This is a genomic window from Polaribacter gochangensis (genome assembly GCF_046224025.1).
GTDB lineage: Bacteria > Bacteroidota > Bacteroidia > Flavobacteriales > Flavobacteriaceae > Polaribacter > Polaribacter gochangensis.
In genome coordinates, this window is record NZ_JBJXRF010000002.1 from 807399 (window position 1) to 865069 (window position 57671).

Consider the following 57671-nt stretch of genomic DNA (forward strand, 5'->3'; position numbering starts at 1 on the left):
TTAGCAAACGAACAAAATTAGAATTCAATTTATGAAAAACATAACAATATATTTCTTTTTACTTTTTACAGGAATTGCAACAAGCAATTTTGCTCAAGATGATGCTGCAAAAAAATTGTTAGATAACGTTTCTAGCACCATGACTTCTTATACAAATATGGAAATTGCTTTTACATCGAGTTTAAGCAATGAAGCAGCCGGAATTAAAGAAGGTGATGAACCACCAATGAAAGGAAACATCTTTTTAGAAGGAGAAAAATACAATTTAAATTACATTGGAAATAGCTTTATTTTTGACGGTAAAAAACTATATGTAATTAATCATGATGAAAAAGAAATTGCTATAAATGATGGCGATTTTGGTGATGAAGACGGATTCATTTATCCATCAAAACTACTAACTTTTTATGAAGATGGTTACACGTTTAAATTAGGAAAAAAAGCAACGATTAAAGGAAAAGAAATTCAGTTTGTAGTATTAACTCCAATTGATAGCGATTCTGATATTATTAAAGTTGAATTAGGAATTGAATTAAGTACAAAACATATTTACAAGTTAATTCAGACTGGAGCAAACTCCTCTAAAACTACGTTTACAATTACTTCGTTAAAAAGCAATCAAAACTTACCAAAAAACACTTTTGTTTTTGATAAAAACAGTTATTTAAAAAAGAATTATAGTATTGATTAATACTATTTGTGCGATGAACTTTTTATGAAAATACTAGACAAATACATTTTAAAAAGTTTTCTGAAGCCATTTGTGGCTACTTTTTTAATTGTACTATTTGTTTTAGTAATGCAAGCATTATGGTTGGCTTTTGAAGATATTGCTGGCAAAGGGATTGATCTTATTTTTATTTTAAAATTTCTTTTTTATACCGCATTAATTGTGACTCCACAAGCATTGCCAATTGGCGTTTTGCTTTCCTCTATAATGGCGTTGGGTAATTTCTCTGAAAATTACGAATTCGCAGCTACTAAATCTGCCGGAATCTCTTTGCAACGCTTAATAAGGCCTTTAATTTTCTTGACAATTATTTTGAGTTTTGTCAATTTTTTGTTTTTAAATAATGTGTATCCATATGCAATGTTTAAACAAAAAAACTTGTATATAAATATCAAAAAACAGAAGCCTGCTTTGGCTTTAATTGCTGGGGGATTCAATACAGAAATACCTGGTTATCATATTAAATTTGATGAAAAATATGGAGAAGAAGACAACCTGTTGAAAAAAGTAATGATTTATGATTTGTCTGAAAAAAAATGGAATAAAAAAATCATTACAGCAGAAAGAGGAAAAATCATCAATAAAGAAGGAAGTAAATACATGACATTGGTTTTGTATGATGGGCAGTTTTTTGAAGAACATCTAAGTGTAAAAACAGAGAAAAACATGCCACTCTCAACTGCAAGTTTTAAAGAATACTCTATCATTATAGACCTTTCTTCCTTTTCTACAGACATTTCTGATAAAGAGGACTTAAAGAGTTATCACATGTTAAGTTTAACTCAATTAAAAGATACATTACCACATTTTAATACAGATTTTAGAGAATATGTAAAAGGAAGAGCTAATAATTTATATCTAAATACTGATGCCAAAAAATTAGTTCCGTATACAAAAGACGCTATTGTTTCTTTAGATTCAGAAGTTTTAAATAATTTTGATGAGAGAACACAATTGCGATTGGTGAATTCATCAATTGCAAAAAACAAAACCGCATTAGATATTATAAAAAATAAAAAAGGCTCTTTTAAATTTAAAAGAAAACTACTAAATCTCTATGAAACAGAATATTACAATAGAGTCGCCTTTTCTTTATCCTGTTTAATTCTCTTCTTTATCGGCGCACCTTTAGGTTCTATCATTAGAAAAGGTGGTTTTGGTTTACCAATGATATTGGCAATTTCTATTTATGTATTGTACTTTTTTACCAATACTTTTGGAAGAAATTTAGCAAGAGAAAGTTCTTTAACTACACTTTTGGGGTCATGGGTCTCTGCACTATTAATGATACCAATTGCTATTTTATTAACAAGAAGAGCTACAAAAGATATGGGAATCTTTAATATTGATGTATTTTTGCAGCCAATTACAGCATTTTTTAAAAAAATAATGTCCAAAAAAGACAACAAGATATAATGGAGCAAACTAACCTAACCGACAGCATACAATTAGATTCAATTGCAGAAGCTATTGAAGACATCCGTAACGGAAAAGTAATTATTGTTGTTGATGATGAAGACAGAGAAAATGAAGGAGATTTTGTTGCTGCTGCAGATAAAGTAACTCCAGAGATGATTAATTTTATGGCTACTCATGGCCGAGGATTAATTTGTGCACCAATTACAGAACAACGCAGTAAAGAGTTGCAATTGGGAATGATGGTAAACAACAACACCGATCCGATGGAAACTGCTTTTACCGTTTCTGTAGATTTAAAAGGAAAAGGTGTAACAACAGGAATTTCTGCAAAAGACAGAGCACTAACTATAAAAGCGATTATCAATCCAACTACAAAACCATTTGACTTAGCAAGACCAGGACATATTTTTCCTTTAAAAGCAAAAGAAGGCGGCGTCTTACGTAGAACCGGACATACAGAAGCTGCAATTGATTTTGCACGTTTAGCGGGTTCTGAACCAGCAGGAGTTATTGTAGAAATAATGAATGAAGATGGTACGATGGCGCGCTTACCACAATTAATGAAAGTCGCTAAAAAGTTCGATTTAAAAATTGTTTCTATTGAAGATTTGGTTGCATATAGAATGGAACACGATTCTTTAATTGAAAAGAAAGAAGATTTTGATCTTGAAACTCGTTTTGGAAAATTTAGAGTTAGAGCATATCAGCAAACAAATAACGGTCAAGTACATTTAGCATTAACACAAGGTTCTTGGAAAGAAAATGAACCTGTAATTACAAGAGTAAATTCTACGTTAGTAAACAACGATATTTTAGGAACGTTAACCAACAATGCAGATAAGAAGTTAGACAATATGTTTAAAACGATAACTGACGCTGGTAAAGGAGCCATTTTATTTATCAATCAGCAAAATCAATCTCAAAATTTATTACATCGTTTAGAGATTTTAAAAGAATCGCAATCTAGAGGAGAAATGAAAGCGCCACAAATAAAAATGGATAGCAAAGATTTTGGAATTGGTGCGCAAATCTTACATGATTTAAACATTCATAAAATCAGATTGGTTTCTAATACAACACAAGAAAAACGGGTTGGTATGATTGGTTATGGTTTAGAAATTGTTGATTACGTGAAATATTAGGAATTAGGAATTAGGAATTAGGAATTAGGAAAAACTATTAAACTCAAGTTACTGCAACAAAAATAAACTTTATTTCTAAAAACCTTTGTACCTCTGTAACTTTGCAACTCTGAGCCTCTGAGCCTCTGAACCTTTGCAACTTTCAAACTTTCTAACTTTCTAACTTTGATGCTTTCCAGCATTTAACTACAAAACCACTTCGCTCCCACTTTCTAACTCAAATGGTTTTTCGTTTTGTTTAAAAACTCTTGCAGATAATTTCCCTTTCAGTAAAATAGAATTTCCATCAACTTCTAACCAACTTCCTTCTCGCAATCCAATTACAGATGTTGTATTATATACATGAAATTCTTTAATTCGAGTTGCTCTAGTTTCGCCCATGTGCGTCGAGCCCTCAACAGGATCTAAATAATGCGCATTGATATTAAACGGAATAAACTCTAACGTTTTAAAACTTGGCGGATACACAATTGGCATATCATTGGTATTCATCATATTTACGCCACAAATATTGCTTCCTGCACTTGTTCCTAAATACGGCGTTCCGTTTTCTACAACTTCTTTTAAAACGTCAAAAATATCTTGTTTGTAAAGTTGATTTACCAATTCAAATGTATTTCCTCCGCCAGTAAAAATGGCTTCCGCATTTAAAATTGCTTCCTTCGGATTTTTAAACTCATGAATTCCTTTTACATTGATACCAATAGTACTAAAAGCAGCTTTTGCTTTTGCCGTATAATCGTCATATGAAATTCCGCTTGGTCTTGCATACGGAAGAAACAGCAAAGTTTTAACATTTTTAAAATGAGCAGAAAGTGTAGGCAATATGTATTCTAAATATCCGCTACCATGAATGGTTGATGTACTGGCAATAATGAGTTTTTTCATATTTCAAAAATAATGAAACTAAAGTTATTGCATCAAAAAACAGGCAAGAACTTTAGATATTAAACAATTCTCTTTAACAAAAATTTACGAGTGCTTTAATAGAGTTTTAAGAATGATGTCGGTTTTCTTTGTGACAATGAAAAAACGAACTTTACTTATTTTCTTAATTGCAATTTCTAACTTGATGCTTTCTCAAGAAAAAGAATCAATTGAAATTTATGGAAGTATTTCTTTGGATTCAATTCCACTAGAAAATGTGCATGTGATTAATAAAAATACTTCTATTGGCGTAATTACAAATACCAAAGGCGAGTTTAAAATTTTGGTTTCTAAAACCGACACGCTTTTTATTTCTCATATAAATATTGACAATAAAGAAATTAGTATTTCGGAAGAAATATATACATCTAAAAAAATTGTGTTAAATATAGAAGCTTCATCTTATGCTTTAGATGAAGTGTTTCTAAAAAAAAGAAGAAGTATTTTTTATGTTGATCCGCAAATAATGCCAGCATATATGGTAAATGCAACATCGTTAAAATTACCATTTGCAAATACTTTTGCTAAAAAAAATGAGCGTGTTACAAAACTTACGTTAACAAGTGCTTCGGTAGATTTAGAAAATTTGATTCACTTTTTTAACGGAAATACAAAAAGGGCAAAACAATTAAAAGAAATAAAACTAGCGGATTCTAATTTATTAAGAATTAGAGAAAGATTATCAGATTTCTTTTTTGAAAAACAACTTGGCATACAAAAATCTTATATCAATCAATTTTTAAATTTTTGTGCTTCAAAAAATATTATATCGCATTATAAAAAAGGAGATCTTCTTAAACTAACAGAAATTCTAATTAGAGAAAGTAAACTATTTCCTCTTAAAAAATTAAATGAAGAAACCTTACTAACCAAAAATTAATTACTTTACTAAATGGTAAAAAAAATACTCTCACTTTTTTTCTTTTATCTCATAATTCAAAATTCTTTTTCACAAGAAAATAGAGTAGATATAAATGGTATTGTTATCAATCCTTCTTCAAAAAGAATTAAAAATTCTCATATTTTAAATCTATCAACCCGAAAAGGAACTGTGTCAAATAATGAGGGTTCTTTTACAATTAAAGCAAAAGTTGGTGATTGGATTCAGGTAACAAACATCCAGTATCAAGTCAAAAAAATTAGAATTACAACAGGCGTTATTAAAGAACACTTTTTACGTGTTTTTCTTTTTCCTGCAATCAACCTATTAGACGAAGTTGAGGTTAAAAAGAAAATGAAAGGACATCTAACATTAGATAGAATTGGTAACAAAAAAGATTCTATTGAAGAAAAAATGAAAGGCTTAATTGATCTCATTTTGGCTATGGGTTATGCTAATATTATGAACATGGGAATTGGTAATGACGAACGCCATCTACAAAAACCATCTGTAACTCCAGGTATACTTCCGGGTTTAAAGGGAGTTGGCGGGAGTGCTACAATTCCTTATGCAGATTTAAAAAAGAAGAGAGCAAACAGAAAAAAAATAAACTTTAAAGAGCAATTTCCAGAAAATCTTAAAAACCTATTTGGCGAACATTTCTTTTTTGTTCAATTAAAAATTCCGAAAGAAAAGTATTATCATTTCTTAGCATATTGTAATCCGATGGGAATAGAGGAATTGTATAAAAACAAAAAACACCTCGATATTCTTAAAATTTTGTTAAAAGAAAGTAAATCATATCTTCTTCTCGTAGAAAACAGTAAATAATTTGTGTAAGAGAGTTTATTTGTTCAAATTTACATACAATTACCACTTAATGAGAACAAAAAAGCTACTGCAACTATTGTTAATAGTTCCATTATTTGCTTTTACAGCACATAAATATTATTTGAGTTTAACTCAAATTGAATACAATTCTAAAAATAAATCTGTAGAAGTAATCATCAATGTTTTTATTGATGATATAGAAACTGCACTAACTAAAATTCATGATAAAAAGTTTGAGTTAGACACAAAAAATGAATTTGCAGATTCTGACACCTATTTTTTTGAGTATTTACAAAAACATGTAAATTTTAAAATTGATGGTAAAGCTTACAGCTATAATTACTTAGGTAAAGAATACGATGGTGATGTGGTATTTTTCTATTTAGAAATTAAAAATGTTCCACCTTTAAAAGAAATTGCCATAGACAATACTATTTTATTAGAACATTTTCCAGATCAACAAAACTTGGTAAAATCTAAAGTCAATAAAAAACACAAGAGCGTTTTATTGACAAAAAGAAAACAAATAGGTACATTAAAATATTAACACAAATCACTAATTAAACAAAACTCAATAGTATGAAAAAACTCGGATCACTAGTTCTCTCACTAGTATTTGTTGCGGCTTCTTCTTTTGCACAACAAAAGAAAACCCAGCAAGGGCACACAAACCAGAACAAGTTTAAACAACTTAAAGATGTTTTAGCAACACCCACAAGTCAAAGAACTGCTTCTGGAGCGCCAGGAATAAAATACACTCAACAAAAAGTTGATTATGTAATGGACATCGTTTTGGATGACGATAAAGAAACAATTACAGGAAGCGAAACAATTACGTATCACAACAATTCAGAAGACGAATTGCCCTATTTATGGTTACAATTAGACCAAAATATGCGTGCTGCAGATTCTAAAACTCCAGATATCAATCCAAATAGAATTCCTAAAGGACTTTCTAAAGATAGATATGACAAAACCTATGAGGATAAACCTTTTGATGGTGGATTTAAAATTATGAGCGTTACAAATGTTGATGGAAGCGATTTATCGCATACCATCAATCAAACTATGATGCGAATCAATTTAGCTAAGCCATTGGCAGCAGGAGAAAAATTTCAGTTTAAAATTAAATGGTGGTACAAAATCAACAATCACAGAACACAAGGTGGAAGATCTGGTTTTGAGCTATTTCCTGATGGAAACAAAAACTACGTAATAGCACAATTTTTTCCAAGATTATGTGTGTATGATAATGTAGAAGGTTGGCAAAATGACCAATTCTGGGGAAGAAGTGAATTTGCTTTAGAATTTGGAGATTATACAGTAAATATTACTACTCCAGACGATCATATGTTAGGAGCAACTGGGCGTTTATTAAACGAAAGTGACGTATTAACAAGAACGCAACAAAGAAGATTAGCACAAGCTAGAAAATCTTTTAAAGATCCAGTTGTAATACATACTCAAGAAGAAGCAACAAAAATTGAAAAGAAAAGGTCTAAGAAAACAAAAACTTGGAAGTTTCACGCAGAAAATGTTAGAGATTACGCATTTGCTAGTTCTAGAAAGTTTATTTGGGACGGAATGGCTGTTGACATCAACGGTAGAACTGTAATGGCATACTCTTATTATTCTAGAGAAGCAAATTCTTTATACGGAGATCACTCTACAAGAGCTGCTGCACAAACCTTAAAAACATATTCTAAATATACATTTGATTATCCATATCACAAAGCAATTTCTGTAGATGGACAAATGGGAATGGAATACCCTATGATTGCATTTAATCCTGGAAGACCAAATGCAGACGGAACCTATACAGACAGACAAAAATACAGAATGCTTGGAACAACAATTCATGAAGTTGGACACAATTTTTTTCCAATGATTGTAAATTCTGATGAGCGTCAATGGACTTGGATGGACGAAGGTTTAAATTCTTATATGCAAATGTTAGCCATGAGAGATTACGAAAAAGATTATCCTTTAGGAAGAGGTTTGCCTAAAAATATTGTACCGTATATGAGCGGAGATCAATCTAGAATTGCTCCAATTATGTCTAAAGGAGATAATGTGTATAGTTTTGGTGCAAATGCTTACGCTAAGCCAGCAACAGCCTTATGGATTTTACGTGAAACAATTATGGGACACGAATTATTTGATCATGCCTTTAGAACGTATTCTCAACGTTGGATGTTTAAACACCCAACTCCGGCTGATTTCTTTAGAACTATGGAAGATGCATCTGGTATCGATTTAGATTGGTTTTGGAGAGGATGGTTTTACACAACTGATGTTACTGACATCGGAATTAAAAGTGTAAAAAAATTCTATGCAAAGTCTGGTGGAGATCGAGTGGAATTTGTGGAAGACACCACTGAAGGAGCAAGCTTTAAAAAAGGAAAAGGAGCAAATTCTAAATATTTTTATGAAGTTACTTATGATAAACCAGGAGGATTGGTAATGCCAATTATTGTTGAGTTTACGTATAAAGACGGAACAAAAGAAAGAAAAACATATCCTGCTCAAATTTGGAGATTGAATGACAATCAGGTTACAAAAGCAATAAATTCTGATAAAGAAATTACAAATATTACTGTAGACCCTGATTTAGAAACTGCCGATGTTGATATGACAAACAATAGCTGGCCAAAGAAACAAGACAATAAATTTGGTAAGTTTAAAAAGAAAATTAAAGGATAAACCTCATTAGAATAGATAAAAAAAGCGATGTGATTTTACATCGCTTTTTTTATTCAATATTGTTTAGCTTTTTAAAATATGATATGAAACAGCTTTTATTTAACTAATAATTGTTACTTTTCAAGATTATAATTAAAAACAAATACTTAAATGAAAAAAATCGGATTACTTCTATTTTCTGTTTTCTTTGTAGTTGCAGCTGGGTTTGCCCAAGAAACTAAAAAGAAAACTCAAAAAGGACACACAGATCAGAACAAATTTAGACAAATGAAAGATGTTCTGGCAACGCCAAATACAGTTCATACTGCTTCTGGAACTCCAGGTCATGAATATACTCAACAAAAAGTTGATTATGTTATGGACATTCGCTTAGACGAAGATGCAAATCGTATTTATGGAGACGAAACTATTACTTACCACAACAATTCTAAAGATCATTTAGAATATTTATGGGTTCAGCTAGATCAAAACATGAGGGCAGATGACTCTAAATCTCCTGATGTAGTTTCTGGTGGAGCATCAGCATTTATTACACCCGATAATTTTAAACAAACCTACATGAAAGAAAAAAAAGGTTTTGGGTTTAATATCGAAATTGTAGAAAGTAATGGTAAACCATTATCGCATTTTATCAATAGAACAATGATGCGTATTAATTTACCAACTGCTTTAGCTCCAGGAAAAACATTTAAATTTAGAATTAAATGGAATTATAAAATAAATGACATCAATAAAGATGGTGGTAGATCTGGTTTAGAAACTTTTCCTGATGGAAATAACAACTATACAATTGCACAGTTTTTTCCACGTTTAGCAGTATATAACAATGTAGAAGGATGGCAAAATATGCAATTCTGGGGAAGAAGTGAATTTGCACTAGAATTTGGAGATTATGATGTAAAAATTACAGTTCCTGCTGATCATATTATGGAAGCAACTGGTGAGTTACAAAACGAAAAAGAGGTGTTGACAAGAACACAACGTAATCGTTTTGAAAAAGCTAGAAAAACTTTTGATAAACCAGTAATTATTGTTACTCAAAAAGAAGCTGAAAAAACAGAGAAAGGACGTTCTAAAAAAATGAAAACTTGGCATTTTAAAACAAAAAGAGTGCGTGATTTTGCTTTTTCAACATCTCGTAAATATATTTGGGATGCTATGGCTGTTAATATAAATGGTAAAACTGTAATGGCTACTTCTTTATATCCAAAAGAAGGAAATCCTTTATGGGAAGAGCATTCTACAAGAGCAGTTGCTAATACATTAGTAGAATACTCTAAATTAACTTTTGATTATCCGTATAGCAAAGCTGTTTCTGTACATTCTGAAAGACAAGGAATGGAGTACCCAATGATTTGTTTCAACTTTGGTCGTCCAAACCCTGATGGAAGCTATTCTGACAGAACTAAAAAAGGAATGATTGGTGTTATTATACATGAAGTTGGTCATAACTTTTTTCCAATGATTGTGAACTCAGATGAACGTCAATGGACTTGGATGGATGAAGGTGTAAATTCTTTTGTAGAAATTTTAGCTTCATTAAAATATGATCCAGAATTATTTGCAATAAACCCAGCAAAAAATATCACAAGATATATGGGAGGAGATCAATCTAACATTTCTCCTATTATGTCTCAAGGAGATTACGTAAAACAATTTGGACCAAACGCTTATACAAAACCAGCAGCTGGTTTATATATGTTAAGAAAAACAATTATGGGACCAGAATTATTTGATCATGCTTTTAGAACGTATTCTCAACGTTGGATGTTTAAACACCCAACTCCAGCAGATTTCTTTAGAACTATGGAAGATGCATCTGGAATGGATTTAGATTGGTTTTGGAGAGGTTGGTTTTACACAACAGATGTAACCGATATTGGAATTAGTAAAGTAACTCCTTTATATATAACCGATAAACAAAGTGATAGAATTAAAAACATTATTAAATCAAACCCAGCTGCTAAATCGTATTTTGATGGTTTAGGAGAATTAGTTTATGTTACAGATAAAAAAGAAGATGCAAACCCAGGTATTTTAAAGAAACATGTAAAAGATGGTAAAGATATTCCTGCTTATATGTATCAGGTAGAATTTGAAAAACCAGGAGGTTTGGTAATGCCAATTATTGTGGAACTTACTTATGCAGACGGAACAAAAGTAAGAAAAACGTTTCCTGCTCAAATTTGGATGAAAGATGACAATAAAGCAATGAGAGTTTTTGCTTCTACTCAAGAAATAAAGAGTATTGTAGTAGATCCAGATTTAGAAACTGCAGATGTAGATACATCAAACAATAGCTGGCCTAAAAAGGAAGAAACGAAGTTTGATAAGTTTAAAAACAAAGTAAAAGGTTAAAATCATTTTTCTTATAAAAACTAAAAGCCCAATCGTTCGATTGGGCTTTTTTATGAAGTAAATTAAAAATTATTTTTTACTCTTAAAGATTAAGAACAACCCAATTAATACTAATGGAATACTCAATACTTGCCCCGTATTTAATGAATTAAACACCCAATCTTCACGTCCATCTACTTGGGCTTCTTTTAAAAATTCGATTACAAAACGCAATGCCCACAATACCGCAAAGAAAATTCCGAATAAATATCCCGATTTTTCTTTTGCATCTGTTTTCCAATACATTCTCCAAAGGATAATGAACAATATTAAATAACTAAATGCTTCATACAATTGTGTTGGATGTCTTGGAATGGTTTCTCCTGCCTTTTTAAAGATTATACCAAAACTACTTTCTGTAGGTTTCCCATAAATTTCAGAATTAAAAAAGTTACCCATTCTAATAAAGAAACCAGCTAAAGCAACCATAATTCCCATTCTGTCTAAAATAAATAAGAATGGTTTATTGATTATTTTTTTACTGTAAAAATACAAAGCTGCTATAATTCCGACTGCTGCACCATGACTTGCAAAACCTGTATAACCTGTAAATTCCCAACCTTTAATCAAACCAAAAAGAGCCGTTGAATTTGAATTTTCTTTAAATGGTAAAATAATTTCTAATAAGTGATGTTGGTAATAATCCCAACTATAAAAAAACACATCTCCAAGACGCATTCCTACTAACATAGAAATAAACGTGTACATAAAAAGTGCATCTAGTTTTTCTACAGGAATTTTATCTTCAATATAGATTTTTTTCATCAATCGCAATCCTAAAACAAAAGCAACAACAAACATTAAACTATACCATCTAATTACAAAAAAACCTAAATCGATTCCTAATGATGGATCCCAAACTATTGATAAAAAACTCATATTCTATGTTTTATTTGTCAGGTCGAGCGAAGTCGAGACCTATTTATTTCGCTAATTTATAAAAAACAACTCGAGAAACTGCGTTTCATACCTTCATTCAAAATATATTTTGATTTTAGTAGTGCTCGAGGTGATACAATGTATTATTCTTTCTTTTCCGGAACCGGATCATACCCTTGTCCGCCCCAAGGATGACAACTAAATATTCTTTTTATTGCCAACCAACCACCGCTAAACAAACCGTGTTTTTGTAATGCTTCTACTGTATAATGAGAACATGTTGGTGTATACCTGCAAGTTGATGGCGTATAAGGAGAAATTGCTGCTTGATAAAAACGAACTAATAGAATAAACGGATATGTTAAGATTTTTTTCATTTACTGAAATTGAGATTTCTCGACTCCGCTTGAAATGACAATCCGTTGATGCTTTGAAATTCGTAATTCATAATTCGTAATTCGTAATTAGTTAATTGAAAAAGAAGTTCCATCTCTTCCGTCTTTTAACTGAATTCCTAGGGCTAACAATTCATCTCTTATTTGATCTGAAAGCGCCCAATCTTTATTATCTCTTGCTTCTTTTCGCAATTTAATCAACAACTCCACTACTCCGTCAATTTTATCAGAACTATCTTGTTTTGTTTCATTGGTCAATCCCATGACGTCAAAAACAAAAGCATTGATTGTCTTTTGGAATTCTACTAAATCTCCAGCAGTAATAGTTGCTTTTTGCTCTTTTAATTGATTGATAACTTTAACAGCTTCAAATAAATGTGCAATTAAAATGGGTGTATTAAAATCGTCATTCATCGCGTCATAACATTGCTGTTTCCAAGCAGAAACATCAAAAGTTGACGTTTTACTTGTTTGAAGATTTGACAATGAATTTACCGCATCCATCAATTTATAATAGCCTTTTTCTGATGCTTCTAAGGCATCACTCGAAAAATCTAAAATACTTCTATAATGCGCTTGCATATTAAAAAATCGAACAACGCTCGGAGCAAATGCTTTACTTAGAATAGTGTTTTCTCCTGTTAAAATTTCATTTGGCAACACAAAATTCCCTGTTGATTTTGCCATTTTCTGGCTATTTAACAACAACATATTTGCGTGCATCCAATAATTTACGGGTTTGTGTCCGCTACACGTTTGCGATTGCGCAATTTCACATTCGTGATGTGGAAACTTTAAATCCATTCCACCTCCATGAATATCAAATTGTTCTCCTAAATATTTGGTGCTCATTACAGAACATTCTAAATGCCAACCAGGGAAACCATCAGACCAAGGCGATGGCCAACGCATAATATGTCTTTCATCTGCTTTTTTCCACAATGCAAAATCTTGCGGATTTTTCTTATCCGATTGTCCGTCTAAAGCTCTGGTATTATGAATGGCATCTTCCATTTTTCTTCCTGAAAGAATTCCGTAATTATTTCCGCTTTTGTTATATTTTAACACATCAAAATATACAGAACCGTTCACTTCATAAGCAAAACCTTTGTCTATAATTTCTTTAATCATTTCAATCTGTTCTACAATATGTCCGGTTGCAGTTGGCTCAATACTTGGTGGCAAAAAATTATATTTTCCTAAAGTTTCATGGAAATCAACTGTGTATCGTTGCACCACTTCCATCGGTTCAATTTCTTCTATTCTTGCTTTTTTAGAAATTCTGTCTTCACCTTCATCAGCATCATTCTCTAAATGACCAGCATCGGTAATATTACGCACATAACGCACTTTATATCCTAAATGCAGTAAATAACGAAACACCATATCAAACGACATAAATGTTCTTACGTTTCCTAAATGAACATTGCTATAAACAGTTGGGCCACAAACATACATGCCAACACGGCCTTCTGTAAGTGGTTTAAAAAGCTCTTTGCTTTTGCTAAGTGAATTGTAAATTTTAAGCTGATTCTCTTTATAGATTTCCATTAATTAATGTGCATTTTTAGAAATGTAAAGATAGGAAGTTTTACGGAAAGAGAAAATGGGAATTTGTTAGAAGTTTGATAAAATATAAAGTCGTTTTTGCTCCATAATTTATTGTTTTTTAATAATGATTTTACTTTGATTACCCTTAATTGACACACTACTATTCTTTAGAGTAAAATTGCCGTTTAAAGAAAAACTCTTAGAAATATTTTTATTAGAATCTACATTACTAGCATTTAAAATTTTTAAATTTTCTTTTAGATTTTTTAAATCTAATGTTACATCAGAAAAACTTAAATCAAGTTTAAAATTTTGTAAACCAGAAACTACTTCTGAGATCAACAACTCGCCAAACTTGCTTGTTAAATCTACATTATTATCTAACTTTTTAATAGTTAAACCAGAAGAATTAGACAATAATTTGGTATTGATAACCGATGCAATTGTTGCATCGGTTATGTTGTTTAAAGATAAAGTACTTGCAGACAAAACGTCTACATTTACTGGAGCGTAATAGATATCTAAAACTCCTCCATTTATTTCGTCAGACTTAAAAGAACCGTAAGAAACTTTACCTGAAGTTTTACCTTTTGGCAGTTGTACTTTACTGTGTCTTGTATTTAAATTAAAGGTTGCATTAGCAGGAACTTTAATGGTGATTTTTCTTGTAATTTTTACGTTCTTTTTACTTTTACCATCTTCTATCGTAATTACATTATCTCCATTTTTATATTGATTTTCCAATTTAAACTTCAACTTTTTAATGCTTTCTTTTGCTTTTGCTAAGTTTGCTTTTAGCTTTTCTTTATCAATTTTTTCATATTGAATCTTCGCTCTTTTAATCGTTTCTTCAATCATTTTTTTATCGACTTTTTTGATACCTTCCTGCGCTTTTTTGAGTCCTTGTTTTATATCCGCTTTCATGTCTTCAAAATCTTTCGACTTTTTAAATTTTTCCCATTCTTCTTTGGTTTTAATTACAATTGTTTTCTGTTTTCCGTTTGATTTATAAGAAAAGGTTTTTGTATCATCTTCATCAAACTCATGATTGTTTAACTCATCATCAATGTTATTAAACATTTCATCAAAATCGATATGAATTTCAGGAATTTTAATTTCTGGCATTTCAAACTCTGGAATGTTGATATCGAAATTCAATTCTGGAATTACAATGTCTTTAAAATCAAAATCGAATTTAAAATCGTTGCCTCCAAAATGTAAAAATTGATTGGCATTTGCGTTTACTTGAACTTTACTTTTATTTCCTAAGGCTTCAAATTCCCAACCTTTTAAGAATTTTTCTGCTTCTTTTTTAGACAATCCTTCTACGGTAATTACTGCCTCTACAGCAACCTCGTTTCGGTTCCACGTAGTTACATTAATATCTGCATTGGTTGCATTTATAGCAAGAACTACGTCTTTATTTACGGTGAAATTTTCTGTGAATTTTTTATCAAATTTTTGTGCATGTAAACTGCTTATCAAAAAAGCTGCAATCAAAAATCCAATACTTTTATAAGTTTTGAGTTTCATTTTGTGTGGAATTTAATTTTTTTAAATCGTTTAACTGTTTTTTTAATCGCTGCAATAACTGTAATCTTAATTGCAAATTGTTTATCAATGCATTGATGATTTCATCATTAACTCCTTTTGTATTGAGCTCTGTAGTTAATGATTTGTATTCAGTGGTTAGCTCGCCAATTTTGGCTAAATACCCCTCTAGAATTTCTTTATTAGAATTGTTTACACTTAAATTACTAATTTCGTAATTGATGGTGCTTACATAATAATTTTCTATAGATTTTAACTCAGGTGATAAACTTCCTAAACTAATTTCTTTGGTTGGTTTACTATCTTTTGATGTTGTTTCTATTCCAAAATAACCAATTGCTAAACTCACAATGATTACAACAGAAGCTGCCACTTGCAACCATTTATAAGTTCTCTTTTTTGGTTGATGATGTACTTCTTTCTGCAATCTATCTTCAAATTTATTTCTGTGATTTGCCGATAAAGAAACGTCTTCGTTTTTATAATTTTTCATGATCTCTCTAATATCCTTCGACATAATTTTGTTCTTTTAAAAGTTCTTGTAATTGCTTTTTTCCTCTCATTAAATGCGTTCTCGAAGCAACTTCTGTAATTCCTAATACTTGTGCTATTTCTTGATGATCGTATCCTTCTAATAAATATAATGACAACACCACTCTGTATTTTTCTTTTAAACTTTTGATGGCATTCACAATAAAATCTGCTTGTAAACTATGCGCAATACTCCAATCTTCATTTTCCTCAACTCGTTCATACACCTCATCATTTAAAGAAACTATTTCTAACTTTCTTTTCTTTAACCAATCTAAACTATTGTTAATTACAATTCGTTTTAGCCAAGCTCCAAAAGTGACTTCTCCTTTAAAAGAATTGATATTTTGGAACGCCTTGATAAATGAATCTTGCATAATATCTTCTGCAACAAAAGTGTCTTTTACATATCTGTTTGCTATGATACACATTGCTTTGCAATACAAATCATACAATTGCATTTGCGCTTTTGCATCCTTATTTTTACAAGCATCAATTAAATGATTGTGTACTTCTTTTGTTTGATTCATTAGTTGATTAATTACCTTAAAGACGAAGCTTTTTCGGCTGTGTTGCAAAATGCAATTAATTTATTCATAAATTTACACTAATTATTTTGTCAACTCTATTTATGACTCAGAAAAAAAAATCTGCACTACAAGAAAAACAAGGCGTTAAACAACTAGAAACGACCAGTAGTTCTGCTGCACAACAAATTAAAAAAAGCAGAAAAAAACAATTTACTGTGGATGAGTTTGTGACAAATATTACTGCTGGAGATATTCCTTTTTTAAGTAGAGCGATTACGTTGGTAGAAAGCACCAATGCAACACATCAAGAAAAAGCCAACGAAATTTTAGAACGTTGTTTGCCTTTTGCAAATACATCAGTTAGAATCGGAATTACCGGCGTTCCTGGAGTTGGAAAAAGTACCTTTATAGAAAGTTACGGAAAACACTTAACCAAACAAGGAAAAAAAGTGGCTGTCTTAGCTATTGATCCAACAAGTTCTATTAACAAAGGAAGTATTTTAGGCGATAAAACTCGAATGGAAGAGCTTGTGACTGACATAAATGCGTTTATCAGGCCTTCGCCTTCTGGAACTTCGTTAGGTGGTGTTGCTCAAAAAACACGCGAAAGTATTATTCTTTGTGAAGCAGCTGGTTTTGATACAATAATTATTGAAACAGTTGGTGTCGGACAATCAGAAACTGCAGTGCATTCTATGGTAGATTTCTTTTTACTACTAAAAATTGCTGGCGCTGGAGACGAATTACAAGGTATTAAACGCGGAATTATAGAAATGGCAGACGCAATTGTCATCAATAAAGCTGATGGGCAAAACGTACAAAATGCCAAAATTGCAAAAACAGAATTTAATAGAGCGTTGCATTTGTATCCGCCAAAAGAAAGCACTTGGCAACCAAAAGTATTAACGTGCAGCGCAATAGAACACAACGGAATTGCAGAAATTGACGCAATGATTTCTTCTTATTTAGAAATCACTTGTAAAAATGAGTATTTTGCAAAACGAAGAAACGAGCAAAATATGTATTGGTTAAAAGCAACAATAGAGCAACAGTTAAAAGATAATTTTTACGCAAACAGCAACGTGAAAAATCAGCTAGCAACAGAAATTAAAAACTTAGAAAAAGGAATCACAACTCCTTTTAATGCCGCAAAAAAACTTTTAAAGTTATAAAAAATGAAATCCTTCTATAAAATACTGCTATTTACTTTTCTACTTGTTACGTCTTGTACTAATGGTCCATCTTCTGTTCCTGCTGAAATAATCGATAAGAAATTAACCATTTTTATTACCAATGACATTCACGGTAAAATAGACAATTTTGCTAAAGTAAAATATTTGGTAGATGAAGAGAAGAAGAAAACCAATGTGCTTTTAACCAATTCTGGAGATATTTTTTCTGGAAATCCGATTGTAGATAATTATCCACAAAAAGGGTTTCCGATTATCGATTTAATGAACCAAGTTGGCTATGATATTTCTGTGATTGGAAATCACGAATTTGATTACGGAGAAGCCAATTTAAGAGACAGAATGGAGCAAGCTAGTTTTAAATGGGTTTGTGCAAATGTAGAAACCAGCGCTTCGGTTATTCCGCAACCACCAGCGTATACATCAATAACAGTAGACGGAATTAAAGTAAGCTTTTTAGGTTTGGTTGAAACCGACGGAAAAGAAAATGACATCATTCCTTCTACGCATCCTTGGCGCGTTAAAAACTTAACCTTTCAAAATCCAGAAGATATTGTTCGCAATTATGAAAATGTAAAAAACCAAGAAAATGCTGATTTATTTATCGCTTTAACACATATCGGACATACAAAAAATAATTCTTTAGGCGATTTTCAATTGGCACAACAATTCCCTATTTTTGATTTGATTATTGGCGGACATTCAAACGGAAAAATTAATACAGTTATCAATGAAATTCCCGTTTTTCAAGCAGGAAATAATTTAAATTATATTGGTAAAATTGAATTGGTAATTCGTGATAGAAAAGTGCAAACAATAGATTTTGAATTGATAGATTTAAATGCAATTACACAAGAAGATACTGCTATTAAAACTAGTATAGACACGTACAATGACAATCCGTTTTTTAAAGAAGTAATTGGGTTTTCTCAAGTACATCATTCAAGAGCGCAAGTTGGTGATTTTACTGCAGATGCTTTACGATTGCAAATGGGCGTTGATATTGCGTTTCAAAATACTGGCGGAGTTCGCGCAAATTTAGATCAAGGCGATATCACAAAAAAAGAGATTTTTCAAATATTACCATTTAACAATCCAGCTGTAACGTATTCTATGACGGTTGCCGAAATTAAAGCCTTTTTAAAAGGTTCTGGAACCGGTTTGTATTATGCAGGTGTTACGTTCGAAAAAGTAAATGCGGATATTGTTGTAAGAGATTTAAACGGTACTATAATTCCAGATGCTACTTCTTTAACTGTTGGAGTAAACGATTATATTCCTGCGGTGTACGACATGTATTTTCCTGCTTCAAAAATTGTAAGTACAAAAACTGATGCAGAAACTGTAATTGGGTATTTAGAAAACATCAACAGTCAAGTAAACTATTCTGGTAGTAATAATTATTTTAGGTATTAAACTTCTCTATTCTCTTTGTTTATCTCATTCTCATCGAAACATAACAGTCACTAATTCGGATAAATAGCCGATAATCAATAAAATCGGATACAGAGCCGATATGTTTGGATATCGGGTTTAAATGCGATATATTTGTAAGAAACAAAAAAATGATAGCAATAATAACTGGCGATATAATTAACTCAAGAAAAGGAGAGGTTGAAATATGGTTACCTCTACTAAAAGAAGTTTTAAATCAATATGGTCAAGAACCTGCAGATTGGGAAATATTTAGAGGCGATAGTTTTCAATTATCAATCTCCCCAAAAAACGCAATTTTAGCAGCTTTTCATATTAAATCAGCGATTAAACAAACAAAAACACAAGACGTTCGAATGGGAATTGGAGTTGGAGAAATAAAATATAACTCCGATAAAACTACAGAGTCAAATGGCTCAGCTTACGTACGATCAGGAGAATGTTTTGAATCATTAAAAAAACAAACTCTTGCAATTAAATCACACAACCCAGCTTTTGATACAACTTTTAACACAATGCTAGGTTTAGCATTATTAACGGCAAATAATTGGAGTAGTACAGTTTCAGAAGTGATTAAAACAATTATTGAAAACTCTGAAACAAAACAAAAGGAAATCGCAAAGCTTCTAAATAAATCACAAAGTAGTATTAGTGAGGCACTCAAAAGAGGTGGATTTGAAGAAATTATGAATATGAACAGTTATTATAAAACTCAAATTTATAAGTTATGATAATTTTTATAATTCAATTACTAATTGCTCATATAATTGGTGATTTCGTATTACAACCTAATAGATGGGTTAGAGATAAAAACCTAAATAAGCATAAATCAATATTCTTATACCTTCATGGTTTAGTTCATTTAATAGCACTATTTGTATTACTGAAATTTAATTGGTCTTATTGGCCTTATGTATTAGTAATTGTAATTAGCCATGTTGTTATCGATTTGATTAAAATAAACCTTACCAATAAAATAAATAATAGAATGCTATTCTTTTTAGATCAAATATTACATTTGATCATAATAAGTAGTGTTGTCTACATTAAATATCCATACAAAATAAATATCGAGGAGCTATATTCAAAAGAATCTTTACTATTAATACTAGCTTTACTTACTGTTACATTTGTAGCTTCAATTATTATGAAAATGATCATGAGCAAATGGAATTTAGAAGAAGATAACTCTAATGATTCATTACAAAATGCAGGGATGTATATTGGAGTATTAGAACGTCTTTTTGTTTTTAGTTTTATAATATTAAATCAATGGAGTGCAATTGGATTACTGATTGCAGCTAAATCGGTTTTTAGGTTTGGTGACCTTTCAAGGGCAAAAGACAGAAAACTAACGGAATATATGCTTATTGGATCATTAGTTAGTTTTGGTTTATCTATTTTGATAGGATTATCATATAAATATTTAATTACCTAATTCCTAAAATAGCATAAGTGTAGCAAGAACTGAGCTGAAAAACATTCCTTTAGTTCATCAGACAAAATTCAATATCTTTGCTTTTTCTAAAAAACAAGATGCAACAAAGAATACCTACTTATATAAAATACCTTTTTCTACAACTCTTTTCTATTGCAGTTTTTGCATTGTTGTTTCGGTTGGTGTTCTATTTCTTTTTTGCACAATTAAATTCGGTATCAACCTCAGAAATACAACAAGCTTTTGGTTTGGGTATTCGTTTTGATATCAAGTTGGCAACCTTGGTGGTTTTTCCAATAGCAATCTTATTGTTTATTGTCAATCAACGTTTTTTTAAACACACGATTTACAAAAACATTAGCACCATTTATTTTACCGTTTTCTACTTGGTACTCACATTATTTTACTTGGTAGATTTTGGTTATTACGATTATTTAAACATTCGTTTAGATGCTGCTTCGTTGCGTTTTTTAAGCAATCTAGATATTTCTACACAAGTATTGTTTGAAAGTTATCCAGTGTATAAAGGCTTGTTTGGGTTGCTTATTTTAGGAGTTATAATTTATAAATACAACTTGTTTGTCTATACTAAATTTGCTGTAGCTACTACTCCAATTTCTAAAAAGAAGAAAGCCTTTTTTATTGTAATTCCGTTTTTTGTATTGACATTCTTTATTTACAACAGCTTTACGCATTATCCGTTACGTTGGAGTCAGGCGTTCTTTTCTAAAAATCAATCGGTAAATCAGTTTGCGTTGAATCCTATTTTATATTTCTACGACAGTTTTGCGTTTAGAAGTGATGGATTTGACATTGAAAAAACAAAAAAATATTATCCGACAGTTGCCAAACAATTGCACTTACCAAAAGATTCATTATCCTTTCAAAGAAGGGTTTTAAGAAACGATTCTATCACCACAAAACCAAACGTAGTAATTGTAATGCTAGAATCTTTAGGAGCTGCGCCTATGAGTTATTATGGCAATCCAGTGAATACAACTCCGAAGATGGACAGCATTTTAAAACACAGCGCCAATTTTACCAATTTTTACGTGCACAAAGCAGGAACCGCAGGGAGTGTTTTTGCAAGCATTACGGGTTTACCAGATGTAGACAATGTAGAAACGGCATCACGTAATCCGATGGTAATTGACCAACGTATTATTTTTGATCAGTTTGATAATTATGAAAAATTATATTTTTTAGGCGGAAGTGCCAATTGGGCAAATATTCGCGGAATTTTTCAATCGAATATTACCGATTTAAAAATCTTTGAAGAAGGCAGTTATCAAGAAGAAAACCGAGCAGATGTTTGGGGAATTGACGATTACGAATTGTTTAAAGAATCTGACAAAGAATTGCAAAAATTACATCAACAAAACAAACCATTTATTGCGTACATACAAACAGCAACCAATCACATGCCGTTTACAGTTCCTGATCAAAAAGGAAGTTATAGACCTTTAGCAAAAGATGAAATCAGTAAAGAATTGTTAGAAAAATCTGGTTTTAAATCGGTCGCACAAATCAATGCGTTGCGGTATTTAGATTTTAATGTGGATGTCTTTTTAAAACGTGCAAAAGAAGCTGGTTATTACGACAATACTATTTTCTTGTTTTTTGGAGATCATAATACAGCGATGAATCCTGTTGATTTTTTAGCAAAGAAAGAATCCGCTTTAGGAACCGTTGTACATCACGTTCCGTTTTTTATTCACGCTCCAAAACTTATAGCATCAAAAATATATCCGAAGTTTACAAAATTGGTAGATGTTTTACCAACTGCTGCGAGTTTGGCAAACATCAAGTATACAAATTACACCTTGGGTTCTAATGCGTTGGATTCTCTACAAGCAACAGATTTTGCTTTTTTATATCAAGCAATTAATGGCGAACCTGCAATTAGTTTACTACAAAACGATTATTATTATACATTAACCACGGTATCAAATACCTCTGGTTTGTACGATTTTAATGGAGCCGATTTAACGGACATAAAAAAAGACCATCCAAATGTTACCAAACAAATGGATAGCCTTTTAAGAGGTTATTACAATGCTACAAAGTACTTGTATTATAACAACAAGAAAACTAAATAAGTAGTTCTCATTATATTTTCACTATCATTCCGACTGTAAAACGGAGGAATCTCATCAATAAGATTTCTCAACTTCATTTCATTTCGCTCGAAATGACAACTTTACTTTTCAAAAAATTTTCTTGTCAATAATGCTTGCAATTTAAATGCAAAAAAACCTATAATTGTTCCAATGGTTGCGCCAGTTAAGATATCTATCGGAAAGTGAACTCCTAAATACAATCTGCTATACGCAAAGAAAATTGGAAATATAAATATGAATTTCATGTATTTATAACTGTCTTTAAATAAGAAATAAGCAAATACAGAAAATGTCATTGATGTGGTTGCATGACCAGATGTAAAACTATAACTCTGCGGAGTTATCAACGTTCTTAATACAGCATTGATACTTGCATCGTTGTTGGGTCTTAAGCGTTCAAAAATACCACGAATTAGGTTTGTAAATTGATCAGAAAAAGCAATCAATAAGATGACAAAAAGGAAAATAAATCCGCCTTTTTTCCAACCAAATTTCTTAAAAATCAAAAAGATAATCAGCAAAAACAAGGGAGCCCAATTGAATTGATTTGTTATAAACAACCAAAACGGATCCCATTGTTCGCTTCCTAAACTATTTAAATAGATTAGTAATTGTTTGTCTTTTTGTATTAAGATATCAAACATCTATTACTTTCCTACTTTTAAAATTTCTAGTTCAAAAACCAAATCAGATTTTGCAGGGAAAGGTCCGTATGCTTTATCTCCATAACCTAAGTTATAAGGGATAAATAAACGAGCTTTATCTCCTTCTCTCATTTCTAAAATTGCTTCATTAACTCCCGGAATCATTGGTTGTTGACTTAATGTAAATGTAAAAGGATCTCTACCAAATGTAGATTGAATTGATTTTCCATCAGCTAACAACATGTTATAATGAATTGTTGTTTGTGTAGTTGGAGAAAACTTTTTTCCTTTTCCTTTTTTAAGTGTTAAAATATGTAAACCTGAAGCTGTTTTTTTTGCTTTATCAATTCCTTGTGCTTTCTGAAAAACTTCTTTGTCTATTAAAAACTGATTGTATCTAGCAACTTCAGCTTTTTCAGCTTCTTCGATTCTTTTTTGTTTTGCAGCTACAGAATTTTTCATTTCTGTTTCAAACACTTTTGCTGCATCAAATTTGTTTGCTCTACTTCCAACTCTAATTATGGTTACATGTTTAATGGTGTCTCTTGCTTCAATTAGATTTACAATGTCTTGTCCCATTTCAACTTTTCCGAAAATAGAATGAATTCCGTCTAACCAAGGCGTTTCTTTATGTGTGATAAAAAACTGACTACCATTTGAACCTGGGCCACCATTTGCCATAGATAATACACCAGCAGCATCATGTTTGTATTTAAGATTTCCTAAAGAATCTCTTGGAAATTCATCTTCAAATTTATAACCAGGACCACCAGACCCGTTTGCTAAAGGATCTCCACCTTGAATCATAAAATCTTTTAAAACTCTATGAAATAATAATCCGTCATAATATTTTTTACCCTTTAATGAATCTGTAACACTTGGATTATCACCTTCTGCTAAAGAAACGAAGTTAGAAACTGCCAAAGGCACATCTTCTTGGTATAATTTTAACACAATGTCTCCTTTATTTGTTTCAATATCTGCATATAACCCGTCTTTTAAGTCAGGGTATTTTGCTGGTTTACAAGCAGCCACAAGTAATATTGCAACTACAAAAAATAATTTAAAAAATTTCATAATTTGTATTGATTGTTTATTTAGTTTTTACGATTTCTATCAATTCTATATCAAATACCAATGCAGTAAATGGCTGAATTAATTTGCTTTTATACGTTGAACCATAAGCCAGTTCTTGCGGAATAAAGAAACGATATTGAGCACCTTCTTTCATTAATTGCAATCCTTCTGTCCAGCCTTTTATAACACCGTTTACTTTAAATTCTGAAGGTTTTTTATTGCTTCTAGTGCTTTCAAAAACAGCTCCGTTAATTAATTTTCCTGTATAATGCACCTTTACTGTTGAAGCTTCAGTTGGTTTCTCTCCTTTTCCTTCTTTTAAGACTTTGTATTGCAATCCACTTTTTGTGGTAATTATTCCATCCTTATTCTTATTATAGGCTAAAAACTCTTCTCCTAACCTTTTAACTTCTCCAAATTTTTTCTCAACTGCCGCTTTAGATTCTAATTGTTGCCTATTTATTTCTTCGATTCTTCTTTGTTGTGCATACGCATTTATAATGGTTAAATCTTGAGGTTTTAATAATAAACCAGAAGAGTCTATGGCATTTAAATAACCTTGGATAAATAAGTCTGAATCTAATTTTCCAAAGTTGTCTTTTAGCTTCACTGCCAAGTCAACTCCTAAAGCATAACTAACAGAATCTATTTTTGAATCTAATTTTTTTGTGTTGTAGTTGTTTTTACAAGAAACTATTGATAAACTTAATAATGCAAATATTAATAATTTAAAAATTTTCATTTTTTAATTTTGTTTGATTGATATTAATGTTACTGTACTTTTTATTGTTTGATTGATTCCTATTTTATGTTCATCGCCCACCAAGCCAAAAGCTCTGTATGACGGAATGACAAAAGTAATGGTTTCTCCTATTTTCATCAACTTAATTCCTTCTTGTATCCCTGGAATAAAGTCTTCTTTGTCTATTTTATAATTCTTAATTCCTAATTCTTCTTTAGTGTAAAAAACGCTGCCGTATAAATCTGTTATATCGTAAGATATTTCTACAACATCACCAATTTTAGGAGTTGGTGATTCTGTTTCTTTCTTTGTAACATAAGAATACCAAAACCCGTTAGTTGCAACATTATATTGCTTGGTAGAATCTTGTGCAAGATAGTTTTCTATAACATTATTTTCTAATGCAATCAACTTTTTATTTTGTTCTATTGTTTCAGAAAATATAGTTGCGGTTTTTTGAATAACAGGTCTTCTTGCTTCTTGCTCTTTACAAGAAAAAAGTAATATTACACATAACAGCAAAATGGTATTATGCTTCATAAGAATTCTGTAATTCATTTTTATAATTTGGTAATAATGATGTAAAATACGCAACTGTTTTTTTAAGCGAAAGATCAGATTTTCCTCCAGCTGCATTATCGTGTCCGCCACCATTAAAATAATTTCTTGCAAACTGATTTACAGAAAACTCACCTTTAGAACGGAAAGATATCTTAATTATTTTTTGCTCTTCATCTTCAATAAAAATGGCTGCAAAAACAATATCATGTAAAGAAAGTGCATAATTTACAACTCCTTCTGTATCTCCTTTTTTATAATTAAATTTCTTCTTTTCTTTTTCAGAAAGCGTGATAAAAGCCGTTTTATATTCTGGAAAAATCTTTAAATTGGTTAATGCTTGTCCGAGTAACAACAATCTATTGTACGAATTAGCATCATATACATTGCTGTGAATTTTATCATTTTCTGCTCCTTTTTCAATTAATTTAGCAACAATTCTATGTGTTTCACTTGTTGTAGATCTAAAACGAAACGATCCTGTATCAGTCATTATTCCTGTGTACAAACACGTCGCCATATCTTTTGTAATTGCATCGGTATCATGTAACATATCAAAAAAATGATACACCATTTGCGCTGTAGAACAAATTGAAGTGTCAGAATATAAATAGGTAGCAACGCCATCTGGTTGTTGATGATGATCTATCATAGCAAAATCATTTTCATAAGTTTCTAACGTTTTTGCCATGTCGTCTCCAACTCTATGCAACGCATTAAAATCTAGTAAAAAAATAATATCAGAAGTATCAATCGCTCTTTTTGCTTGTTTATTTTGCTTGTCAAATAAAATCACATCCTCACTTCCTGGCAACCAACGTAAAAAATCTGGATACTCATTTGGTGCAACAACTGTTGCAGAATGTTTCTTAGAATTAAAGTATTGGCATAACGCCAACGTTGAACCCATTGCATCTCCGTCTGGGTTTCTGTGTGGTACAATCACAATGTTTTTTGGGGTTGATAAAAACGATTGTAATTTATGTAATTGTCCTTTCTCCATAAGTTGCGAATATACGATATAATCCTAAATTTGCTAAACAATTAAATCTTACATTTGTGTTAAATCAATCGTGAAAAAATGAAAAAAATCATCTATTTAATAACGATCTTATTCATCTTTAGTTGCAATACTAAAAATAAAGAGTTTATCATTTCTTTTGGCTCCTGCAACAAACAATATGTAGAAAATATTTTATGGCAAGAAATTGCTAAAAATAATCCTGAAGTTTGGATTTGGGGCGGAGACAATGTCTATTCTGATACTGATAGTATGCCCAAATTAAGAGCAGATTACAACATGCAATGGAATCAAAAAGGATACAAAGAATTTATCAGTTCTGTGGATGTTTTAGCAACTTGGGACGATCATGATTATGGCTTAAATGATGGCGGAGTTGAATTTTATAAAAAGAAAGAAAGTCAACAAGAGTTTTTAGATTTTTTAAAAGTTCCTAAAGAGGATGCTAGAAGAAAACAAGAAGGAGTTTATCACACAAAAACTTACAGAACCCAACAAGGAAGTATTAAAGTAATTGTGTTAGATACACGTTATTTTAGAAGCGGATTAACCATTTCTGAAGATAAAAGCAAAAGATATCAACCAAATAAATATGGAGAAGGAACAATGTTAGGAGAACAACAATGGCAATGGTTTCAAAAGGAATTATCAAATTCAAAAGCAGACTTTAATGTGGTTGTAAGCAGTGTTCAGTTTTTATCATACAAACATGGCTTTGAATCTTGGGGAACTTTTCCGCACGAAGTAGATAAAATGAAAAACATTATTAAATCTTCCAATGCAAAAGGCGTTGTAATTATATCAGGAGATAGACATATTTCCGAATTTTCTGCAACAAAAATAGAAGGTTTAAAATATCCTTTAGTAGATTTTACATCAAGCGGATTAACACATTCTTATACTGGCTTTAAAGGTGAAGAAAATCCAGATAGAATTGGAAAGGTTGTGCCAGAATTAAGTTTCGGAATCTTGAAATTTGATTTTAAAACACATAAAATTACCATGCAAATGCGCGGAAAAGACAATATTTTACAACAAGAATACACTCAAAGTTATAATTAACTTGTAATTAACAGATAAAAGAGTATTTTTGCACAAAATTTTTAAAAATAAAGATGGCAACAAATAGAACATTTACAATGATTAAGCCTGATGGCGTTGAAAACGGACACATCGGAGCAATCTTAGAAAAAATTAACGCAGCAGGGTTTAGAATTGTTGCTTTGAAATTAACTCAAATGACAAAAGCAGATGCTGAAGCTTTTTACGCTGTGCATAACGAGCGTCCATTTTTTGGTGAGTTAGTAGAATTTATGACTCGCGGAGCAATTGTTGCCGCGATCTTAGAAAAAGACAACGCAGTTGAAGATTTTAGAGCATTAATTGGTGCTACAAATCCAGCTGAAGCTGCAGAAGGAACCATCAGAAAATTATACGCAACTTCTATCGGAGAAAATGCTGTACATGGTTCTGATTCTGATGAAAACGCTGCTATTGAAAGCGCTTTTCACTTTGCTGGAAGAGAATTATTTTAAGGATTATATCCTAATAAAAACGCTTAACTATAAAAACTCGTTGCCATGGCAACGAGTTTTTTTGTTTTAAAATAAGTACTTCTAAAAAAGCCTTAGACTCCGCTCAGGCAAACAACCATATATTCATTATAATTATTCTTTGTCATCTGATAACTGATATCAAACCAACATAATTTTAGAAATCAACTCCTCGCCCATTTCTTCGTTCATCAATTTGATAATTTTTTCTTTTCCGTAACTCAACTCTTCACGTAAAACAGAAGACGATAAAGAAATGACCAAGGTTTTATTTTGCAACTGTACTTTTTCTGTATACGAAACCACACCTTGTCCCATTAGTTTCGCCCAAACTTCTTCTATTTTTAGTTTTTGCATTCCTTTAGAAAGGTTGTTCTCTTTAATAAAAGAGCCCATTAAATCTTTTACCGAAAAAGCATCATTTTCTCTTTTTGCCATGGTTTTATTTTTTGTCATTGCGAAGTTTTTGATAAAAAACTGTGGCAATCTCATTACTTATAAATTGATTACTTTGTACCTCTTAAACTTTGTATCTTTGCAACTTTTTCAAACCTACAACTTAAACATCTGATACGGTTTGTTACTCTTTTTAATAACTTCTTCTGTTCTATCTGCGTGTGTGTCGGTAATAAATATTTGTCCAAACTCATCTTTATTTACCAGTTTAATAATTTGGGAAACTCTGTGTTCGTCTAATTTATCAAAAACATCATCCAATAACAAAATTGGCACTACAGAAGCTTGTTCTTTTATAAACTGAAACTGTGCTAACTTTAATGCAATTAAATACGATTTCTGTTGACCTTGAGAACCAAACTTCTTAATAGGATAACCACCAATCTCAAAACTTAAATCGTCTTTATGAATTCCTACTGAAGTATACTGTAAAATTTTATCTTTTTCTAAGCTTTGGGTTAATAGTTTTTCAAAAGATAGGGCTTCTAACTGACTTTTATATACCAAATTCACCACTTCTTTATCTTCAGAAATTATTTGATACTTCTCATTAAATATTGGTACAAAGCGATCTAAAAACTTTTTGCGTTTGTTATAAATAATCGTTCCGAAAGAAATGAGTTGTTCGTCGTAAATTTTTAAATTCAACGCATCAAAAATTCTATTTGCTGCAAAATATTTTAACAACGCATTTCGCTGACTTACTACTTTATTATATTGAATTAAACTTTGCAAGTATTCTTTGTCTTGCTGAGAAATTACTCCGTCTATAAATTTTCTTCTGGTTTCGCTTCCTTCAACAATTAAATCTCTATCAGCAGGCGAAATAATGACCAACGGTAATTGTCCAATATGTTCAGAAAATTTGTCGTAGGCTTTGCCATTTCTTTTCAATACTTTTTTCTGTCCTTTTTTTAAACTGCACACAATTTTTTCTTCTCTTTCTCCTAAAATATAGTTACCTTCTATCATAAAAAAATCTTCTCCGTGTCTAATATTCTGCAAAGCAACTGAATTAAAGTAACTTTTTGCAAAAGACAAATAATAAATAGCATCTAAAACATTGGTTTTACCAACGCCATTATTACCCACAAAGCAATTTATTTTCTCCTGAAAATCAAATGTTTGAGAAGAAATATTTTTAAAATTGACCAAAGAAATTTTTTGTAAATACATGTATATCTATTATCAAAAGTAAGAAATCGCAAATTATTGAAAATTTAGCGAATTATCTGTTTTTAAAATCCAATAAAATAAACTATTTTTGCGCCTACTAATTTTTTAGCGAACATGGCAACATACAAGAAAAGAGGATCAAAACCAAAAGACAATAGAGCACAAGCTCAAGAACAAAGTGCAACTGCAGAAGTATTTAATACTTTAGACGAAACTGCATCAAGATCTGAGCAATGGATAGAAAAAAACAGCAAACCATTATTTTATGGTTTAGTGATTGTAGCTATCGCAATTTTAGGATATTTAGGATACAGTAAATATGTAATTGAACCTACTGAAAAAGAAGCAGCAAACGAGTTGTCTTTTCCAAGAAAATATTTTAACGAAGCTAATACTGTTTCTGTTGGTGTAGATTCTTTATTAAATTTAGGTTTAGAAGGAGCTGACGGGAAATATGGTTTTGTAGATATTGCAAATACATATAGTGGTACATCTGCTGGAAATTTAGCAAATTATTATGCTGGACTTTCTTATTTAAAATTAAAACAATACGATAAAGCCGTAGAACATTTAAGTAATTTTTCTTCGGATGATTTAGGAATTGGACCTGTTGCTTTAGGTGCAATTGGTGATGCTTTTGCAGACATCAACCAGTTTAATGATGCAGTAGATTATTATTTAAAAGCAACAAAAAAGGTAAACAACTATACTACCCCATTATTCTTATTTAAAGCAGCTCAGCTTTCAATGAATTTAAAAGATTATAGCAAAGCATTAACTTTATACAAAAGAATAAAAGCTGATTTTCCAACTTCTTATCAAGCTGGAGATATAGATAAATATATAAGTAGCGCAGAATTTGCTGCTAAAAACTAAGCTTTATGGCTACAACTAATTTATCCTATTACGATAAAGCAACAATCCCAAATGCGAAACCTTTTCGATTTGGGATTGTTGTTTCTGAATGGAATCCAGAGATTACAAGAAATCTTCAAAAAGGTGCCATTGAAACTTTAATTGATTGTGGCGCAATAGAACACAATATTGTTTCTTGGGATGTTCCTGGGAGTTTTGAATTGGTCTATGGTTGTAAAAAAATGATAGCATCACAAAAAGTAGATGCAATTATTGCAATCGGAAATGTAATTCAGGGAGAAACAAAACACTTCGATTTTGTTTGTGATGGTGTTACACAAGGAATTGTTGACTTAAATATACAATACGATGTCCCGGTAATTTTTTGTGTACTTACAGACAATACCAAGCAACAATCTATCGATAGATCTGGCGGAAAATTAGGAAACAAAGGAATTGAATGCGCTGTTGCTGCAGTAAAAATGGCAGCATTAAGACAGTTTTAACAAGATACTTTTTAACAATCCTTGACCACTTCTTTTTTATTCTGTAAATTTGACTCATAAGCTTATGTTGGTTTGATTTTTGTTATAAAAAAATCAATAATCTTAATTCACTTACATTAATTATGGGATTTTTAAAAAGAACACATAAAAAATTTGACTACAAACCTAGATTTTATCAAGGAGAAGGAAATCCTTATGAAATTAAACACAAGTTTGATGAATTTAGAACTACAACCGGAAAAAACAAAGGTTTAAAAACAAAGTTTGTTACTGCTTGGGATGAATTAAAAGCATCTAGAGGAAAAGGCGTAAACAAAACCTTAGTAACAATTATTGTTATTTTAACTTTCTTGTTTTTAGTCTTTATTGATTTTGATCTATCTATCTTTTTACAATAACATAGATGTCAGATATTATTCAATTATTACCAGATCATGTTGCTAACCAAATTGCCGCAGGAGAAGTTGTTCAAAGACCTGCTTCTGTTGTAAAAGAATTGTTAGAAAACGCTATTGATGCTGGTGCAACTTCTATCACTTTATTAATAAAAGATGCTGGCAAAACCTTAATTCAAGTGATTGATGATGGAAAAGGAATGAGTGCAACAGACGCTCGTTTGTCTTTTGAACGCCATGCAACTTCTAAGATAAAAGATGCACACGATTTGTTTAATATCAACACCAAAGGTTTTCGTGGAGAAGCTTTAGCTTCTATTGCTGCAGTTGCTCATGTAGAACAAAAAACAAAAGAAGAAGCAAATCAATTAGGAACTCAGATAAAAATTGAAGGCAGTAAAATTACTTCGCAAGAAGTTGTTTCTACTCCAAAAGGAACCAGTGTTTCTGTAAAGAATTTATTTTTTAATATTCCTGCAAGACGTAATTTTTTAAAATCGGATGCCATAGAAACACGTCATATTATAGACGAGTTTCAACGTGTTGCGTTAGCGCATCCATCCATTGCTTTTTTACTACATCATAATGGTAACGAGGTTTACAATTTGAAAGAAAGTAATCTTAGAAAAAGAATTGTTTCGGTTTTTGGAGCAAAAATGAATGAGAAATTGGTGCCGATTGATGAAAAAACAGATTTAATTTCTGTTCAAGGATTTGTTGCAAAACCAGAATTTGCAAAGAAAAAAAGAGGCGAACAATTCTTTTTTGTAAACGATCGTTTTATAAAGAGTTCGTATTTAAATCACGCAGTTGTAAATGCCTTTGATGGTTTGCTAGAAAAAGGTGCACATCCATCTTATTTTTTATATTTAACCGTTCCAACAAGTAGTATTGATATCAATATTCATCCAACAAAAACAGAAATTAAGTTTGAGAATGAAAAAGATATTTATGCTATTTTAAGAGCTACTGTAAAACATAGTTTAGGCCAATATAATGTTGCGCCAGTATTAGATTTTAATAGAGATAGCACGTTAGATACGCCTTATAATTTTAAGGCAAAAACCAATGCTTCTGCTCCAAAAATAACGGTTGACCCGAATTTTAACCCGTTTAAAACAGAGCAACAGAATCAGCCTCCAAAAGATGTTTCTTTTCAAAAAGATTCTCAAGATTGGGCAAATTTATATACGCCATTTGAAACTAGTGAAAGCACAAATCAAGAAGTTCTTTTTCATCAAGATGAAACTACAGAAACAGGAAAAACATTTCAAATTCAGAAAAAATATTTGTTAAGCTCTATCAAATCCGGAATGGTTTTAATCCATCAGAATTTAGCGCATCAACGTGTTTTATATGAAGAGTTTTTAGAAAGCATCACTGTAAATGAAGCATTGAGTCAACAATTATTATTTCCGGTGCATATTTCTTTTTCTAAAAGTGATATTGAAATGATTGACGCCATGAAAGCCGATTTAGAAAATACTGGTTTTTTATTCGAATCTATTTCTGAAGAAGCAATTGTTGTAAAAGGAATTCCGACTTCTATTACTGAAAGTCAAATTTCATTAATTTTAGAACAATTGTTAGACGACATGAAAATTGAAGTTCCAGCATCTAGTTTTAGTCATTTTGATGTGATGGCAAAATCATTTGCAAAATCATTAGCCATTAAAACCGGAACAACTTTAAATAGTAAAGAACAAGAAAATTTGGTGCACGATTTATTTTCGTGTAAAGAACCATCTGCTGCTCCATCCGGAAAAGCAACGTTTAAAACATTAACCATAAAAGAGATTGATGCTATTTTTAATAGTCATTAAAAAACATAAAAATGGGTAGAATTACAGAAGCAATAAAGCATTTAATTATAATTAACGTTATCTTTTTTGCAATTCCGGAGTTGATGAAATTAGACATCGCTCAATATCTTGCGTTGTATTTTCCTAAAAATGAAAACTTCGGAGTTTGGCAATATCTAAGTCATATGTTTATGCACGGAAGTTTTATGCACATTGCGTTTAACATGTATGCTTTGTGGGCATTTGGTACTCCGTTAGAACAAATGTGGGGGAAAAATAAATTTTTGTTTTTCTACTTTTCTGCCGGATTAGGAGCCGGAGTTATTTATACATTGGTAAATTATTATCAGTTTAATGGCGTGTATGAGCAACTAATAAATATGGGAGTTTCTAGTGCAGATATACAAAACATTTTAGATACTGGAAAATACAATGATGCTTTAATTACTTTAAGCAATAAAGAAATGAGCGAGTTTTACAGCTTGTATCATACACCTGCAGTTGGAGCATCTGGAGCAGTTTACGGAATTTTAGTTGCGTTCGGAATGACATTTCCTGATGCAAAATTAGCATTGATCTTTTTCCCTGTTCCGATTGCCGCAAAATATTTTATTCCTGTCATGTTATTAGGAGATTTATTTTTTGGAGTCACAAAATATTCTATTGGAAACATTGCTCATTTTGCGCATATTGGAGGCGCAATCATTGGATTTATCATTGCTTGGTATTGGAAAAAAAATCAATTTAGAATGCACTAAATGAGTTTAACAAATACATTACAAACCAAATTCAAATACGCCAATATTGTAGAGAAATTTATCTCAATCAATGTTGCTGTTTTTGTGTTGCTTTTTATTTTCAATACCTTAGGATATCTTTTTCAAGCAAAGAGTCCAATCGTAAACTGGTTTATTTTACCCGCAACTTTTGATGGATTCTTAACAAAACCTTGGACCATTATTACCTATGGTTTTGTACATGTCGATTTTTTACACATTCTAATGAATTTAATTTCGATGTATTTTATTGGTAATTTATTTATCCAATATTTTACACCGAAGCAGTTTATTTCCTTTTACATTTTAGGAACGTTGTTTGGCGGAATTGTATTTCTATTAAGTTATAACTTCTTCCCTGCTTTTACAGATGATCTTTCTAACAGTGTTTTGCTTGGTGCTTCGGCTGGAGTTTCAGCAATTTTTATCGGATTGGCAACTTATATTCCTAATTATCAATTTAAAATTCCGTTAATAGGCTTTGTAAAATTATGGCATTTGGCAGCAATTTGGGTGCTGTTAGATATTATTCAAATTCCCACAGGAAATGCTGGCGGAAGATTGGCGCATCTTGGCGGAGCGTTATTCGGATTTTTGTATGTGAGTAAAGCCAGTACTACAGAAATTACTATTTGGAGTAAATTAAAAGGTATGTTTTTTTCAAAAAATAATCCTTTAAAAACAGTTTACAAATCGAAAAAATCAGCTCCCAAAAAACAAGCAAACACCACGTATAAGCAACAGAAAATAAATATTATCTTAGATAAGATCAGTAAATCTGGTTACGATACCTTGTCAAAAGAAGAAAAAGACTTTTTATTTAAACAAGGAAAATAAAAAAATGAAAAAGAAATCTTTTTTTGATAAATTATTTTTTCTTCTGAATTCCTTATTCGCTGCATTATTATTGCTGTCTTACCTTTTACCTTATATTTCTCCAAAATCATTTTCAGTATTTGCAGTAATCAGTCTTTTTGTGCCAATTTTATATATTATAAACTTTCTGTTTTTTATTTATTGGCTTCTAAAATTAAAAAAACAACTAATTTTATCTACACTTGTTTTACTTATTGGTTGGCTTAGTTCTGCTCCTTTTTATAAGTTTTCTAACGATAAAGAAACGCAAGAAAACGATTTAAAAGTGATGAGTTATAATGTAAGATTGTTTAACTATTACAAATGGAATGATGATGAAAACCTGGCAAGTAAAGCATTTGATTTTATCAATAGTGAAAGCCCTGATATTTTAGCTTTACAAGAGTTTTATGCATCGCCAGAAATTAGTTTTAGTTATCCGCATAAATACATAAAATCAAAAAGCAATAAATTTGGGCAAGCAATTTATTCTAAATATCCAATTATTAATTCTGGTTCTTTAGATTTTAAAGACAGCGGAAACAACATTATTTATGTTGATATTTTAAAAGATAAAGACACCATTCGTGTGTATAATATTCATTTAGAATCTTTAAGTATCAATACAGATAAAGAATATTTTGGTGAAGAAAACAATCAAAAATTATTGGGAAGATTCCAAACAGCTTTTAAAAAACAAGCCATACAAACAGAGCAGTTTTTAGCTCACGAAAAAAACTGGAAAGGCAAAAAAATAATTTTAGGAGATTTTAATAACACCTCCTATTCTTGGGTGTACCGAAAAATTAAATCTGATAAAAAAGATGCGTTTGTAGAAGCTGGAGTAGGTTTCGGAAAAACATTTAACTACTCTTTTCCGATGCGAATTGATTATATCTTAACAAGTGCAGATTTTGAAATTAACCAGTTTACAACCTTTGATAAAAAATACTCAGATCACTTCCCTATTCTTGCTAGAATTAATTGGTAAGAAAATATTTTTTTAAGCTCAAATCATTAATAGCTTCTCTTCTCAATTATCTTGAATGTGCTGCGCTCAACTATATTCTTCAATAAAAAAGTTATACCCGAAAATAACCGTTTAAATCTTGCTAAACGAAGTGCAAACTGACTAAAAGCTAAAAGTTTTCCAAATTCATTTTTAAGATCAGCTTCATAGTTTTTTAGTGCAGATTCAGAAAAATCATTAGTTCTCAAACATCTTTCTATATGTTTAGCGGCAATAATTCCAGACATCATCCCAGTTCCAACACCTTCTTTATAAAAAGCATTTGCCAAACCTGCAGCATCACCAACTAATAAAAATCTATTTCCTGTAATTTTTTTATCACCAAAATGAAATGGAATTGTCCATCCGCGCCAAGAACTCACTTTTGTGGCATTCGTAAACCGATGTTTTATTTGTTTGTTCGATTTTATTATTTCTTCAATTTCGTCAACTAAACTAATTCCATTTTTCTTAATTCGATCTGCTCGTCCTCCCAAACTTATATTAACTTGACCGTCTGCTAATGGAAAAACATAAAAGAATAAAAGTGTATTTTTATAAATCATTCTAACTTCTGCTTCATTTCCAGAAGGCAAATCTTTAACATTTGTAAAATACGCAGTAACAAAAGTTGACATTAATTTTAAATCCGTTTTGTTTTCCGCTAATTTTCTAGAGACAATTGACTGCGCTCCATCAGCTCCAACTACTAACTTTGATAGAATCTCTGTACCATTTTTTAGCTTTACAACAATTCCATCCAATTGCTTTTTTACACTTTTTACTCCATTTCCAAAATCTTGATGTGCATATTTCTTTGATAAACGTTTTACCAAGAAATCATCAAAATCGATGCGTTTTGCATACGAAATAAGCATGTCTCTATCTTTACTTTCTTTAAACTCTAAGTGAACATCAGCATTTAAATGCAATTTAATTTTTTTGCTATGTAAAAACTTTGGATGTTTAAGAAAATCTTTAAACAAATCATTCCCTAAAAGTTTCATCGATTTATAAGCATATAGAATTAAACCATCTCCACAAGTTTTATCTCGGGGAAAAGTAGATTTATCAATAATATAATGTGAAATTTGCAGCTTTGATAACATTAAAGATGTTGCTACACCTGAAGGTCCAGCACCAATAATACAAACATCTGTTTTTTCAATTTGACTCATATTACCAACAAATTTAAGGTAAAAACCTTTCTAAAACTATTTAATAAAACCATATTCTCGTTCTACTTTACAAATTCTAAGTTGGTATTTTTGATACCATTTTGCTCTTCCTAAATTTCTAACTTCTGTGTGTTCAATATTGTTTTTCCATAATGTAATGGCTTCTAAACTTTCCCAATAAGAAACGGTGATTCCAATTTGATTTCGAGCAGATTCAATTCCCAAATAACCAGACTGTTGTTTTGCTAAAGCTTCCATGCGTTCAGCTGCTTCTTGATAGCCTTCAAGATTATCTGTCATTATCGTTGAAAATATGACGGCGTAATAGGGTGGTTTTAAATCATCAACAATCATAAGTACAATTGGTATTTAGTTTCTGGTAATTGCAAATCTTCAGCGATTTGCTTTTTTACACATTTAAAATGGAGTTTTTCTAATATTTTATGTGAAGCAATATTTACATCAACTGCATAAGCTATTAACTTTGTAAAATTCTTGTTTCTACAATATTCAATTAATCCTTGACACACTTCCGTACCATAGCCATTGCCCCAATATTCTTGTAAAAATCGATATCCAATTTCGTCATCATTTTTACTTTTAACCAACGCTACTGTTCCAATAAAAACTGCATCACTTTTTCTTTCAATTGCATAAATCCAAAAGTCATTATTTACTTTATCATATTTAGAAATTAAATCATCTAACTCTAAAGTATGTTCTTGTAAACTCTTTGTAACTCCTGTTGCATATTGCATCACCTGCGGATTACTTTGCATTTTATGAAATGCCTGTAAATCTGTTTTTTTTAACTTTCTAACAAGCAAGCTATTTGTTTCAAAAATCATAAAGAATATTGTATTTTTGCATCTTTCAAATGTACAGGAATGAACGCAGATAAAAAAGTAGCTTTTTATACCTTAGGTTGTAAATTAAATTTTTCTGAAACCTCAACAATTGCACGTAATTTTGTAAACGAAGGTTTCGAAAGGGTTGAGTTTGATGAGAAAGCTGACATCTATGTAATCAACACCTGTTCGGTTACTGATAATGCGGATAAACGCTTTAAATCGATTGTAAAATCGGCTTTAAAGCAAAATGAGGAAGCTTTTGTTATTGGCGTTGGATGTTACGCACAACTAAAACCAGAAGAATTAGCAAATGTTGATGGCGTAGATTTGGTCTTAGGCGCAACAGAAAAATTTAATGTAACCAGTTACATCAACGACCTAACAAAAAACGATATTGGCGAAGTACATTCTTGCGAAATAGAAGAGGCTGATGCTTATGTTGGCGCGTATTCAATTGGCGATAGAACACGTGCATTTTTAAAAGTACAAGATGGTTGCGATTATAAATGTACCTATTGTACGATTCCGCTTGCACGTGGAATTTCTAGATCTGACACGGTAGAAAATGTCTTGCAAAATGCCAAAGAAATTTCAGAAAAAGGCATCAAAGAAATCGTGTTAACTGGAGTAAACATTGGAGATTACGGAAAAGGTGAGTTCGGAAATAAAAAGCACGAACATACTTTTTTAGAGTTGGTAAAAGAATTGGATAAAGTAGACGGAATTCACCGATTGAGAATTTCATCCATAGAACCGAATTTACTAAAAGACGAAACGATTGATTTTGTTTCAAAATCCAACATTTTTGTTCCGCATTTTCACATTCCGTTGCAATCTGGTAGCGACGAATTGTTAAAAAAAATGAAACGACGTTATTTACGTCAAACCTATACAAATAGAGTTGAAAAAATTAAAGAAGTGATGCCAAACGCCTGTATTGGTGTCGATGTTATTGTTGGCTTCCCTGGAGAAACAGAGGAACTATTTCTAGAAACCTATAACTATTTAAACGAGTTAGACATTTCATACTTACACGTTTTTACCTATTCTGAAAGACCAAATACTGAAGCTGTTCATTTAGACGGAGTTGTTCCTAAAAAAGTGCGTGCAAAACGCAGTAAAATGTTGCGTGGTTTGTCGGTAAAAAAACGCAGAGCTTTTTACGAAAGTCAGTTAGGAAACACAACAAAAGTATTGTTTGAAAGCGAAAATAAAGAAGGTTATATCAACGGATTTACAGAAAATTACGTAAAAGTAAAATCGCCCTGGAATCCTGCATTGGTAAATACCATTCACGAAATTACGTTAACCAATATTGATGAAGACGGTTTGGTTCGATTTGATTTTGTAAAAGTAAAAGCATCATTGGTTTAAATATTTATAAGCAATGTCATTCCTATTTTTACAGGAAAACAAAATTGAATTTCACACCGTATTTATCACTATATTAAAGGATGTCTAAAACTCATATTTATTTTGTTCCTGGAATGGCTGCTAACAGTAAGATTTATGAATATCTTACGTTAGATAAAACACTGTTCGAATGTCATTTTTTAGAGTGGAAAATTCCGCTTTCTAGAGACGAAAGCATAGCATCGTATGCACAAAGAATGTGTGATGAGATTTCTCATAAAAATCCGGTATTAATTGGTGTTTCTTTTGGAGGCGTACTTGTTCAAGAAATGAGTAAAATCATCGCAACTAAAAAAGTCATTATTATTTCTAGCATTAAAAGTAATCAAGAACTTCCAAAGCGTTTAAAACTGGTTGAAAAAACAAAAGTTTACAAACTGTTTCCAGCAAAGTTTATCGAAAATATAGATACGTATGTAAATCTATTTTTAGGTGATTATCAGAAGAAAAAATTCCAAACCTATAAAAAATACATGTCTGTTAGAAATGCAGAATATTTGCATTGGGCAATAGTAACTATTTTACATTGGCAACAATCAAAACCTATAGAAAACATTGTGCATATTCATGGTTCTAGAGACAAAGTTTTCCCGATAAAACACATAAACAATTGTATAGAAATCGAAAACGGAACGCATGTAATGATTATCACAAAAGCAAAGAAAATAACTTCCGCTATTAGTCAGGCTTTAATTTGTTAATGCGTACTAGTTTTTATACTTTTATAAAAACATTTTTTCACCATGACAAAACCGACAAGATATTTATCAATTTTTAGTATTTTAATTCTAACTGTTGTTTTTATCAACGCGATAAACACCTCAAAAATTCAACCTCAAAAAAACACCAGCGATACCTATAAAATTAAAGCCTTAAAATTATCGCCAGATTTAAATTTAGCAGGAGAAAGAGTTCCGTTAGAAAAACCGGATATTAGAGAACGAATGGATAGAGAATTGTTGGTAAATACTTATTGGCAATCTAATGGATTGTTGTTATTAAAAAGAGCCAATAAATACTTTCCTATTTTAGAACCTTTGTTAAAAAAATACGGCTTACCTGATGATTTTAAATATTTAGCTGTTGCCGAAAGTGCTTTAATTGATGAAACTTCTTCTGCTGGAGCAGCCGGAATGTGGCATTTTATGAAGGCAACCGGAAAAGAATACGGGTTGGAAATCAACAGAAATGTTGACGAACGTTATAATATTGAAAAATCTACCAAAGTTGCCGCAGAATATTTAAAAAAATCAAAAGAACGTTTAGGAAGTTGGACCTTGGCAGCAGCTGCGTATAATGCAGGAAACTACGGAGTTGCCAAACGATTAGAAACACAAAAAGTAACGAGTTATTACGACGTATTATTACCTGACGAAACAGAACGTTATGTGTTTAGAATTATCGCTTTAAAAGAAGTATTATCGAACCCAAAAGCATACGGTTTTATCTTTGATGAAAACGATTTATATACACTCCCAAAAACTAGAATTGTAAAAGTAGACACAGTAATTACCAACATTGCCAATTTTGCAAAACATTTTGGGATCAACTACAAAGAATTAAAATTACACAATCCTTGGTTGCGAGAAAATAAACTGAATAACAAATCTCGAAAAATGTATGAGATTAAGATTCCGGTGGAGTAATTATTACTTTTAGTTTTTTGGATATTCATAAATGAAAATTTGAATAAAACCATCTACATAACGTTAATTCTTATATTTTTGATAAGTTGTGATGAAAACAAAAATATATCAGAAATTAAAGATTATGTTAAAGAAGTAGAAAATCGTTCTGACTTAAATGAATCAATAACTGAATTTATTACTGAAAATTTAACAGAAGAAAATATTGGTGGAACTTCAATATATGAGTTGACCGACAATAAAAATAAACTCTACCGAATAATTACTCAAACATCTCTGCCAAATGATTCTATAACAAATTTTGAATTTTATTACAAAAATGAGAAATTGATTTTTGCTAAAGTTTTACAATTTTCAAATAACTGGTCAAAATTAGATACAATCAGAAATAGTGAGTTGTTTTTTCATAATAACCAACTGATTAAACAAGTAAACATTAATCCAAAAGGTATAAATTCTGATTATATAAAATCACTTGCAGAGTCTTTTACAATTAAAGGGCTTGGAACTGAATAAAGTAAAGCTATTATTTAAAAACCTCTTTCACTCTCCCAACAATACCAGAAGTTAATTGCACTTTTATTCCGTGGGGATGATTTGGTGAGTTTGTTAAGATGCGTTTTACAATTCCTTCGGTGAGTTCTCCGCTTCGTTGATGGTGTTTTTGAACAACACTTACTGCTACTCCAACTTGTATGTTTGCTCTTTTTGTTCCGTCCATTAAAATTGTTTTTTTACTGCATCAAATTCTTGCATCATTTCGTCAATCACTTCTTTGGCAGATTTTATCTCGTGAATCATTCCGGCAACTTGCCCAATTTCTAATTCGCCATTGTCTAAATCGCCTTCAAACATTCCTTTTTTTGCTCTTGCTCTTCCTAGTAATTCTTTAATTTCTTCAACAGTCGGATTGAGTTTATACAATTCTTGTATTTGTTGATAGAATTTATTTTTCACCAATCTAACTGGTGCTAATTCTTTTAAAGTTAACTCAGTATCACCATCTTTAACGTTGATAATGGTTTGTTTAAAGTTTTCGTGTGCAGAAGATTCTTTGGTTGCAGCAAATCTACTACCAACTTGTACGCCATTTGCTCCCAATACCATTGCGGCTAACATGGCGCGTCCAGAACCAATTCCGCCCGCTGCAATCACAGGGATTTTTACCTGTTCTTTTACCATCGGAATTAACGTAAACGTAGTTGTTTCTTCCCTTCCGTTATGTCCGCCCGCTTCAAAACCTTCACAAACTACTGCGTCAACTCCGGCAGCTTCTGCTTTTAAAGCAAACTTTACAGAACTCACAACATGTACAACAGTAATTCCTTTTTCCTTTAAAAAAGCCGTCCACGTTTTCGGATTTCCGGCAGAAGTAAACACAATTTTAACGCCTTCTTCTACAATAATTTCCATGATTTTTTCAATATCTGGATACAACATGGGCACGTTTACGCCAAAAGGTTTATCTGTTGCTTTTTTACATTTTTGAATGTGTTCTCTAAGCACATCTGGATACATAGAACCCGCTCCAATTAAACCCAAACCACCAGCATTAGAAACTGCCGATGCTAATTTATAACCAGAAACCCAAATCATTCCTCCTTGAACAATTGGATATTTTATATTAAATAATTGTGTGATGTCTTGTTTCATTATTTTTTTAACAACTTTATTGTTTTATGCTGATTTCCGTTCGTTATTTTTAAAATGTAAATTCCAGAATTTAATTCTGAAACATCTACCATTTTAGTTTTCAATCCAACTTTTTCAAATACTTTTTTCCCGATTACATTAAAAATTTGAATCTTGGCATTTTCTAAAATTTGGATAGAAGTCTTGATCGTTAATCTGTTGGTTACTGGATTCGGATATACAGTTGTGGCGTTTAAAAATTCTTGGTCATCAACACTTAAAACAGTATTGTATGCATTTTCAAAATTCGGAATTCCGTAACCGTGTTGTGCAGTCGGACTGTTATATTTATCGGCAGATTCACGAATGCGTTGCATAATTTGGTAATTTGTTAAGTTCGGAAACGCTTCCCAAAAACACGCCACAACTCCAGCCATAATTGGCGAAGAAAAAGAAGTTCCGTTTCCTGTTCTTGGCAAACCATTATAAACACTTATCACATATGAGCTAGAACCTTGTGCTAAAACATCTGGTTTAACTCGATTATCTGAAGTTGGTCCATAAGAACTAAAACTAGCAATAACATTAGAAGCATTTACGGCTCCAACAGAAAAAACAGAAGCTGCATCAGAAGGTGCTCCCATATATTTCCAGGAAACACTTCCTTCATTTCCTGCAGAATTCACTAAAATCATTCCTCTCGAAGCTCCGATTTCTGCTCCACGAGTAATAAAAGTAGTTTTGCCATCCATATCAGCGTACGAATAATTATAATTCGGATTATCAAAAGTGGTATAACCCAACGAAGTATTGATCACATCAACACCTAAACTATCTGCTCTTTCAGCTGCTTCTACCCATAATGTTTCTTCTAAAGGAACTTCATTTAATGGATCTTCTGTTCTAAACAAATAAAAGAAGGCATCAGGAGCAGTTCCAATAAATTTATTGTCAATATAACCCGCAATAGTAGAAAACACATTTGTACCGTGTTTGTTAATTATTGTAGAACTATTGTTTGGATGATACTCTACAACGTAAAAATTATCACTTCTTTTTACAAAATCATAACCACCAAGTATTTGATTGTTATTTCTAACTCTATTAAAAGCGCTCAACGTATTTACGCCTGCAAAGCCGCCATCAATTATTGCAATATGCATTTTTTTTCCTGTAAATCCTTTTTCGTGTAAAAAATCACCTTTTAGCATTTCTATTTGATTACTTGCATCACCATAAAGAAATGTTGTTGTTGCTTCAGAAAATTTATTTCGTTTTGGTATGCTAATCGTTTTCTGACTTACTTTTCCTTTTGCATTTAAGCTTCTATTTGCAAATTCTATGTTATCAACAAAAGAAAAAGTAGTTTTTAAACTAATTATCTTAGCTTGTGTACCTTGAACATGAATTGCATTTAACCATTTAGATTTCGCCAAAACGGTAATTCCTGTTGTGCTTTTAATCTGAGAATAGTAGGTTGCATCAATAGGTACATCTTTGTTATCAAGTGCAATATTTTGTCGTGTTCTACGATCTAAAGCGCGTTGAGATAACATGGTTAATGGAGATGCAATATAAGTTGCTGCGTTTGGCTTGTCTTTTAAAAATACCCAAGCATCTTCTTGAGAAAATCCTTGAAAACAGTATAAAAAAGCAATTAGGGAGATTATTTTTTTCATCAACTTAAGTTTATAAGTCGAAAATACTACTTTTTAGAGAGGTAATAAAATACTGCTTAAGAAATAACTCCAGAACCTAACAGTTCTTCGTTTTGATACCAAGCTACAAATTGACCTTCTGTAATGGCAGATTGTTGGTTTTCAAATTCAACATACAAACCATTTTCTACTTTATAAAGTGTAGCTTTTTCTAATGCTTGTCTGTAACGAATTCTAGCTTCCACCTCTAATGATTCGCCAGTTTCTAATCTTAAATCTTCGCGAATCCAATGCAATTCTTCGTTGCTAACAAACAAGCCTTTTCTGTACAATCCTGGATGGTTTTTTCCTTCACCAGCATAAATTACATTTTCTTCAACATCGGTTTCTATCACATACAACGCTTCTTTTGTTCCGCCAACATTTAATCCTTTTCGTTGTCCTTTGGTAAAATAATGTGCACCTTGATGTTTGCCAACAGTTTTTCCGTCTGCAATTGAATATGAATATTTAGTTGCATAAAAAGCCAATTCTTCTTCTTTATTAGAAAAAGCTGGAATTGTTCTATTATAAATTTCAGAATTAGCTGGAATTGTGACAATTACACCTTCTTTTGGCTGCAATTTTTGTTGCAAAAATTCTGGCAAACGTACTTTGCCAATAAAACACAATCCTTGAGAGTCTTTTTTATTCGCGGTAATTAAATCTGCTTTTTTAGCAATTTCTCTAACTTCTGGCTTTGTGAGTTCTCCAATTGGGAATAATGCTTTTGCTAATTGTTGTTGCGATAATTGACATAAAAAATACGATTGATCTTTATTCACGTCTTTGCCTGCCAATAATTTATAAACTGGATTTCCGTCTACCTCTTCTTCGCCTTTTCTACAATAATGTCCGGTAGCTACATAATCTGCTCCAAGGTTTAGCGCAATGTCCATAAAGACATCAAATTTGATTTCTCTATTACACAACACATCAGGATTTGGCGTTCTTCCTTTGCTGTATTCATCAAACATATAATCTACAATACGCTCTTTGTATTGTTCGCTTAAATCTACAACTTGAAAAGGGATTCCTAATTTATCTGCAACAATCATAGCATCGTTACTGTCTTCTAACCACGGACATTCGTTAGAAATAGTTACAGAATCATCGTGCCAGTTTTTCATAAACAAGCCGATTACTTCATACCCTTGTTCTTTTAACAAATATGCAGTTACACTACTATCAACACCACCAGAAAGACCAACAATTACACGTTTCATTTTTAATAAAATTGACTGCAAAGATACAAATCAATTGGGAGATTAACACATTGAATTTACTGATGTATTGATAAGAAAAAGTTATGTATTCTTTAGTTGGCTCAACGATATGTCATTTCGAGTAAAGCGAAGCGAAATCGAGAAATCTTTATCATTCTTGGTGAAAGATCTCTCCACTACGTTCAATACGAAAGAGAAAATAAAAAACGTCTTTTAATTTTTATTCTTGATTGTATTTTTCAAGGATTCTTTTCTTTCTTTATCGGTTGCAAGTTCTCCATCTAGATAAAATTCCCATTTGCCAATGCGTTTTCCGTCTTTATAAAGGCCACGTTCTTTAAGATTTCCACTTAACTCAAAGTATTTTGCAAGTCCGTTTGCCAAACCATTTTCAAACAACACTTCTTCAATTAATACTTCTTTGTCAGAATATTTTTTAGAAACGCCGTGTAACAAACCATTTTTATATTCAGATACTTCTGCTTTCTTTCCGTTCGATTCAAAATAGACCGTCACTTTTCCTTCTAGTTTTCCATCAACGTAAAATTCTTCTGAAAAAACAGTTCCTTTTTTGTAGAAATACGTCCATTTCCCCACTCTTTTTTTACCTAAAAATGCTCCGATTACTCTTGTTTTTCCATTGTCAAACAAATACTTTACATCGATAGAGTCAGAATCTTTTTTAAAGATTTTAATAGCTTCTGGATAGGTAGAATATTTAATGCTGTAAAACTTAAACGTTCCTACTTCTTTACCGTTTTCAAACTGCCCTGTATATTTAATTCTCTTATTGGTCGTATAATATTTTTTCCAAGGACCAGTTCTCTTTTTGTTTTTATCAAACTGATTGTATTTTTGAGCAACAGCAGCATTTCCGTTTAAAAAAAACGAAAAAAGGATACCAACAAAAAATAGTCTTTTTATATTTATCATCATCAAACAATTATCTAGCAAAGATACGCAACTATGCTTTTATGAATAAAGATTTTTTAGTTTCAGCATTACAATCCATGGAAAATGCTAAAAGAGAAAACAGAGATAAGGTAGCAAATATTGTGTACAACAATAAAGAATTATTTAAACACCTGGTTTCTTTAACTTTTGAGGTAGATGATAAAATTTCTATAAAAGCTGCATGGATTTTAGAATGGATTTGCACACACGGAGATTTACGTTGGATGATACCACATCTAGAAGAATTTACACAAAACATTTCTAGATTGCGTTTTGATAGTGCCATTAGACCTTGTGCAAAAATTTGCGAACACCTTGCAACTGCTTACTCTTCAAAAAACGAAAATGAATTTAAAACCACATTAACTATAGCACAAATTGATAGCATTGTAGAAACTGGATTCGATTGGTTAATTACTCCGCAAAAAATTGCTGTTAGAGCGTATACAATGACCACTTTATATTTATTTGGATTGCAAAAAGATTGGATTCATCCAGAATTAGAGCATTTAATTAGCACAAAAATTATAAAAGAAAGTAAAGGTTGTAAAGCAAGAGGAACCTATATTTTATCGCTGATAAAAAAGCGTCAAAAAATCTAAAATTACACGACAAAAGTTTCTTTAAAACTGTATTTTTGCCAAAGACAACACAACATATCTAAAATGAACTTATCTGAATTAAATGCCATCTCTCCTATTGATGGAAGATATAGAAATAAAGTAGTAAAATTAGCTGATTATTATTCTGAAGAATCTTTGATAAAATATCGCGTAAAAGTAGAAATCGAATACTTTATTGCGTTGTGCGAAATTCCGTTACCTCAACTGAGTGATTTTAACACCGATTTGTTTGTTGATTTAAGAAAAATATACACCACCTTTTCTACTGAAGATGCTCAGAAAATTAAAGACATTGAAAAGGTTACCAACCACGATGTTAAAGCGGTTGAGTATTTTATCAAAGAAGAATTTGACAAATTAAATTTGTTGAAGTACAAAGAGTTTATTCACTTCGGATTAACTTCACAAGACATTAATAATACTGCAATTCCGCTCTCAATAAAAGATGCTATCGAAGGAGCTTATATTCCTTCGTACAAAGAACTTGTAAAAAAAATAGAAGAACTTTCTGTTGAATGGAGCGATGTTTCTATGTTGGCAAGAACGCATGGTCAGCCTGCTTCTCCAACTCGTTTAGGAAAAGAAATTAATGTATTTGCAGTACGTTTACACGAGCAATTTAAAACTCTAGAAAACATACCAAATGCAGCAAAATTTGGTGGCGCTACAGGAAATTACAATGCGCATCATGTTGCGTATCCAACTATAGATTGGAAAGCTTTTGGAACTCGTTTTGTTGAAGAAAAATTAGGTTTACATCATTCGTTTCCAACCACACAAATTGAGCATTACGATTATATGGCTTCTTTGTTTGATTGTCTAAAAAGAATCAACACCATTATCTTAGATCTAGACAAAGATATTTGGACTTATGTTGCGATGGATTATTTCAAACAAAAAATTAAAGCTGGAGAAATTGGTTCTTCTGCAATGCCACATAAAGTAAATCCGATTGATTTTGAAAACTCAGAAGGAAATTTAGGAATTGCAAATGCATTGTTTGAGCACTTAGCTGCAAAGCTTCCTATTTCTAGATTGCAAAGAGATTTAACAGACAGTACCGTTTTAAGAAATGTTGGCGTTCCGTTTGGACACACATTAATTGGATTTACATCAACCTTAAAAGGATTGAATAAATTATTGCTAAACAAAGAAAAGTTTGAGCAAGATCTAGAGAATAATTGGGCTGTAGTTGCAGAAGCAATTCAGACAATTCTACGAAGAGAAGCCTATCCAAATCCGTATGAAGCCTTAAAAGGATTGACAAGAACTAACGAAAAGATTACCCAAAAATCGATTGCAGATTTTATTGATACTTTAGCCGTTTCTGACGCCATAAAAAAAGAATTAAAAGTTATCACACCAGCTAATTTTACAGGAATATAATGAAAAAAATAATCATCGCACTTTTTGTCTTAATAGGTATTGCATCTTGTAAAGAGCCTGTTATTATTGACAATAACAATCAGTTTAAAGTTGGAGTTTTTGAAATTCCTGCAGGAAAAGGATACAGCAAAACAATTATTACAAGAATAGATAGTTTACAAATAGAAGAATATACAAAAACTGTAGAAATATCTACAGATAGTAGTTCTTACCAACGTACAGAAAAACATATTGACACGCTGTTTGTTGAGTGGAAAAACAACTTTTCTTATAGCTTACGAATGAAAAGTCCAAAAACGAGTTTAGATAAAGACAAAATTTTTGTGACCATCAATAAAGTAACAGATTCTTCTTATAGCTTTACTGCTAAAATTGGTTTTTCAAAATTCAAACAAACTGGCACTGTATATAAAGTTAAACAATAATGGAAATTTTTGCAGATATTGATACTTGGGTTGCACTATTAACGCTAACCTTTTTAGAAATTGTTTTAGGAATAGATAATATTGTTTTTATTTCAATTGCAACCAGTAAATTACCAAAAGAACAGCAGCGTAAAGGAACAAATATTGGCCTTGTCTTAGCCATGATTTTTAGAATTATTTTGTTACTTGGAGTTTCTTATTTAATTGCAATGAAAGATCCCTTTTTTAGCATTCATACTTCTTGGTTATCTACAGAAATTACCGGTCAAAGTATCATTTTAATTTTAGGGGGAATTTTCCTTTTGTATAAAAGCACCAGTGAAATACATCATAAAGTAGAAGGTACAACGCAAGATGCTACTACAAAAAAAACAGCAACTACTTTATCAAAAGTAATTGTTCAAATTGTTTTAATTGATATCGTTTTTTCTTTTGATTCGGTTTTAACTGCAGTTGGTATGACAAATGGCGTAAACGGGGCTTTAATAATTATGATAACTGCCGTAGTTATTTCAATGTTAATTATGATGATTTTTGCAAATCCTGTTGGACGCTTTGTTAATAATCATCCAACAGTACAAATGCTTGCACTATCTTTTTTGATTTTAATTGGGTTTATGTTAATCACCGAAGGAGCACATTTAGCAAATACTGAAATTTTTAACAATTCTATAGGAGCTATTCCAAAAGGATATTTATATTTTGCGATCGCTTTTTCATTAGGTGTTGAAGCATTGAATATGAAAGTTAGAAAAAAAAGAAAATAAAACAATCAAAAAGTTAAAAAAACATATCATCCTTTTTAGTGTATTTTTAATATTGACTCCGTCAATAATACAATTAGCACACACTTTAGAAAATCACAAACATGCAGTTTGTGTTTCTGTTGATGTTACTCACATACACGAAAAAGATTTAGACTGTACTCTTTTACATAGACAATTACAAACAGTATCAGTAGACTTTCCTTCTAATTTTGATGTAATTCCACAACATTACTACACAACTCTTTATTCTAAAAAACCACAAGTAAAAGTTGTTGAATTTATCTCCAAAAAAACCACTCGAGGCCCACCATTTTTTATTGTTTCTTAAATTCTGTCGATTTACTATTGACAAAACATTTTAATACAACAATAAAAAATACAATACATGAAAATAATCATAAAAGCCTTGTTATTCTTAGGCTGCCTATCTATTACAGCACAAAATAATTTATCAGGAACCGTTACAGATATTCATAATGAGCCATTAGTTGGCGTTGAAATTTATACTACAGAATATCACAAAGGAACTATTACAGACGATAACGGAAAGTTTTTATTAAAGAATTTACCCAATGGAAAAGTAAAAATTTCTTTCTCTTTTATTGGTTTTGAAACTCAAACTAAAACAATAGAGTTTAACTCTAAAAACGTACACTTAAATATCTTTTTACAAGAATCTGTTTTTACAATTGACGAAGTAATTATCTCAACCCCTTTTAATAAATTACAGTCAGAAAATGTAATGAAAGTAGAACGATTAACTGCTACATCAATTAAAAGAACTGGTTCGCCAACATTAATGGCCGGATTACAAAAACTAGCGGGAGTTTCGCAAATTTCTACCGGAACTTCTATAGGGAAACCAGTAATTAGAGGTTTAAGCGGCAATAGAGTTTTGGTCTATGCACAAGGAGTTCGTTTAGAAAATCAACAATTTGGAGACGAGCATGGTTTAGGGTTAAACGATGGCGGAATAGAAAGTGTTGAAGTAATAAAAGGTCCTGCTTCACTACTCTACGGATCTGATGCTTTGGGTGGTGTTTTGTATTTAAATCCTGAACGTTTTGCTGCAACAAATACCACAAACGGATTTGTAAATCAACAATTTTATAGCAATACTTTAGGAAGTAATACTTCTGTCGGATTTAAAAGTTCTGCAGAAAAATGGAAGTTGTTAGGACGAATGAGCTCTAATTTACATTCAGATTATAAAACTCCAAATAACCAAAGAGTTACAAATACTCGCTTTAAAGAAAGTGATTTTAAAATAGGCATTGGATACAATTCAGATAGTTATTCTAACGAATTTAGATACAACTTAAATAGATCTGTTTTAGGAATTACAGAAGGCATTGGAAATCAATCTACCGATTACACACCAGAAGAGCCTTTTCAAAAAGTAGACAACCAAATTTTAAGCTTGCATAATCATTTCTTTTTTGGGAATTCTAAATTAGATGTTGATTTAGGTTATATTTTTAATGACAGACAAGAGTTTGAAGAACATGACGCAGGAGAAGAACATCACGGAGAAGAAGAAGCTGCTTTGCGATTAAAATTAAGAACATTTAACTATAACATAAAATACAATCTACCCACTTTTAAAAACGGTATTGAAAGTATTTTAGGAGTTCAAGGAATGTATCAAAAAAACAAAAACTTCGGAGAAGAGTTGTTAATTCCGAATGCAAAAATTAATGATATTGGTGTGTTTTATACCATCAATAAACAGTTTAAAAATTCAGCTTTACAAGGGGGAATTCGTTTTGATACAAGAAAACTAGAAACCGAAAAACATATTGTTGTTCATGATGGTGATTCGCATGTTTTTAATCCTTTAGATAAAAACTATACAAGTTTTACTGCTTCTTTAGGATATAAATTTACATTGTTTAATAAAGTAACAACTAGAATTAATATTGCAAGCGGATTTAGAGCACCCAATTTAGCGGAGTTGACTTCAAATGGTGTGCATCATGGTACGAATCGTTTTGAAGTAGGAAATGCAGATTTAGACACAGAAAAAAATGTTCAAATAGATCTTTCATTAGAGTATAAAACTGCACATATTGAGTTTTTTGGCAACGGTTTTTACAATCATTTAAACGATTATATCTTTTTAGCTCCGACCGGAACAATAGAAGATCACGCACCAGTTTTTAAGTACACACAGCACAATGCAAAATTATATGGTGGAGAATTTGGATTTCATTTACATCCGCATCCAATAGATTGGTTGCATTTAGAGAGTAGTTTTGAAATGGTTGTCGGAAAACAACAAAACGGAGATTACCTACCTTTAATTCCGGCCAATACTTTTAAAAATACTTTTAGAACAGAATTTAACATTAAGAATTGGTTAAAAAACGGATATTCTAACTTAACAGTAACATCAACATTGTCTCAAGAAAATGTTGGCTTATTTGAAACAGCTTCTGATGGATACCATTTAGTTTCTATTGGTTTTGGTGGTGATGTGGAGTTGAATTCTTTAAAATTTAATACTACAATTTCTGTAAACAATGCATTTGACACCAAATACATTCATCATTTATCAAGATTGAAACCAGATGGAATCCTAAATGCAGGAAGAAATATTGTCATGGGAGTTAGTTTTAAAATATAAATCAATTAAAATTACATAATCAAAAAGAGGTTTCTATAATTTTAGAAACCTCTTTCTTTTTCAATACAAATCATAATATATAAATTACCTAACTTAGCATCAATCACAAACTTTAAAATTTACCTAAAATGAAACTTTTTAAAACCTGCTTTATTATTGCTTTTTTATTGGTAACTGATTTATACTCTCAACAAAAAAGAGTTCGTGATTACGGTATTGAAGTTGGCGTTTTAAAGCCTGGAAAAAACAACGCAATTACTGATGTATTTGGTGTAAAAGTGGGGCATACTACTATTATTAAAGGAGACAATGTTAGAACTGGAGTTACAGCAATTTTACCCCATTCAGATAATATATTTCAATATAAAGTTCCGGCTGCAATTTATTTAGGAAATGGTTTTGGAAAACTTGCAGGTTATAGTCAAGTTAAAGAATTAGGCAATATTGAAACTCCTATTATTCTTACAAACACATTGAGTGTTCCTGTTGCTTCAAATGCACTAATTACTTATACTTTAAATCAACCTGAAAACAAAAATGTTAGTTCTGTAAATTCTGTTGTTGGAGAAACGAACGATGGTTATTTAAACGATATCAGAGGAAGACATATAACAGAAAAACACGTAATAGAAGCCATTCAGAATGCAAAACCAGGAATGGTTGCCGAAGGAAATGTTGGTGCAGGAACAGGTACAATTTGTTTTAATTATAAAGGCGGAATTGGAACTTCATCAAGAGTGATTCCTGAAAAATATGGAGGATATACAGTGGGGGTTTTGGTACAAACAAATTTTGGTGGTGTATTTGAATTAAATGGTGTTCCTGTTGCAAAAGAATTAGACAATTATCCAAGAAGTTTTACGTATGATGTTGATGGTTCTTGTATGATTGTTGTGATGACGGATGCGCCTTTGAGTTCTAGAAATTTAGAGCGATTGGCAAAACGTGCAATGATGGGATTGGCAAAAACAGGCGGAATTGCATCCAACGGAAGTGGCGATTATGTAATTGCTGTTTCTACCGCTAAAGAAAATAGAATTCCACACAATAGTAAATCTCAGTTTTTAGATAAAAAGGAATTAAGAAATGGCATTATTTCTCCATTATTTTTAGCAACTATTGAGGCAACCGAAGAAGCAATATTAAATTCGCTTTTTGCTGCAAATACGTTAAAAGGAAGAGATCGTCACGAAGTAAAATCTTTACCAATTGATAAAGTTGTTGAAATTGTAAAAAAACACAACGGAATTAAAAAATAATTAACGTACGTGTTTTGTTTTCTTTAAAGTACTGATTACAATAAAAGAAGCTAAAAAGAAAATTGCTAAAGACAAAACGCTCCACTGCATCGAATCTGTAATAGCATATAACAATCCGTAAACAAAAGTTCCTAAAACAATTGCTATTTTTTCTGTAACATCATAAAAGCTAAAATAAGTAGCATGATCTTGAGTTTCTGGTAATAATTTAGAATAGGTTGAACGTGTTAACGATTGTATTGCTCCTTGTACCAACCCTAACATTCCGCCTAATCCATAAAAATACAAGGCAACATTTTCTTGGCTTTTATCCAACATAAAGGCTGCAAAACAAACCAACATCCAAGTAAGAATTGTAATTTTAATTGCTTTGATATTTCCATATTTCTCAGAAATTCTCGAAAATAATGCAGCTCCAACAATTGCAACAATTTGCACTAATAAAATAGTTACAATTAAATTCATGGTTGGCAATCCTAATTCGCTAGAACCAAAAATTGCTGCCATTAAAATAATGGTTTGGACTCCAATACTTAACAAGAAAAATGCAATTAAAAATCGTTTTAAATTTGAGTAATTACGCAACTCTTTCCAAACTTTTTTTAGTTCTTTAAAACCTTTCCAGATATAATCTTTCTCTGGTTTTCTATTGTAAATGTCGTCTGGTAATCTTTTAAAAGTAATTTGAGCAAAACCAATCCACCACAAACCTACCATCACAAAAGAAATACGAGAAGCCATTCCAGATGTAATTCCGAATGCCTCAGGCATTTGAATCATTATCAGGTTGATAATCAATAAAATAACCGAACCTGCATAACCGAAGATAAATCCTTTTGCACTTGCTCTGTCTTGTTGTTCTGGTTTGGCAACTTCTGGTAAATAAGCATTGTAAAAAACGATACTTGACCAAAAACCAATACTTGCAAACATGGTAAAAACAATTCCAATCCAAACAGTATCAACACTCTCAAAAAAGTATAAACTCATCACGGAAATTGCACCTAATGCACAGAAAAATTTCATAAATTTTTTCTTGCTTCCAGTATAATCTGCAATACCAGATAAAATTGGAGACATAAATGCGACTATCAAAAAAGAAAATGAGAGTGCATAACTATATAGCGTATCTGGGTGATCCCAATCAGTTCCTAAAAATCGAACGGTTTTTCCTTTTGTAATTGCTGTAAAATACAACGGAAAAACTGCTGTACTGATCACTAATGAGTATACAGAATTAGCCCAATCGTAAAAAGCCCAACCATTAATAAGCTTTTTGTCCCCTATGTTTAGCATGAAAATAAAATTTAGTTAGTTTGAGAACACAAGATAAACTTTTATTTTACAATTGGAGTTGAATTGAATTTTTTAGCCAAAGCTCTTGCTTCTGGTAAATAGGCTTTTAATGTTTTTATTCTTGATTCGTTTGAAGGATGCGTACTTAAAAATTCTGGTTGAGAAGATTTCCCAGCTCTTTTACTCATTCTTACCCAAACTTGAGCAGCTTCTTCTCCGTTATAACCGGCCATAATCATAAATATTAACCCCAATTTGTCTGCTTCAGATTCGTGAGTTCTGCTATAGGCTAACATACCAACTTGAGAGCCAACTCCATAAACCATATTCCAAATTTTAGAATTGTCATCATCTTTTGTTCCGTATGCAACAGCAATTCCACCTAAAGCTTGAATCTGGCCATTTCTCATTCTTTCTTGACCGTGTTTTGCAAACGCATGCGCAACTTCGTGCCCCATAACAGCTGCAATTCCGTCTTCATTTTCACAAATTGGTAAAATTCCGGTATAAAAAACTACTTTTCCTCCAGGCAAACACCAAGCATTTACAGTTTTATCTTCTATTAAATTAAACTCCCATTTATAAGAATCTGCTTCTTCTACCATGTTATTGGCACGCATAAATTTATCTACAGCAACAGAAATTCTTTTTCCTATATCTTTAATTTGTTTTGTTTTTTCAACATCTTTAGATTTTTCATTTTTCTCTAAAAAACCTTTGTATTGCGCAAAACTTAAAGGTAAAACTTGTGAATCTTCAACAGGTGCAATTCTTTTTCTACCTGTAATTGGCACTGTACTACATTGTACTAAAAAGATTGATACAAGTACTAAAATCGTTATTTTTTTCATAGTTCTATTCATGATATTATATCCATTTAACGAAACGTAAATTTACATATTCTATTTAAAATAAAATGTCTTTCTTGTAAGATGATTTGATTAGAATCGACCTACAGTAAAAATCAACCAAAAATGCAAAAATTACTTTCTATAATTATCTTGATTTTATTTATTAGTTGTGCAACGAATGCTCAAGATAAAGAAGAGAAAAAACAAGGATATAAAATTACTAAAACAGAAACTGAATGGAGAAATATACTATCTCCAGAAGCATTTTTTGTATTAAGAGAATCGGGTACAGAAACTCCTTTTTCGCATCCATTTAACAATACTAAAGCTGAAGGAGTTTACGTGTGTGCTGCTTGTAAAACACCTTTGTATTTATCTAAATTTAAATATGATTCAGGCTCTGGTTGGCCTAGTTTTGATAGAGCCATTAAAAAGAATGTTGAGCTTGATGTTGATTATGAAATTGGCTTTGCAAGAACCGAGTTAAAATGCAATACTTGTGGTGGACATTTAGGGCATTCTTTTGAAGACGGCCCCAAAGAAACAACTGGTCTACGTCATTGTATTAATGGTGCTGCTCTACTATTTATACCAAAAGAATTGTAAATAAAATGTATCTTTATTGTCAAATTCAACAACACTAACAAAATGGATTCTTCATACCTTCCAAGCGTACTAAAACAGTTTGAATACAATAAAAGTTTGGGTGATAAAACTTTTCATCAATTGACAAAAGAGCAACTTTTTTGGCAATATAACGATGAGAGTAATTCTGTTGCAACCATCGTAAAACACATTTCTGGAAATATGTTGTCTCGTTGGACAAACTTTTTAACAGAAGACGGAGAAAAATCTTGGAGAAATAGAGACGATGAATTTATAAACTCTTACAATTCTAAAGAAGAAATGATTGCTGATTGGGAAAAAGGTTGGCAATGTTTGTTTGATAGTTTACATAAAATTACTCCAGAAAACAGCGATACAATTGTCTACATCAGAAATGAAGGACATACAATTGCAGAAGCAATAAACAGACAATTGTGCCATTATTCTTATCATATCGGACAAATTGTAGTGATAGGAAAAATGACTAAAAATACCGATTGGAAAACTTTATCAATCGCAAAAAATGCTTCAAAAAATTATAATGAAGAAAAGTTTTCTCAAAAGAAAACGCGAAAACATTTTACTGAGGATTTGTAATTGCTAATTTGATTAAAACTAATTACCCGCAAACCAAGTTTTAAAAGCGTTTACTTTTTCTCTACTTACAATGATTTCTTTTTCATTAAAAACTATAGATGTAATTTTTAATCTACTGTTAGAATACACCAATACATCTTGAATGTCAGAAATATTTACAATAAATGTTCTATTGACTCTAAAAAACTCTGTTGGACTTAAAATTTCTTCTAAACTTTCTAATTTAAAATCTAAAATATATTTTCTTTTAGTATTTGTAATTAAATAAACGATTCTTCCATCTGCATAGAACAATGAAATTTCAGAAGTTTTAATAGAATGTATATGATTTCCTAATCGAACTAAAAATCGATCTTTAGTTTTTTTCTCTGCAATTTGCTTTACCACATTAATCATAGAATCGTTGCCGGTAAAAACTTTTTCCATTTCAGTAAGTTTACTCATCGCTTTTGAAATATCTGTAAATGTGATTGGTTTTAGAATGTAATCAATACTATTTACTTTAAAAGCATCAATTGCATATTCATCAAAAGCAGTTGTAAAAATTACAGGTTTGGAGATACTT

Annotated in this window: 61 protein-coding genes (2 of these 61 cut by a window edge); 36 read left to right on the plus strand and 25 right to left on the minus strand. The window is 31.3% G+C overall.

Going from position 1 to position 57671, the window contains the following annotated elements:
- The 4 genes in view from ACEWL1_RS08950 to ribB are tightly spaced (at most 24 nt apart) and all read left to right on the plus strand, a layout consistent with a single transcriptional unit that may run on beyond the window.
- Window positions 1-21: the end of an FtsK/SpoIIIE family DNA translocase gene (locus ACEWL1_RS08950; RefSeq protein WP_409232957.1), read on the plus strand. The gene continues 2412 nt to the left of window position 1, outside the view; the window shows 21 of its 2433 coding nt (coding positions 2413-2433); its start codon lies off the left edge, out of view; the stop codon is at window positions 19-21.
- Window positions 22-31: 10 nt separating this feature from the next.
- Complete coding sequence (locus ACEWL1_RS08955) at window positions 32-691, plus strand: LolA family protein (protein WP_409232958.1); 660 nt, start codon at window positions 32-34, stop codon at window positions 689-691.
- A 24-nt stretch (window positions 692-715) separates the two neighbouring features.
- The gene (locus ACEWL1_RS08960) at window positions 716-2146 is read left to right on the plus strand and encodes an LptF/LptG family permease (RefSeq protein WP_409232959.1); all 1431 of its coding nucleotides are present in this window, start codon (window positions 716-718) and stop codon (window positions 2144-2146) included.
- Window positions 2146-3291, plus strand: a complete 1146-nt coding sequence (gene ribB, locus ACEWL1_RS08965) for a 3,4-dihydroxy-2-butanone-4-phosphate synthase (RefSeq protein WP_409232960.1) — start codon at window positions 2146-2148, stop codon at window positions 3289-3291. Before ACEWL1_RS08960 ends, ribB begins: the two co-directional genes overlap by 1 nt.
- Window positions 3292-3477: 186 nt before the next feature.
- Here the strand turns inward: ribB and pepE are convergent, their stop codons facing one another.
- Entirely contained in the window at window positions 3478-4179 is a 702-nt protein-coding gene (gene pepE, locus ACEWL1_RS08970; RefSeq protein WP_409232961.1) for a dipeptidase PepE, read from the minus strand.
- Between the two features lie 136 nt (window positions 4180-4315).
- On the opposite strand from pepE, the gene ACEWL1_RS08975 reads away from it, so the two are divergent.
- The 5 genes from ACEWL1_RS08975 to ACEWL1_RS08995 all read left to right on the plus strand — a co-directional run bounded on the left by ACEWL1_RS08975 (window position 4316) and on the right by ACEWL1_RS08995 (window position 10990).
- Complete coding sequence (locus ACEWL1_RS08975; protein WP_409232962.1) at window positions 4316-5098, plus strand: carboxypeptidase-like regulatory domain-containing protein; 783 nt, start codon at window positions 4316-4318, stop codon at window positions 5096-5098.
- 12 nt (window positions 5099-5110) lie between these two features.
- Window positions 5111-5929: a peptidase associated/transthyretin-like domain-containing protein gene (locus ACEWL1_RS08980; RefSeq protein WP_409232963.1), complete on the plus strand. Its 819-nt coding sequence runs from the start codon at window positions 5111-5113 to the stop codon at window positions 5927-5929.
- Between the two features lie 49 nt (window positions 5930-5978).
- The gene (locus tag ACEWL1_RS08985) at window positions 5979-6476 is read left to right on the plus strand and encodes a DUF6702 family protein (RefSeq protein ID WP_409232964.1); all 498 of its coding nucleotides are present in this window, start codon (window positions 5979-5981) and stop codon (window positions 6474-6476) included.
- Window positions 6477-6508: 32 nt separating this feature from the next.
- Window positions 6509-8632 carry a M1 family metallopeptidase gene (locus ACEWL1_RS08990; RefSeq protein WP_409232965.1) on the plus strand — a complete coding sequence of 708 codons (2124 nt, stop codon included), beginning with the start codon at window positions 6509-6511 and terminating at the stop codon, window positions 8630-8632.
- Between the two features lie 150 nt (window positions 8633-8782).
- Window positions 8783-10990 (plus strand): M1 family metallopeptidase, encoded by a 2208-nt coding sequence (locus ACEWL1_RS08995; protein WP_409232966.1) that lies wholly within the window; start codon window positions 8783-8785, stop codon window positions 10988-10990.
- A gap of 69 nt (window positions 10991-11059) precedes the next feature.
- On the opposite strand, the gene lgt is transcribed toward ACEWL1_RS08995, so the two are convergent.
- From lgt to ACEWL1_RS09025, 6 genes are all read right to left on the minus strand, one after another.
- The gene (gene lgt / locus ACEWL1_RS09000) at window positions 11060-11908 is read right to left on the minus strand and encodes a prolipoprotein diacylglyceryl transferase (protein WP_409232967.1); all 849 of its coding nucleotides are present in this window, start codon (window positions 11906-11908) and stop codon (window positions 11060-11062) included.
- A gap of 143 nt (window positions 11909-12051) precedes the next feature.
- The gene (gene yidD / locus ACEWL1_RS09005) at window positions 12052-12285 is read right to left on the minus strand and encodes a membrane protein insertion efficiency factor YidD (RefSeq protein WP_409232968.1); all 234 of its coding nucleotides are present in this window, start codon (window positions 12283-12285) and stop codon (window positions 12052-12054) included.
- 87 nt (window positions 12286-12372) lie between these two features.
- Entirely contained in the window at window positions 12373-13854 is a 1482-nt protein-coding gene (gene cysS, locus ACEWL1_RS09010) for a cysteine--tRNA ligase (RefSeq protein WP_409232969.1), read from the minus strand.
- Between the two features lie 108 nt (window positions 13855-13962).
- Window positions 13963-15387 carry a hypothetical protein gene (locus tag ACEWL1_RS09015; protein WP_409232970.1) on the minus strand — a complete coding sequence of 475 codons (1425 nt, stop codon included), beginning with the start codon at window positions 15385-15387 and terminating at the stop codon, window positions 13963-13965.
- A complete protein-coding gene (locus ACEWL1_RS09020) occupies window positions 15368-15922 on the minus strand; it encodes a hypothetical protein (protein WP_409232971.1) in 555 nt (184 codons plus the stop codon). Before ACEWL1_RS09020 ends, ACEWL1_RS09015 begins: the two co-directional genes overlap by 20 nt.
- Window positions 15906-16466, minus strand: coding sequence for an RNA polymerase sigma factor (locus ACEWL1_RS09025; protein WP_409232972.1), 561 nt, complete (start codon window positions 16464-16466; stop codon window positions 15906-15908). The genes ACEWL1_RS09020 and ACEWL1_RS09025 overlap by 17 nt, the downstream gene beginning before the upstream one ends.
- Window positions 16467-16567: 101 nt before the next feature.
- Between ACEWL1_RS09025 and meaB the strand changes: the two genes are divergently transcribed.
- The 5 genes from meaB to ACEWL1_RS09050 all read left to right on the plus strand — a co-directional run bounded on the left by meaB (window position 16568) and on the right by ACEWL1_RS09050 (window position 22627).
- Window positions 16568-17638 (plus strand): methylmalonyl Co-A mutase-associated GTPase MeaB, encoded by a 1071-nt coding sequence (gene meaB, locus ACEWL1_RS09030; protein ID WP_409232973.1) that lies wholly within the window; start codon window positions 16568-16570, stop codon window positions 17636-17638.
- Between the two features lie 3 nt (window positions 17639-17641).
- Window positions 17642-19072 (plus strand): bifunctional metallophosphatase/5'-nucleotidase, encoded by a 1431-nt coding sequence (locus ACEWL1_RS09035; protein WP_409232974.1) that lies wholly within the window; start codon window positions 17642-17644, stop codon window positions 19070-19072.
- 149 nt (window positions 19073-19221) lie between these two features.
- Window positions 19222-19821 carry a SatD family protein gene (locus ACEWL1_RS09040; RefSeq protein WP_409232975.1) on the plus strand — a complete coding sequence of 200 codons (600 nt, stop codon included), beginning with the start codon at window positions 19222-19224 and terminating at the stop codon, window positions 19819-19821.
- On the plus strand, window positions 19818-20528 hold the full coding sequence (locus tag ACEWL1_RS09045) for a DUF3307 domain-containing protein (RefSeq protein ID WP_409232976.1): 711 nt from the start codon (window positions 19818-19820) through the stop codon (window positions 20526-20528). The genes ACEWL1_RS09040 and ACEWL1_RS09045 overlap by 4 nt, the downstream gene beginning before the upstream one ends.
- Window positions 20529-20626: 98 nt before the next feature.
- Window positions 20627-22627: an LTA synthase family protein gene (locus ACEWL1_RS09050; RefSeq protein ID WP_409232977.1), complete on the plus strand. Its 2001-nt coding sequence runs from the start codon at window positions 20627-20629 to the stop codon at window positions 22625-22627.
- Between the two features lie 101 nt (window positions 22628-22728).
- On the opposite strand, the gene ACEWL1_RS09055 is transcribed toward ACEWL1_RS09050, so the two are convergent.
- From ACEWL1_RS09055 to ACEWL1_RS09075, 5 genes are read right to left on the minus strand one after another with little or no spacing between them, the layout of a single operon-like run.
- On the minus strand, window positions 22729-23292 hold the full coding sequence (locus ACEWL1_RS09055) for a phosphatase PAP2 family protein (RefSeq protein WP_409232978.1): 564 nt from the start codon (window positions 23290-23292) through the stop codon (window positions 22729-22731).
- Between the two features lie 3 nt (window positions 23293-23295).
- Window positions 23296-24369 carry a peptidylprolyl isomerase gene (locus tag ACEWL1_RS09060; RefSeq protein WP_409232979.1) on the minus strand — a complete coding sequence of 358 codons (1074 nt, stop codon included), beginning with the start codon at window positions 24367-24369 and terminating at the stop codon, window positions 23296-23298.
- Between the two features lie 16 nt (window positions 24370-24385).
- Window positions 24386-25111, minus strand: a complete 726-nt coding sequence (locus ACEWL1_RS09065) for an FKBP-type peptidyl-prolyl cis-trans isomerase (protein WP_409232980.1) — start codon at window positions 25109-25111, stop codon at window positions 24386-24388.
- A gap of 3 nt (window positions 25112-25114) precedes the next feature.
- Window positions 25115-25651 carry a gliding motility-associated peptidyl-prolyl isomerase GldI gene (gldI, locus tag ACEWL1_RS09070; protein ID WP_409232981.1) on the minus strand — a complete coding sequence of 179 codons (537 nt, stop codon included), beginning with the start codon at window positions 25649-25651 and terminating at the stop codon, window positions 25115-25117.
- Window positions 25641-26672, minus strand: coding sequence for a DHH family phosphoesterase (locus ACEWL1_RS09075; protein ID WP_409232982.1), 1032 nt, complete (start codon window positions 26670-26672; stop codon window positions 25641-25643). Before ACEWL1_RS09075 ends, gldI begins: the two co-directional genes overlap by 11 nt.
- A 78-nt stretch (window positions 26673-26750) precedes the next feature.
- On the opposite strand from ACEWL1_RS09075, the gene ACEWL1_RS09080 reads away from it, so the two are divergent.
- Both ACEWL1_RS09080 and ACEWL1_RS09085 read left to right on the plus strand, forming a co-directional pair.
- Window positions 26751-27752: an alkaline phosphatase D family protein gene (locus tag ACEWL1_RS09080; protein ID WP_409232983.1), complete on the plus strand. Its 1002-nt coding sequence runs from the start codon at window positions 26751-26753 to the stop codon at window positions 27750-27752.
- A gap of 53 nt (window positions 27753-27805) precedes the next feature.
- Window positions 27806-28225, plus strand: coding sequence for a nucleoside-diphosphate kinase (locus tag ACEWL1_RS09085; protein WP_409232984.1), 420 nt, complete (start codon window positions 27806-27808; stop codon window positions 28223-28225).
- A 159-nt stretch (window positions 28226-28384) separates the two neighbouring features.
- On the opposite strand, the gene ACEWL1_RS09090 is transcribed toward ACEWL1_RS09085, so the two are convergent.
- Together ACEWL1_RS09090 and recF are read right to left on the minus strand one after the other, a co-directional pair.
- On the minus strand, window positions 28385-28681 hold the full coding sequence (locus tag ACEWL1_RS09090) for a DUF721 domain-containing protein (protein WP_409233047.1): 297 nt from the start codon (window positions 28679-28681) through the stop codon (window positions 28385-28387).
- Window positions 28682-28795: 114 nt separating this feature from the next.
- Window positions 28796-29875 (minus strand): DNA replication/repair protein RecF, encoded by a 1080-nt coding sequence (gene recF / locus ACEWL1_RS09095; RefSeq protein WP_409232985.1) that lies wholly within the window; start codon window positions 29873-29875, stop codon window positions 28796-28798.
- A 114-nt stretch (window positions 29876-29989) separates the two neighbouring features.
- On the opposite strand from recF, the gene ACEWL1_RS09100 reads away from it, so the two are divergent.
- The 7 genes from ACEWL1_RS09100 (at window position 29990) to ACEWL1_RS09135 (ending at window position 36055) form a co-directional block, all read left to right on the plus strand.
- Window positions 29990-30751 carry a tetratricopeptide repeat protein gene (locus ACEWL1_RS09100; protein ID WP_409232986.1) on the plus strand — a complete coding sequence of 254 codons (762 nt, stop codon included), beginning with the start codon at window positions 29990-29992 and terminating at the stop codon, window positions 30749-30751.
- A gap of 5 nt (window positions 30752-30756) precedes the next feature.
- Entirely contained in the window at window positions 30757-31236 is a 480-nt protein-coding gene (gene ribH, locus ACEWL1_RS09105) for a 6,7-dimethyl-8-ribityllumazine synthase (RefSeq protein ID WP_409232987.1), read from the plus strand.
- Window positions 31237-31358: 122 nt separating this feature from the next.
- On the plus strand, window positions 31359-31634 hold the full coding sequence (locus ACEWL1_RS09110) for a riboflavin synthase subunit beta (protein WP_409232988.1): 276 nt from the start codon (window positions 31359-31361) through the stop codon (window positions 31632-31634).
- A 5-nt stretch (window positions 31635-31639) separates the two neighbouring features.
- On the plus strand, window positions 31640-33454 hold the full coding sequence (gene mutL / locus ACEWL1_RS09115) for a DNA mismatch repair endonuclease MutL (protein ID WP_409232989.1): 1815 nt from the start codon (window positions 31640-31642) through the stop codon (window positions 33452-33454).
- An 11-nt stretch (window positions 33455-33465) separates the two neighbouring features.
- Window positions 33466-34191: a rhomboid family intramembrane serine protease gene (locus ACEWL1_RS09120; RefSeq protein WP_409232990.1), complete on the plus strand. Its 726-nt coding sequence runs from the start codon at window positions 33466-33468 to the stop codon at window positions 34189-34191.
- The gene (locus tag ACEWL1_RS09125; protein ID WP_409232991.1) at window positions 34192-35046 is read left to right on the plus strand and encodes a rhomboid family intramembrane serine protease; all 855 of its coding nucleotides are present in this window, start codon (window positions 34192-34194) and stop codon (window positions 35044-35046) included.
- Window positions 35047-35050: 4 nt separating this feature from the next.
- A complete protein-coding gene (locus tag ACEWL1_RS09135; protein ID WP_457770726.1) occupies window positions 35051-36055 on the plus strand; it encodes an endonuclease/exonuclease/phosphatase family protein in 1005 nt (334 codons plus the stop codon).
- A 26-nt stretch (window positions 36056-36081) separates the two neighbouring features.
- Here the strand turns inward: ACEWL1_RS09135 and ACEWL1_RS09140 are convergent, their stop codons facing one another.
- From ACEWL1_RS09140 to ACEWL1_RS09150, 3 genes are read right to left on the minus strand one after another with little or no spacing between them, the layout of a single operon-like run.
- On the minus strand, window positions 36082-37251 hold the full coding sequence (locus tag ACEWL1_RS09140) for an NAD(P)/FAD-dependent oxidoreductase (RefSeq protein WP_409232992.1): 1170 nt from the start codon (window positions 37249-37251) through the stop codon (window positions 36082-36084).
- Between the two features lie 36 nt (window positions 37252-37287).
- Window positions 37288-37605 (minus strand): antibiotic biosynthesis monooxygenase family protein, encoded by a 318-nt coding sequence (locus ACEWL1_RS09145; RefSeq protein WP_409232993.1) that lies wholly within the window; start codon window positions 37603-37605, stop codon window positions 37288-37290.
- On the minus strand, window positions 37602-38099 hold the full coding sequence (locus tag ACEWL1_RS09150; protein WP_409232994.1) for a GNAT family N-acetyltransferase: 498 nt from the start codon (window positions 38097-38099) through the stop codon (window positions 37602-37604). The genes ACEWL1_RS09145 and ACEWL1_RS09150 overlap by 4 nt, the downstream gene beginning before the upstream one ends.
- Before the next feature lie 39 nt (window positions 38100-38138).
- Between ACEWL1_RS09150 and mtaB the strand changes: the two genes are divergently transcribed.
- From mtaB to ACEWL1_RS09170, 4 genes are all read left to right on the plus strand, one after another.
- A complete protein-coding gene (gene mtaB / locus ACEWL1_RS09155) occupies window positions 38139-39476 on the plus strand; it encodes a tRNA (N(6)-L-threonylcarbamoyladenosine(37)-C(2))-methylthiotransferase MtaB (protein ID WP_409232995.1) in 1338 nt (445 codons plus the stop codon).
- 80 nt (window positions 39477-39556) lie between these two features.
- Window positions 39557-40216: an alpha/beta hydrolase family protein gene (locus tag ACEWL1_RS09160; RefSeq protein WP_409232996.1), complete on the plus strand. Its 660-nt coding sequence runs from the start codon at window positions 39557-39559 to the stop codon at window positions 40214-40216.
- Between the two features lie 42 nt (window positions 40217-40258).
- The gene (locus ACEWL1_RS09165) at window positions 40259-41161 is read left to right on the plus strand and encodes a lytic transglycosylase domain-containing protein (protein WP_409232997.1); all 903 of its coding nucleotides are present in this window, start codon (window positions 40259-40261) and stop codon (window positions 41159-41161) included.
- 39 nt (window positions 41162-41200) lie between these two features.
- Entirely contained in the window at window positions 41201-41677 is a 477-nt protein-coding gene (locus ACEWL1_RS09170; RefSeq protein ID WP_409232998.1) for a hypothetical protein, read from the plus strand.
- 10 nt (window positions 41678-41687) lie between these two features.
- Here ACEWL1_RS09170 and ACEWL1_RS09175 read toward each other — a convergent pair whose 3' ends face one another.
- From ACEWL1_RS09175 to ACEWL1_RS09195, 5 genes are all read right to left on the minus strand, one after another.
- Window positions 41688-41882 (minus strand): YwbE family protein, encoded by a 195-nt coding sequence (locus tag ACEWL1_RS09175; protein ID WP_409232999.1) that lies wholly within the window; start codon window positions 41880-41882, stop codon window positions 41688-41690.
- Window positions 41882-42814 (minus strand): NAD(P)H-dependent flavin oxidoreductase, encoded by a 933-nt coding sequence (locus tag ACEWL1_RS09180; protein ID WP_409233000.1) that lies wholly within the window; start codon window positions 42812-42814, stop codon window positions 41882-41884. The genes ACEWL1_RS09175 and ACEWL1_RS09180 overlap by 1 nt, the downstream gene beginning before the upstream one ends.
- Window positions 42814-44472, minus strand: a complete 1659-nt coding sequence (locus tag ACEWL1_RS09185; protein ID WP_409233001.1) for a S8 family serine peptidase — start codon at window positions 44470-44472, stop codon at window positions 42814-42816. Before ACEWL1_RS09185 ends, ACEWL1_RS09180 begins: the two co-directional genes overlap by 1 nt.
- A 56-nt stretch (window positions 44473-44528) precedes the next feature.
- Window positions 44529-45716, minus strand: coding sequence for a tRNA 2-thiouridine(34) synthase MnmA (mnmA, locus tag ACEWL1_RS09190; RefSeq protein ID WP_409233002.1), 1188 nt, complete (start codon window positions 45714-45716; stop codon window positions 44529-44531).
- Window positions 45717-45929: 213 nt separating this feature from the next.
- Window positions 45930-46652, minus strand: coding sequence for a toxin-antitoxin system YwqK family antitoxin (locus ACEWL1_RS09195; protein ID WP_409233003.1), 723 nt, complete (start codon window positions 46650-46652; stop codon window positions 45930-45932).
- Window positions 46653-46690: 38 nt separating this feature from the next.
- Between ACEWL1_RS09195 and ACEWL1_RS09200 the strand changes: the two genes are divergently transcribed.
- The 7 genes from ACEWL1_RS09200 to ACEWL1_RS09230 all read left to right on the plus strand — a co-directional run bounded on the left by ACEWL1_RS09200 (window position 46691) and on the right by ACEWL1_RS09230 (window position 53756).
- A complete protein-coding gene (locus tag ACEWL1_RS09200) occupies window positions 46691-47272 on the plus strand; it encodes an adenylosuccinate lyase (RefSeq protein ID WP_409233004.1) in 582 nt (193 codons plus the stop codon).
- Between the two features lie 63 nt (window positions 47273-47335).
- Window positions 47336-48679, plus strand: coding sequence for an adenylosuccinate lyase (gene purB / locus ACEWL1_RS09205; RefSeq protein WP_409233005.1), 1344 nt, complete (start codon window positions 47336-47338; stop codon window positions 48677-48679).
- Window positions 48679-49104: a hypothetical protein gene (locus tag ACEWL1_RS09210; RefSeq protein ID WP_409233006.1), complete on the plus strand. Its 426-nt coding sequence runs from the start codon at window positions 48679-48681 to the stop codon at window positions 49102-49104. The genes purB and ACEWL1_RS09210 overlap by 1 nt, the downstream gene beginning before the upstream one ends.
- Window positions 49104-49871: a TerC family protein gene (locus tag ACEWL1_RS09215; RefSeq protein ID WP_409233007.1), complete on the plus strand. Its 768-nt coding sequence runs from the start codon at window positions 49104-49106 to the stop codon at window positions 49869-49871. The genes ACEWL1_RS09210 and ACEWL1_RS09215 overlap by 1 nt, the downstream gene beginning before the upstream one ends.
- A gap of 52 nt (window positions 49872-49923) precedes the next feature.
- Window positions 49924-50199, plus strand: coding sequence for a hypothetical protein (locus ACEWL1_RS09220; protein WP_409233008.1), 276 nt, complete (start codon window positions 49924-49926; stop codon window positions 50197-50199).
- Between the two features lie 57 nt (window positions 50200-50256).
- Window positions 50257-52497 (plus strand): TonB-dependent receptor, encoded by a 2241-nt coding sequence (locus ACEWL1_RS09225; RefSeq protein ID WP_409233009.1) that lies wholly within the window; start codon window positions 50257-50259, stop codon window positions 52495-52497.
- 128 nt (window positions 52498-52625) lie between these two features.
- On the plus strand, window positions 52626-53756 hold the full coding sequence (locus ACEWL1_RS09230; protein WP_409233010.1) for a DmpA family aminopeptidase: 1131 nt from the start codon (window positions 52626-52628) through the stop codon (window positions 53754-53756).
- Here ACEWL1_RS09230 and ACEWL1_RS09235 read toward each other — a convergent pair whose 3' ends face one another.
- Complete coding sequence (locus ACEWL1_RS09235) at window positions 53757-55052, minus strand: MFS transporter (protein ID WP_409233011.1); 1296 nt, start codon at window positions 55050-55052, stop codon at window positions 53757-53759. It lies immediately after the preceding gene.
- A gap of 41 nt (window positions 55053-55093) precedes the next feature.
- The gene (locus tag ACEWL1_RS09240; protein ID WP_409233012.1) at window positions 55094-55903 is read right to left on the minus strand and encodes a M48 family metallopeptidase; all 810 of its coding nucleotides are present in this window, start codon (window positions 55901-55903) and stop codon (window positions 55094-55096) included.
- 123 nt (window positions 55904-56026) lie between these two features.
- Between ACEWL1_RS09240 and msrB the strand changes: the two genes are divergently transcribed.
- Both msrB and ACEWL1_RS09250 read left to right on the plus strand, forming a co-directional pair.
- The gene (msrB, locus tag ACEWL1_RS09245) at window positions 56027-56509 is read left to right on the plus strand and encodes a peptide-methionine (R)-S-oxide reductase MsrB (protein ID WP_409233013.1); all 483 of its coding nucleotides are present in this window, start codon (window positions 56027-56029) and stop codon (window positions 56507-56509) included.
- A gap of 42 nt (window positions 56510-56551) precedes the next feature.
- Entirely contained in the window at window positions 56552-57106 is a 555-nt protein-coding gene (locus ACEWL1_RS09250; protein ID WP_409233014.1) for a DUF1572 family protein, read from the plus strand.
- An 18-nt stretch (window positions 57107-57124) separates the two neighbouring features.
- Here ACEWL1_RS09250 and ACEWL1_RS09255 read toward each other — a convergent pair whose 3' ends face one another.
- Window positions 57125-57671, minus strand: the 3' portion of a protein-coding gene (locus ACEWL1_RS09255; protein ID WP_409233015.1) for a LytR/AlgR family response regulator transcription factor. Its footprint extends 209 nt past the window's final position; 547 of the gene's 756 nt are visible here — the last part of the coding sequence; its start codon lies off the right edge, out of view — the gene reads right to left on this strand; its stop codon occupies window positions 57125-57127.

Coding starts and splice junctions, on each gene's coding strand:
- mutL (WP_409232989.1), top strand. CDS start 31,640: ATGTCAGATATTATTCAATTATTACCAGATCATGTTGCTAACCAAATT.
- ACEWL1_RS09160 (WP_409232996.1), top strand. CDS start 39,557: ATGTCTAAAACTCATATTTATTTTGTTCCTGGAATGGCTGCTAACAGT.
- ACEWL1_RS09195 (WP_409233003.1), bottom strand. CDS start 46,652: ATGATGATAAATATAAAAAGACTATTTTTTGTTGGTATCCTTTTTTCG.
- ACEWL1_RS09055 (WP_409232978.1), bottom strand. CDS start 23,292: ATGTTTGATATCTTAATACAAAAAGACAAACAATTACTAATCTATTTA.
- ACEWL1_RS08955 (WP_409232958.1), top strand. CDS start 32: ATGAAAAACATAACAATATATTTCTTTTTACTTTTTACAGGAATTGCA.
- ACEWL1_RS09250 (WP_409233014.1), top strand. CDS start 56,552: ATGGATTCTTCATACCTTCCAAGCGTACTAAAACAGTTTGAATACAAT.
- ACEWL1_RS09120 (WP_409232990.1), top strand. CDS start 33,466: ATGGGTAGAATTACAGAAGCAATAAAGCATTTAATTATAATTAACGTT.
- ACEWL1_RS09185 (WP_409233001.1), bottom strand. CDS start 44,472: ATGAAAAAAATAATCTCCCTAATTGCTTTTTTATACTGTTTTCAAGGA.
- mtaB (WP_409232995.1), top strand. CDS start 38,139: ATGAACGCAGATAAAAAAGTAGCTTTTTATACCTTAGGTTGTAAATTA.
- ACEWL1_RS09045 (WP_409232976.1), top strand. CDS start 19,818: ATGATAATTTTTATAATTCAATTACTAATTGCTCATATAATTGGTGAT.
- ACEWL1_RS09075 (WP_409232982.1), bottom strand. CDS start 26,672: ATGGAGAAAGGACAATTACATAAATTACAATCGTTTTTATCAACCCCA.
- meaB (WP_409232973.1), top strand. CDS start 16,568: ATGACTCAGAAAAAAAAATCTGCACTACAAGAAAAACAAGGCGTTAAA.
- ACEWL1_RS09110 (WP_409232988.1), top strand. CDS start 31,359: ATGGGATTTTTAAAAAGAACACATAAAAAATTTGACTACAAACCTAGA.
- ACEWL1_RS09100 (WP_409232986.1), top strand. CDS start 29,990: ATGGCAACATACAAGAAAAGAGGATCAAAACCAAAAGACAATAGAGCA.
- ACEWL1_RS09020 (WP_409232971.1), bottom strand. CDS start 15,922: ATGTCGAAGGATATTAGAGAGATCATGAAAAATTATAAAAACGAAGAC.
- ACEWL1_RS09125 (WP_409232991.1), top strand. CDS start 34,192: ATGAGTTTAACAAATACATTACAAACCAAATTCAAATACGCCAATATT.
- mnmA (WP_409233002.1), bottom strand. CDS start 45,716: ATGAAACGTGTAATTGTTGGTCTTTCTGGTGGTGTTGATAGTAGTGTA.
- ACEWL1_RS08980 (WP_409232963.1), top strand. CDS start 5,111: ATGGTAAAAAAAATACTCTCACTTTTTTTCTTTTATCTCATAATTCAA.
- ACEWL1_RS08995 (WP_409232966.1), top strand. CDS start 8,783: ATGAAAAAAATCGGATTACTTCTATTTTCTGTTTTCTTTGTAGTTGCA.
- recF (WP_409232985.1), bottom strand. CDS start 29,875: ATGTATTTACAAAAAATTTCTTTGGTCAATTTTAAAAATATTTCTTCT.
- ACEWL1_RS09135 (WP_457770726.1), top strand. CDS start 35,051: ATGAAAAAGAAATCTTTTTTTGATAAATTATTTTTTCTTCTGAATTCC.
- ACEWL1_RS09215 (WP_409233007.1), top strand. CDS start 49,104: ATGGAAATTTTTGCAGATATTGATACTTGGGTTGCACTATTAACGCTA.
- yidD (WP_409232968.1), bottom strand. CDS start 12,285: ATGAAAAAAATCTTAACATATCCGTTTATTCTATTAGTTCGTTTTTAT.
- ACEWL1_RS09230 (WP_409233010.1), top strand. CDS start 52,626: ATGAAACTTTTTAAAACCTGCTTTATTATTGCTTTTTTATTGGTAACT.
- ACEWL1_RS09060 (WP_409232979.1), bottom strand. CDS start 24,369: ATGAAATTTTTTAAATTATTTTTTGTAGTTGCAATATTACTTGTGGCT.
- pepE (WP_409232961.1), bottom strand. CDS start 4,179: ATGAAAAAACTCATTATTGCCAGTACATCAACCATTCATGGTAGCGGA.
- ACEWL1_RS09180 (WP_409233000.1), bottom strand. CDS start 42,814: ATGAAACAAGACATCACACAATTATTTAATATAAAATATCCAATTGTT.
- ACEWL1_RS08985 (WP_409232964.1), top strand. CDS start 5,979: ATGAGAACAAAAAAGCTACTGCAACTATTGTTAATAGTTCCATTATTT.
- ACEWL1_RS09140 (WP_409232992.1), bottom strand. CDS start 37,251: ATGAGTCAAATTGAAAAAACAGATGTTTGTATTATTGGTGCTGGACCT.
- ACEWL1_RS09035 (WP_409232974.1), top strand. CDS start 17,642: ATGAAATCCTTCTATAAAATACTGCTATTTACTTTTCTACTTGTTACG.
- ribB (WP_409232960.1), top strand. CDS start 2,146: ATGGAGCAAACTAACCTAACCGACAGCATACAATTAGATTCAATTGCA.
- ribH (WP_409232987.1), top strand. CDS start 30,757: ATGGCTACAACTAATTTATCCTATTACGATAAAGCAACAATCCCAAAT.
- ACEWL1_RS09065 (WP_409232980.1), bottom strand. CDS start 25,111: ATGAAAATTTTTAAATTATTAATATTTGCATTATTAAGTTTATCAATA.
- cysS (WP_409232969.1), bottom strand. CDS start 13,854: ATGGAAATCTATAAAGAGAATCAGCTTAAAATTTACAATTCACTTAGC.
- ACEWL1_RS09200 (WP_409233004.1), top strand. CDS start 46,691: ATGAATAAAGATTTTTTAGTTTCAGCATTACAATCCATGGAAAATGCT.
- ACEWL1_RS08990 (WP_409232965.1), top strand. CDS start 6,509: ATGAAAAAACTCGGATCACTAGTTCTCTCACTAGTATTTGTTGCGGCT.
- ACEWL1_RS09175 (WP_409232999.1), bottom strand. CDS start 41,882: ATGGACGGAACAAAAAGAGCAAACATACAAGTTGGAGTAGCAGTAAGT.
- ACEWL1_RS09040 (WP_409232975.1), top strand. CDS start 19,222: ATGATAGCAATAATAACTGGCGATATAATTAACTCAAGAAAAGGAGAG.
- ACEWL1_RS09210 (WP_409233006.1), top strand. CDS start 48,679: ATGAAAAAAATAATCATCGCACTTTTTGTCTTAATAGGTATTGCATCT.
- ACEWL1_RS09015 (WP_409232970.1), bottom strand. CDS start 15,387: ATGAAACTCAAAACTTATAAAAGTATTGGATTTTTGATTGCAGCTTTT.
- ACEWL1_RS09085 (WP_409232984.1), top strand. CDS start 27,806: ATGGCAACAAATAGAACATTTACAATGATTAAGCCTGATGGCGTTGAA.
- purB (WP_409233005.1), top strand. CDS start 47,336: ATGAACTTATCTGAATTAAATGCCATCTCTCCTATTGATGGAAGATAT.
- lgt (WP_409232967.1), bottom strand. CDS start 11,908: ATGAGTTTTTTATCAATAGTTTGGGATCCATCATTAGGAATCGATTTA.
- ACEWL1_RS09090 (WP_409233047.1), bottom strand. CDS start 28,681: ATGGCAAAAAGAGAAAATGATGCTTTTTCGGTAAAAGATTTAATGGGC.
- ACEWL1_RS09050 (WP_409232977.1), top strand. CDS start 20,627: ATGCAACAAAGAATACCTACTTATATAAAATACCTTTTTCTACAACTC.
- ACEWL1_RS08960 (WP_409232959.1), top strand. CDS start 716: ATGAAAATACTAGACAAATACATTTTAAAAAGTTTTCTGAAGCCATTT.
- ACEWL1_RS09240 (WP_409233012.1), bottom strand. CDS start 55,903: ATGAAAAAAATAACGATTTTAGTACTTGTATCAATCTTTTTAGTACAA.
- ACEWL1_RS09025 (WP_409232972.1), bottom strand. CDS start 16,466: ATGAATCAAACAAAAGAAGTACACAATCATTTAATTGATGCTTGTAAA.
- ACEWL1_RS09145 (WP_409232993.1), bottom strand. CDS start 37,605: ATGATTGTTGATGATTTAAAACCACCCTATTACGCCGTCATATTTTCA.
- ACEWL1_RS09235 (WP_409233011.1), bottom strand. CDS start 55,052: ATGCTAAACATAGGGGACAAAAAGCTTATTAATGGTTGGGCTTTTTAC.
- msrB (WP_409233013.1), top strand. CDS start 56,027: ATGCAAAAATTACTTTCTATAATTATCTTGATTTTATTTATTAGTTGT.
- ACEWL1_RS09165 (WP_409232997.1), top strand. CDS start 40,259: ATGACAAAACCGACAAGATATTTATCAATTTTTAGTATTTTAATTCTA.
- ACEWL1_RS09150 (WP_409232994.1), bottom strand. CDS start 38,099: ATGATTTTTGAAACAAATAGCTTGCTTGTTAGAAAGTTAAAAAAAACA.
- gldI (WP_409232981.1), bottom strand. CDS start 25,651: ATGAAGCATAATACCATTTTGCTGTTATGTGTAATATTACTTTTTTCT.
- ACEWL1_RS09080 (WP_409232983.1), top strand. CDS start 26,751: ATGAAAAAAATCATCTATTTAATAACGATCTTATTCATCTTTAGTTGC.
- ACEWL1_RS09225 (WP_409233009.1), top strand. CDS start 50,257: ATGAAAATAATCATAAAAGCCTTGTTATTCTTAGGCTGCCTATCTATT.
- ACEWL1_RS08975 (WP_409232962.1), top strand. CDS start 4,316: ATGAAAAAACGAACTTTACTTATTTTCTTAATTGCAATTTCTAACTTG.